Origin of the sequence: Halorientalis salina, from assembly GCF_005049285.1 — an archaeon.
In the GTDB taxonomy this organism is placed as follows: Archaea; Halobacteriota; Halobacteria; order Halobacteriales; family Haloarculaceae; genus Halorientalis; species Halorientalis salina.
In genome coordinates this window covers 1-57375 of record NZ_SOSC01000008.1, presented here as the reverse complement: position 1 = coordinate 57375, position 57375 = coordinate 1, and the positions used below count along the sequence as shown (strand labels likewise).

The 57375-nt window shown below is 58.9% G+C and carries 53 protein-coding genes, 1 tRNA gene and 2 pseudogenes (1 of these 56 only partly in view); 26 read left to right on the top strand and 30 right to left on the bottom strand.

Features of this window, described 5'->3' with window-relative positions:
• Positions 1–450: the 5' portion of an Lrp/AsnC family transcriptional regulator gene (locus E2481_RS13950; protein ID WP_136717769.1), read on the bottom strand. 39 nt of this gene lie to the left of the window's left edge; 450 of the gene's 489 nt are visible here — the first part of the coding sequence; its start codon is at positions 448–450; its stop codon lies off the left edge, out of view.
• 302 nt (positions 451–752) lie between these two features.
• Here E2481_RS13950 and E2481_RS13945 point away from each other — a divergent pair, with 302 nt between their 5' ends.
• The 3 genes from E2481_RS13945 (at position 753) to E2481_RS13935 (ending at position 5378) form a co-directional block, all read left to right on the top strand.
• Complete coding sequence (locus tag E2481_RS13945) at positions 753–2438, top strand: aldehyde ferredoxin oxidoreductase family protein (RefSeq protein WP_136717768.1); 1686 nt, start codon at positions 753–755, stop codon at positions 2436–2438.
• A gap of 111 nt (positions 2439–2549) precedes the next feature.
• The gene (locus E2481_RS13940; RefSeq protein WP_136717767.1) at positions 2550–3863 is read left to right on the top strand and encodes an aspartate aminotransferase family protein; all 1314 of its coding nucleotides are present in this window, start codon (positions 2550–2552) and stop codon (positions 3861–3863) included.
• Positions 3864–4067: 204 nt separating this feature from the next.
• Positions 4068–5378 (top strand): glutamine synthetase family protein, encoded by a 1311-nt coding sequence (locus E2481_RS13935; protein WP_136717766.1) that lies wholly within the window; start codon positions 4068–4070, stop codon positions 5376–5378.
• 7 nt (positions 5379–5385) lie between these two features.
• Here E2481_RS13935 and E2481_RS13930 read toward each other — a convergent pair whose 3' ends face one another.
• On the bottom strand, positions 5386–6732 hold the full coding sequence (locus E2481_RS13930; RefSeq protein ID WP_136717765.1) for an aspartate aminotransferase family protein: 1347 nt from the start codon (positions 6730–6732) through the stop codon (positions 5386–5388).
• A gap of 289 nt (positions 6733–7021) precedes the next feature.
• On the opposite strand from E2481_RS13930, the gene E2481_RS13925 reads away from it, so the two are divergent.
• On the top strand, positions 7022–7660 hold the full coding sequence (locus E2481_RS13925; RefSeq protein ID WP_136717764.1) for a type 1 glutamine amidotransferase: 639 nt from the start codon (positions 7022–7024) through the stop codon (positions 7658–7660).
• Between the two features lie 29 nt (positions 7661–7689).
• On the opposite strand, the gene gdhB is transcribed toward E2481_RS13925, so the two are convergent.
• From gdhB to E2481_RS13910, 3 genes are all read right to left on the bottom strand, one after another.
• Positions 7690–8982, bottom strand: coding sequence for a glutamate dehydrogenase GdhB (gene gdhB, locus E2481_RS13920; RefSeq protein ID WP_136717763.1), 1293 nt, complete (start codon positions 8980–8982; stop codon positions 7690–7692).
• A 212-nt stretch (positions 8983–9194) separates the two neighbouring features.
• Positions 9195–10046 (bottom strand): ABC transporter permease, encoded by an 852-nt coding sequence (locus tag E2481_RS13915; protein WP_136717762.1) that lies wholly within the window; start codon positions 10044–10046, stop codon positions 9195–9197.
• Positions 10047–10048: 2 nt separating this feature from the next.
• Complete coding sequence (locus E2481_RS13910) at positions 10049–10846, bottom strand: ABC transporter permease (RefSeq protein WP_169302450.1); 798 nt, start codon at positions 10844–10846, stop codon at positions 10049–10051.
• 376 nt (positions 10847–11222) lie between these two features.
• Between E2481_RS13910 and E2481_RS13905 the strand changes: the two genes are divergently transcribed.
• Entirely contained in the window at positions 11223–12383 is a 1161-nt protein-coding gene (locus E2481_RS13905) for an ABC transporter substrate-binding protein (protein WP_136717760.1), read from the top strand.
• Between the two features lie 35 nt (positions 12384–12418).
• A complete protein-coding gene (locus E2481_RS13900) occupies positions 12419–13573 on the top strand; it encodes an ABC transporter ATP-binding protein (RefSeq protein ID WP_136717759.1) in 1155 nt (384 codons plus the stop codon).
• 21 nt (positions 13574–13594) lie between these two features.
• On the opposite strand, the gene E2481_RS13895 is transcribed toward E2481_RS13900, so the two are convergent.
• The 9 genes from E2481_RS13895 to E2481_RS13855 all read right to left on the bottom strand — a co-directional run bounded on the left by E2481_RS13895 (position 13595) and on the right by E2481_RS13855 (position 23282).
• Entirely contained in the window at positions 13595–14608 is a 1014-nt protein-coding gene (locus tag E2481_RS13895) for an agmatinase family protein (protein WP_136717758.1), read from the bottom strand.
• 110 nt (positions 14609–14718) lie between these two features.
• Entirely contained in the window at positions 14719–15594 is an 876-nt protein-coding gene (locus tag E2481_RS13890) for a universal stress protein (protein WP_136717757.1), read from the bottom strand.
• A 76-nt stretch (positions 15595–15670) separates the two neighbouring features.
• Positions 15671–17230 carry a long-chain-fatty-acid--CoA ligase gene (locus E2481_RS13885; RefSeq protein ID WP_136717756.1) on the bottom strand — a complete coding sequence of 520 codons (1560 nt, stop codon included), beginning with the start codon at positions 17228–17230 and terminating at the stop codon, positions 15671–15673.
• A 126-nt stretch (positions 17231–17356) separates the two neighbouring features.
• On the bottom strand, positions 17357–18100 hold the full coding sequence (locus E2481_RS13880; RefSeq protein ID WP_136717755.1) for an ABC transporter ATP-binding protein: 744 nt from the start codon (positions 18098–18100) through the stop codon (positions 17357–17359).
• Complete coding sequence (locus E2481_RS13875) at positions 18097–18900, bottom strand: ABC transporter ATP-binding protein (protein ID WP_136717754.1); 804 nt, start codon at positions 18898–18900, stop codon at positions 18097–18099. Before E2481_RS13875 ends, E2481_RS13880 begins: the two co-directional genes overlap by 4 nt.
• On the bottom strand, positions 18890–20044 hold the full coding sequence (locus E2481_RS13870; RefSeq protein WP_136717753.1) for a branched-chain amino acid ABC transporter permease: 1155 nt from the start codon (positions 20042–20044) through the stop codon (positions 18890–18892). The genes E2481_RS13875 and E2481_RS13870 overlap by 11 nt, the downstream gene beginning before the upstream one ends.
• A 4-nt stretch (positions 20045–20048) precedes the next feature.
• The gene (locus E2481_RS13865) at positions 20049–20909 is read right to left on the bottom strand and encodes a branched-chain amino acid ABC transporter permease (RefSeq protein WP_136717752.1); all 861 of its coding nucleotides are present in this window, start codon (positions 20907–20909) and stop codon (positions 20049–20051) included.
• A 21-nt stretch (positions 20910–20930) separates the two neighbouring features.
• Positions 20931–22289, bottom strand: coding sequence for an ABC transporter substrate-binding protein (locus tag E2481_RS13860; protein ID WP_136717751.1), 1359 nt, complete (start codon positions 22287–22289; stop codon positions 20931–20933).
• Between the two features lie 201 nt (positions 22290–22490).
• Positions 22491–23282: an enoyl-CoA hydratase/isomerase family protein gene (locus E2481_RS13855; RefSeq protein ID WP_136717750.1), complete on the bottom strand. Its 792-nt coding sequence runs from the start codon at positions 23280–23282 to the stop codon at positions 22491–22493.
• Between the two features lie 212 nt (positions 23283–23494).
• Here E2481_RS13855 and E2481_RS13850 point away from each other — a divergent pair, with 212 nt between their 5' ends.
• From E2481_RS13850 to sod, 3 genes are all read left to right on the top strand, one after another.
• Positions 23495–23980: a hypothetical protein gene (locus E2481_RS13850; protein WP_136717749.1), complete on the top strand. Its 486-nt coding sequence runs from the start codon at positions 23495–23497 to the stop codon at positions 23978–23980.
• A 61-nt stretch (positions 23981–24041) separates the two neighbouring features.
• Complete coding sequence (locus tag E2481_RS13845; protein WP_136717748.1) at positions 24042–25499, top strand: cryptochrome/photolyase family protein; 1458 nt, start codon at positions 24042–24044, stop codon at positions 25497–25499.
• A gap of 196 nt (positions 25500–25695) precedes the next feature.
• The gene (gene sod / locus E2481_RS13840; RefSeq protein ID WP_136717747.1) at positions 25696–26307 is read left to right on the top strand and encodes a superoxide dismutase; all 612 of its coding nucleotides are present in this window, start codon (positions 25696–25698) and stop codon (positions 26305–26307) included.
• A gap of 59 nt (positions 26308–26366) precedes the next feature.
• Here sod and E2481_RS13835 read toward each other — a convergent pair whose 3' ends face one another.
• Genes E2481_RS13835 through E2481_RS13825 form a run of 3 tightly spaced genes read right to left on the bottom strand, consistent with a single transcriptional unit; the run spans position 26367 to position 28324 of the window.
• Positions 26367–26846, bottom strand: a complete 480-nt coding sequence (locus E2481_RS13835) for a sensor histidine kinase (protein WP_169302449.1) — start codon at positions 26844–26846, stop codon at positions 26367–26369.
• Between the two features lie 2 nt (positions 26847–26848).
• Positions 26849–27037, bottom strand: a complete 189-nt coding sequence (locus E2481_RS19230) for a histidine kinase N-terminal 7TM domain-containing protein (RefSeq protein ID WP_136717853.1) — start codon at positions 27035–27037, stop codon at positions 26849–26851.
• Between the two features lie 36 nt (positions 27038–27073).
• Entirely contained in the window at positions 27074–28324 is a 1251-nt protein-coding gene (locus E2481_RS13825) for an RNA-guided endonuclease InsQ/TnpB family protein (protein ID WP_136717745.1), read from the bottom strand.
• A gap of 281 nt (positions 28325–28605) precedes the next feature.
• On the opposite strand from E2481_RS13825, the gene E2481_RS13820 reads away from it, so the two are divergent.
• The 4 genes from E2481_RS13820 to E2481_RS13805 all read left to right on the top strand — a co-directional run bounded on the left by E2481_RS13820 (position 28606) and on the right by E2481_RS13805 (position 33122).
• Positions 28606–31617 (top strand): FAD-binding and (Fe-S)-binding domain-containing protein, encoded by a 3012-nt coding sequence (locus E2481_RS13820; RefSeq protein WP_136717852.1) that lies wholly within the window; start codon positions 28606–28608, stop codon positions 31615–31617.
• Positions 31618–31686: 69 nt separating this feature from the next.
• Positions 31687–31956 (top strand): DUF5827 family protein, encoded by a 270-nt coding sequence (locus E2481_RS13815; protein WP_136717744.1) that lies wholly within the window; start codon positions 31687–31689, stop codon positions 31954–31956.
• Positions 31953–32759, top strand: a complete 807-nt coding sequence (locus tag E2481_RS13810) for an ATPase (protein WP_136717743.1) — start codon at positions 31953–31955, stop codon at positions 32757–32759. The genes E2481_RS13815 and E2481_RS13810 overlap by 4 nt, the downstream gene beginning before the upstream one ends.
• Before the next feature lie 69 nt (positions 32760–32828).
• Positions 32829–33122 carry a hypothetical protein gene (locus tag E2481_RS13805; RefSeq protein ID WP_136717742.1) on the top strand — a complete coding sequence of 98 codons (294 nt, stop codon included), beginning with the start codon at positions 32829–32831 and terminating at the stop codon, positions 33120–33122.
• Between the two features lies 1 nt (position 33123).
• Here E2481_RS13805 and E2481_RS13800 read toward each other — a convergent pair whose 3' ends face one another.
• Positions 33124–33702: an MBL fold metallo-hydrolase gene (locus tag E2481_RS13800; protein WP_136717741.1), complete on the bottom strand. Its 579-nt coding sequence runs from the start codon at positions 33700–33702 to the stop codon at positions 33124–33126.
• A 140-nt stretch (positions 33703–33842) separates the two neighbouring features.
• Here E2481_RS13800 and E2481_RS13795 point away from each other — a divergent pair, with 140 nt between their 5' ends.
• The gene (locus tag E2481_RS13795; protein WP_136717740.1) at positions 33843–34424 is read left to right on the top strand and encodes a HalX domain-containing protein; all 582 of its coding nucleotides are present in this window, start codon (positions 33843–33845) and stop codon (positions 34422–34424) included.
• A gap of 5 nt (positions 34425–34429) precedes the next feature.
• Complete coding sequence (locus E2481_RS13790; protein WP_136717739.1) at positions 34430–35098, top strand: RAD55 family ATPase; 669 nt, start codon at positions 34430–34432, stop codon at positions 35096–35098.
• Between the two features lie 19 nt (positions 35099–35117).
• Here the strand turns inward: E2481_RS13790 and E2481_RS13785 are convergent, their stop codons facing one another.
• Complete coding sequence (locus E2481_RS13785; protein ID WP_136717738.1) at positions 35118–35459, bottom strand: cupin domain-containing protein; 342 nt, start codon at positions 35457–35459, stop codon at positions 35118–35120.
• Between the two features lie 119 nt (positions 35460–35578).
• Here E2481_RS13785 and thyX point away from each other — a divergent pair, with 119 nt between their 5' ends.
• Positions 35579–36322, top strand: coding sequence for an FAD-dependent thymidylate synthase (gene thyX / locus E2481_RS13780; RefSeq protein ID WP_136717737.1), 744 nt, complete (start codon positions 35579–35581; stop codon positions 36320–36322).
• A gap of 156 nt (positions 36323–36478) precedes the next feature.
• Positions 36479–37699 carry a helix-turn-helix transcriptional regulator gene (locus tag E2481_RS13775; RefSeq protein ID WP_136717736.1) on the top strand — a complete coding sequence of 407 codons (1221 nt, stop codon included), beginning with the start codon at positions 36479–36481 and terminating at the stop codon, positions 37697–37699.
• A 38-nt stretch (positions 37700–37737) separates the two neighbouring features.
• Here E2481_RS13775 and E2481_RS13770 read toward each other — a convergent pair whose 3' ends face one another.
• Positions 37738–38376, bottom strand: a complete 639-nt coding sequence (locus E2481_RS13770; protein ID WP_136717735.1) for a DUF6230 family protein — start codon at positions 38374–38376, stop codon at positions 37738–37740.
• 497 nt (positions 38377–38873) lie between these two features.
• Between E2481_RS13770 and E2481_RS13765 the strand changes: the two genes are divergently transcribed.
• Positions 38874–38948 (top strand) — tRNA-Glu (locus E2481_RS13765).
• Positions 38949–39317: 369 nt separating this feature from the next.
• Here the strand turns inward: E2481_RS13765 and E2481_RS13760 are convergent.
• Positions 39318–39521, bottom strand: coding sequence for a hypothetical protein (locus E2481_RS13760; RefSeq protein WP_136717734.1), 204 nt, complete (start codon positions 39519–39521; stop codon positions 39318–39320).
• Between the two features lie 122 nt (positions 39522–39643).
• On the opposite strand from E2481_RS13760, the gene E2481_RS13755 reads away from it, so the two are divergent.
• Entirely contained in the window at positions 39644–40564 is a 921-nt protein-coding gene (locus E2481_RS13755) for a hypothetical protein (RefSeq protein WP_136717733.1), read from the top strand.
• Positions 40565–41257: 693 nt separating this feature from the next.
• On the opposite strand, the gene E2481_RS13750 is transcribed toward E2481_RS13755, so the two are convergent.
• Together E2481_RS13750 and E2481_RS13745 are read right to left on the bottom strand one after the other, a co-directional pair.
• Positions 41258–42940: a HesA/MoeB/ThiF family protein gene (locus E2481_RS13750; protein ID WP_136717732.1), complete on the bottom strand. Its 1683-nt coding sequence runs from the start codon at positions 42938–42940 to the stop codon at positions 41258–41260.
• On the bottom strand, positions 42940–43968 hold the full coding sequence (locus E2481_RS13745; RefSeq protein WP_169302448.1) for an E2/UBC family protein: 1029 nt from the start codon (positions 43966–43968) through the stop codon (positions 42940–42942). Before E2481_RS13745 ends, E2481_RS13750 begins: the two co-directional genes overlap by 1 nt.
• A 373-nt stretch (positions 43969–44341) precedes the next feature.
• Between E2481_RS13745 and E2481_RS13740 the strand changes: the two genes are divergently transcribed.
• Together E2481_RS13740 and E2481_RS13735 are read left to right on the top strand one after the other, a co-directional pair.
• Positions 44342–44890: a helix-turn-helix domain-containing protein gene (locus tag E2481_RS13740; protein WP_136717730.1), complete on the top strand. Its 549-nt coding sequence runs from the start codon at positions 44342–44344 to the stop codon at positions 44888–44890.
• Entirely contained in the window at positions 44890–46293 is a 1404-nt protein-coding gene (locus E2481_RS13735; RefSeq protein ID WP_136717729.1) for a hypothetical protein, read from the top strand. Before E2481_RS13740 ends, E2481_RS13735 begins: the two co-directional genes overlap by 1 nt.
• Positions 46294–46798: 505 nt before the next feature.
• Here the strand turns inward: E2481_RS13735 and E2481_RS13730 are convergent.
• Complete coding sequence (locus E2481_RS13730; protein ID WP_136717728.1) at positions 46799–47062, bottom strand: MarR family transcriptional regulator; 264 nt, start codon at positions 47060–47062, stop codon at positions 46799–46801.
• Positions 47063–47233: 171 nt separating this feature from the next.
• On the opposite strand from E2481_RS13730, the gene E2481_RS13725 reads away from it, so the two are divergent.
• The gene (locus E2481_RS13725) at positions 47234–47626 is read left to right on the top strand and encodes a DUF7344 domain-containing protein (protein WP_136717727.1); all 393 of its coding nucleotides are present in this window, start codon (positions 47234–47236) and stop codon (positions 47624–47626) included.
• A gap of 38 nt (positions 47627–47664) precedes the next feature.
• A complete protein-coding gene (locus E2481_RS13720) occupies positions 47665–48804 on the top strand; it encodes a CRISPR-associated protein Cas4 (protein WP_250137830.1) in 1140 nt (379 codons plus the stop codon).
• A gap of 92 nt (positions 48805–48896) precedes the next feature.
• Here the strand turns inward: E2481_RS13720 and E2481_RS13715 are convergent, their stop codons facing one another.
• Together E2481_RS13715 and E2481_RS13710 are read right to left on the bottom strand one after the other, a co-directional pair.
• On the bottom strand, positions 48897–49592 hold the full coding sequence (locus E2481_RS13715; protein WP_136717726.1) for a hypothetical protein: 696 nt from the start codon (positions 49590–49592) through the stop codon (positions 48897–48899).
• 31 nt (positions 49593–49623) lie between these two features.
• Positions 49624–50748 carry a hypothetical protein gene (locus E2481_RS13710; protein ID WP_136717725.1) on the bottom strand — a complete coding sequence of 375 codons (1125 nt, stop codon included), beginning with the start codon at positions 50746–50748 and terminating at the stop codon, positions 49624–49626.
• 38 nt (positions 50749–50786) lie between these two features.
• On the opposite strand from E2481_RS13710, the gene E2481_RS13705 reads away from it, so the two are divergent.
• The 3 genes from E2481_RS13705 to E2481_RS13695 all read left to right on the top strand — a co-directional run bounded on the left by E2481_RS13705 (position 50787) and on the right by E2481_RS13695 (position 53756).
• The gene (locus E2481_RS13705) at positions 50787–51818 is read left to right on the top strand and encodes a tyrosine-type recombinase/integrase (RefSeq protein ID WP_136717724.1); all 1032 of its coding nucleotides are present in this window, start codon (positions 50787–50789) and stop codon (positions 51816–51818) included.
• A gap of 241 nt (positions 51819–52059) precedes the next feature.
• The gene (locus E2481_RS13700; RefSeq protein ID WP_136717723.1) at positions 52060–52566 is read left to right on the top strand and encodes a hypothetical protein; all 507 of its coding nucleotides are present in this window, start codon (positions 52060–52062) and stop codon (positions 52564–52566) included.
• 23 nt (positions 52567–52589) lie between these two features.
• Positions 52590–53756, top strand: a complete 1167-nt coding sequence (locus E2481_RS13695) for a tyrosine-type recombinase/integrase (protein ID WP_136717722.1) — start codon at positions 52590–52592, stop codon at positions 53754–53756.
• 296 nt (positions 53757–54052) lie between these two features.
• Here E2481_RS13695 and E2481_RS13690 read toward each other — a convergent pair whose 3' ends face one another.
• The 4 genes and pseudogenes from E2481_RS13690 to E2481_RS13675 form a co-directional block, all read right to left on the bottom strand.
• Complete coding sequence (locus E2481_RS13690) at positions 54053–55063, bottom strand: tyrosine-type recombinase/integrase (protein WP_136717721.1); 1011 nt, start codon at positions 55061–55063, stop codon at positions 54053–54055.
• Positions 55056–55607: a hypothetical protein gene (locus E2481_RS13685; RefSeq protein WP_136717720.1), complete on the bottom strand. Its 552-nt coding sequence runs from the start codon at positions 55605–55607 to the stop codon at positions 55056–55058. Before E2481_RS13685 ends, E2481_RS13690 begins: the two co-directional genes overlap by 8 nt.
• 815 nt (positions 55608–56422) lie before the next feature.
• Positions 56423–57253: pseudogene (locus E2481_RS13680) on the bottom strand (tyrosine-type recombinase/integrase); the annotation flags it as partial.
• A gap of 8 nt (positions 57254–57261) precedes the next feature.
• Positions 57262–57375, bottom strand: a pseudogene (locus E2481_RS13675) (IS630 family transposase); the annotation flags it as partial.

Genomic DNA, 57375 nt, shown 5'->3' with positions numbered 1-57375 from the left:
GAAGTCGTTGACCGGGTGTCGTTCGTTCTTGACGGTCGAGATGACGAACTTCGAACTGGTCCGCTGAATCTGTTCGATGGACTCGTAGGACTCGACGATCGACTCGACCATCGCGCGGTCCGTGACGTGCCCGATGACGATGAAGTCCGTGTCCCCCATCGTGAAGTACACCTGGTTGACGCCCTCTACGTCCGCGAGTTTCTCGCCGACGATCTCGTGGTACCCCTCGTCGAACTCCGCGTAAACCTCGCTGATGATCGTGATCGAGAGCCCCAGTTTGGCCAGATCCATATCGAACAGGTCGTTTTCGAGAATCCCCTCCTCCCGCAACTGGTTGAGCCGATAGTGGACCGTCGATTTGGGAATGTCCGTGTGTTCGTGAATCTCGTCGGGGCTACTGGTCCCTTCCGACAACGCCGTTTTGAGAATCTGAATGTCCTTTTCGTCCATGTGTGCGTAATCCTGTCCTCTCCGGCACCGTCCGGTGATTCGAATGCTATCGTCGGTTTCGATTCTGTAATATTAAACGTTTCCAATACCTTGGACACGATCTAGCGTTTCGAGAAAATTTGAACCCAGGTCCGTCGAGAAGGGCTGAGCGGGAATCGACAGCAATCTGTCTTGCTGAATGATCGGTCTGTCGCGTCGAGTCCTGTTCGACACTACCGATCAATATTAACTGATATTCGATTTAGTACGTTTTTGGTGGATAATAGATAATATTTATTAGCTTAGCGGAACCTCAAACGAATATGTTGTGTAGCCGTGGTCCGATGTTCACCATCGACGTTGGTGGTCGCGAGACCGAGGAGACCGCGATCGAATCGATTCAAGAGCGGTACATCGGCGGTCGGGGCGTCGGGACCCGCCTGGCGCACGAGCGGATCCCCTTCGACGCCGACCCGCTCGGCCCGGAGAACCGACTCGTGTTCACGACCGGTCCGATGCAGGCGTCGAACATGAGTTTCACCGGCCGAATGAACTGCACCGGCGTCTCGCCGCTGACCGACGGATTACTGTCGAGCAACGCCGGCGGGTTCATGTCCCGGAACTTCGCCGAGACGGGCTACGGCGCAGTCGAACTCACTGGCGAGAGCGAGGAGTTGCTCGCCGTTCACGTCCGAGACGACGGCGTCGAGTTCGAGGCGGTCGACCACCTCGCCGGCGCGACCGTTCCCGAGACCGTCGAGTACCTCGAATCCGAGCGGGGGATCACGAGCGACCAGACGGCCGTGATCGGACCTGCGGGCGAGAACGAAGTTCGCTTCGCCTCGATCATGACCTCCGAGGAACGCGCGTTCGGTCGCGGTGGCCTGGGCGCCGTCATGGGTGCGAAAGGGATCAAAGCCATCACGTTCGGCGGGGACAGCGCGCCCGACATCGAAATTCCCGCGACCCAGCAGGAGATTCACGGCGAGGCCGCGACCGCGGACGACATCATGAAAGAACAGGGGACGGTGGCGGTCATGGACCTGGCCAACGAGGTCAACGGCCTGCCGTCCTACTACTTCTCCGAACAGCAGTTCGAGGGCGTCGAGGGCATCAACGGCGCGGCAGTCGCGGACAAGAAGTACAAGAAAGGGACCTGTTCGGCCTGTGCCTTCGCCTGCAAGCTGCCGACGAAAGACGAGGCGGCCGGCGTCGAGACCGAAGGCCCCGAGTTCGAGGTGGCGATGGCGTTCGGATCGAACTCCGGCGTCGACGACATCGTCGAGGTGATGAAGTCCAACGAGCAGTGCGACCGCTACGGCATGGACGCCATCTCGGCGGGGAACACGGTGGCGGCCTACCTCGCCGCCGAAGACGAGTTCGGGAACACCGAGTTGATCCACGAGACAGTCGAGAAGATCGCCCACCGCGAGGGGATCGGCGACACGCTCGCGGAGGGGATCGACCGCTTCCACGACGAACTCGGTGTCGAGAACTGGTCGGTCAAGGGGATGGACTTCGCCGCTCACGAGGGCCGGGTCCTCAACGGCCAGGGACTGTCCTACGCGACCGCGAACCGCGGCGCTGATCACATGTACGCGACCTTTTACTCCGTCGAGTACCCACTCGTCGAACCGGACGAGGCGCTCGAACCCGAGGGCACGGTCGGGAAAGCCGAGACGCTCGTCGACCGCGAGAACCTCATGGCGCTCAACGACAGCGGCGTCGTCTGTAAGTTCTCCCGGAGCTACATGAACCGCGAGCGCTACGAATCGCTGTTCGACGCGGACTACGAGGACCTGCTCGAAGTCGGTGCCCGGACGGTCACGCTCGAACGGCACTTCAACAACCAGCGCGGCTTCGACCGGGACGACGACAGGCTCCCCTACGACCTCCCGGACTTCGAGACGGCGCTCGACGAGTACTACGAGGCGCGGGGCTGGACCGACGGCGTCGTCCCCGAGGACGCGCTCCCCGACGAGTACGACGGTCGCTCAGCCAGTGCCTGACCGGCACCCCCAGTAATCGCACAAACTTTTCATCTGCGCCATTTCGTTGTACACTGTCCAAGAAAGTATTAACTTCATAGAACTATATTCACTTAGTTACTGGACTCGAACATGTCGCAGGACTACACACCCCGGGCAAGCAACGCGGAGATCGAAGCGCAATACGAAGAGTACCTGATGCCGATCTGGAAGGACCTCCACGTCCCGATCAAACGGGCGGAGGACTGTACCGTCGAGGACTTCGACGGTAACGAGTACCTGGACGTGTTCTCGGGTATCTCGGTGACCAACGCCGGGCACCGAAACGAGGCGGTCGTCGAGGCCGCAAAGGACCAGCTCGACGAGTTCGTCCACGGGTGTTCGTACCTCCACCCGCATCAGCCGGCGGCCGAACTCGGCGAGAAACTGGCCGAAGTGACGCCGGGCGACCTCAAGAAGTCGTTTTTCTGTAACTCCGGGACCGAAGCCGTCGAAGGGGCCGTCAAGCTCGCCCGGAAGTACACCGGCAGCAAGGAGGTGCTCGCCCTGGAGATGTCGTTCCACGGGCGCACCCTCGGCAGTCTCGCGCTGACCGGCAACAAGTCCTACAAGTCGGGGATGGCACCCACGATCAACGACGTCGCACACGCCGAGCCGCCGTACGCGTACCGCTGTTCACGCTGTGACGACGACGAGTGTACGAGTGGCTGTGCTTCGTCCGTCGAGCGCGTTATCGATACGCACACGGCCGACGACCTGGCCGCCATCATCGTCGAACCGGTGATGGGTGAAGGCGGCATCATCGTCCCGCCAACCGAGTGGATGGAGCGGGTCCAGGCGATCGCACACGAACGCGACGCACTGCTCATCGTCGACGAGGTCCAGTCGGGCTACGGCCGCACCGGAGAGATGTGGGCCTCCGACCACTTCGACATCGTCCCCGACATCATGGCCCAGGCGAAGGGAATCGCGAACGGTCTGCCACTCGGGGCCTTCACTGCCCGGGAGGAGATCGCCGACGCCTTCGGGTCCGGCGACCACCTCTCGACGTTCGGCGGCAACCCCGTGGCCTGCGCCGCCGCCCTCGCGACCATCGAACAGTTACAGGACGGGCTCGTCGACTCGGCCCAGGAGCAGGGCCAGTGGCTGACGGATCGACTCGCTGACCTGGAAGCCGAGTACGACGCCGTCGGCGACGTGCGCGGACTCGGACTGATGCACGGCGTCGAACTGGTCGACCACAGCGAAACCGGCCCGAACGACGTGGCACCGGCTCCCGACCCGAAGCTCGCGAAACACGTCGGCAAGTCCCTCCGCGAGGAAGGAATCGTGATGGGCGTCGGCGGCTTCTACTCGAACGTGCTGCGGTTCCAGCCGCCGCTTTCGATCGACCGCGACCAGCTCGACCGAACCGTCGAGGCCATCGGCTCGGCACTCGACGACTAGAGCCCCTCAACCACCGATCCCGATCTGAGCGTGCGAACGGGCGACCGGTGCTCTCACGGACGACCGCAGACCGTCGCTGTACCGTAGATTATTCGGACGAGTGGTATCTCAGTTGAACCACGTTCACATAAATTGGACTTATATGAGGAACATACAAATATCGGGCGTTCCTGGAGGACGATAGTACATCATCAGTGGCAACTTATGACAGATGAGAACAACGGTACCCGACTGGAAGCCCGGATAGAGTCGGCGGACGTCGACCACGTGTTCGTCGAGTTCCCGGACGTCAACGGCATCTCTCGGTCGAAGCAGATCCGCACCGAGTACTTCCTGGACAACTGGGAGTCCGGGTTCCCGATGAACCTCCTGTTGCTGGTCCAGACGCCCCGCAGCGAGGTTCCCGAGGACTCCGGATTCGGCGAGGAGATCGACTTCGGGGACGGAACGGTCCACCCGGACCCGTCGACGTTCCGAGTGCTCCCGTGGAACGACAACGCCGCCAGCGTCATCGCTGATTTCACCTACGAAGGCGAACCCGTCTCGGCGGCCCCGCGCACGGCGCTCAAATCTGTCCTCGACGAGATCGAACGCGAGTTCGGACACCAGCTGTATCTGGGCAGCGAACTCGAGTTCTACCTGCTCGACGAGACGGAGTCGGGATACGAGCCCGCGTCCGACAACAAACACGAGTGCGTCACCCTGGAGATGGAGGCGCTCGCGCCCTTCTACGATCAGCTGTCGGCCCACGCCGACGAGCTGGGCATCGACCTGACGCTGTTCCATCACGAGCACGGCCCGGGACAGCTCGAAGTCCTGTTCGACTACGGGTCCCCGCTCTCGCAGGTCGACACTACGTTCCGGTTCAAGCGCCTGGTGAAGCGGACGGCGCGTGCGCGCGGCCAGCGGGCGACGTTCATGGCGAAACCGTTCGGCGACCACGAAGGGAGCGGCTACCATCTGCACGTGTCCGCCTTCGACGAGGAGAACCTCTTCGAGGCGGACGACGGCGAGGCGCTGTCGGAGACCGGTCGCAACTTCGTCGGCGGGCTCATCGAGCACGCGGACGCGCTGGCGGCGCTCGGGACGCCGACCCTGAACGCGTTCAAGCGGTTCAAACCCGAGGGGTTCGCGCCGTACACGGCCTGCTGGGGGGACGACGACCGCACCGCGTCGATCCGGGTTCCGTCCGGGACGACGCGGGTCGAAAACCGGATTCCGAGCGCCGACGCGAACCCGTATCTCGTCGCCGCCGCGACGCTGGCGGCCGGGTACGACGGGATTCGTCGGGAACTCGACCCCGGACCGCCGAGTCAGGAGGCGGCCGAGGACGGCGACCTACTTCCCCAGTCACCGAGACACGCACTGGCGGCGCTCGAAGCGGACGAGACCATGACGGACCTCCTCGGAGCGGACCTGATCCGAGGCTACGTGGCGAGTAAACGACGGGAACTCCAGTCGTTCAGTGAGACGGTGACGGAGTGGGAACGAACGCAGTACGTCGGGACGCTGTAGGCCCGTTTCAGGCCTGTTCGTCGGCGAGACGCGGGGCGATGTTCTCGAAGGCGTCCAGGTGTTCGTCGATGTGTTCTTCTTCGTGCTGGACCGAGATGGTCCACTGCTGGGACGCGTCGTGTGGGTGCGGGAGCACGCCCTGGTTGAGCATCCCGAACCAGTAGTTCTCGTGGAACTCGACGTCGATGTGTTCCAGGTAATCGCGATAGTTCTCGACTGGCTCGTCGGTGAACAGGACCATGCCGATCGAGTTGACGTTCTCGACGTGCCCTTCGATCCCGTGGTCGGCCATGATCTCCTCGTACCCGTCCGCGAGCCGCTGGCCCAGTCGGTTGACGTGGTCGTAGGCCTCTCCGGTGAGCACGTCGTTCAGGACGGTCTCGACGGCGCGTGCGACGAGCGGGTTCCCGTTGTACGTCCCGTAGTGGGCCGTCCCGTCCTCGATGACGGACATGACCTCCTCGCGTCCGCCGAAGGCACCGACCGGGAAGTTCCCGCCGATGCTCTTGGCGAGCGTCACCAGGTCCGGTTCGACGTCGTAGTACTCGGCGGCACCGCCGGGCGCGACCTTCACGCCGGTCTTGACCTCGTCGAAGATGTAGACGATCCCGTACTCGTCACAGAGCTCTCGAAGTCCCTGCAGGAAGTCGTCGTACGGCTGGGTGACGCCTTTCGCGAGCACGATGGGTTCGACGATGAGCGCACCGATCTCGTTGACGTGGTCTTCGAGGATCGACTCGACTGCGTCGAGGTCGTTGAACGGCGCGACCTCGACGGTTTCGGCCGTCTTTTCCGGAATCCCGTCGCTCTCGATGACCTTGTTCGGTCGCTTCGGATGGCCGACCTGCCCTTCCGGCGTGGCCTTGCTGATGAGGGCGTAGTCGTGGACGCCGTGATACGCGCCCTCGATCTTCAGGACCGTGTCCCGTCCCGAGTACGCGCGTGCGATCCGCATCGCGTGCATCGTGCTCTCGGTCCCGCTGTTCGTGAAGCGGACTTTGTCCATCATCGACCAGCGCTCTTTGAGCGCGCTGGCCGCCTCGCCGAGCAGTTCGTGGGGATGGGTAAACAGCGTCCCGTCGTGCAACTGATCGCTCGCGGCCTCGGTGACGGTCGGGTGGGCGTGGCCGACCATCGCGGCCCCGTTGTTCATGTCGAAATCGAGGTACTCGTTCCCGTCCACGTCGTACAGGTACGGTCCCTCGGCTCGGTCGACGACGAACGGATACGGGTCCCAGGCGCGATACGTACTCGCGACCCCGGCTGGAACGTCTTCTTGCAATCGTTCGAACGCCGCCTCGCTGCCCGCGGTCCGTTCGCGGTACGTCGCTTCGTAGTCGTCCCACAATTCCATACCGACAGGTCAGCGCCCGATTACTTAATCATTCGTATATTGTTTCGATTTATGATAGCTATAAAGACACAGTCTCTAAATACGTAGAATTATTAGATTTAATCCGAACTACTGGCCGCACCGTCGGTGACGGTGGCCGTCCAACGGGTAAGCGACCGCACCGACGGCACCGCGCGCTGTCCGACGACGATTGCCTCGTACGTGTCTGTGGTCGGGGCCGTTCGATTCCGAGTTGGATTACGGACAACAGGTAGAATGATTTATTGTATCGTATCTGTACATACCGGTAATGTCTGTACTCGTTCTAGACGACGAGGTTCGCCCCGACTACCGGTACCTCGGTCCCGAGATCGATCGGATCGCCGGCGACAGCGAGTATCGCGTCGCCCTGGAGGACGACGACGTCGACGACCTGACGGCGTACGACGGGATCATCATCAGCGGGAGCACGGCCAGCGTCTACGAGGCCGACCACGAGGTGTTCGAACGCCAGCAACAGCTCGTCGAGGAGTGTATCGCCGAGTCGGTGCCGCTGCTGGGGATCTGTTTCGGCCACCAGCTCGTCAACTACGCGCTCGGCGGCGAGGTCATCGAGGACCGCCGCCGGGCGACGTTCGTCGAGATGACGGTCACGGACGACGACGATCCGGTGCTTTCGGGCGTCGAGCCGGTCGTCCCGGTCCTCCACTCCGACCTCGTCACCGAACTCGGCCGAGACCTCCGCTCCATCGCGACGACCGACTACAACGAGCACTTCTGTACGCGTCACGAAACTGAACCGATCTGGACCGTCCAGTACCACCCCGAGTTCACCGAACGCGTCGAGGACAACCCCAGCGACTGGTCGCGGGGCGACCACGACTTCTCGGAGTGTACGGCCACGAAAACGATCGAGAACTTCGTCGAGTTCTGTCAGGGCGACCGGTAACTCGACCGGCCGACTGATTGAGGCTCCTTCTAGGGCCAGAGCCCGCGCGTACTCTTCGCCTGGCCGACGCGGTCGAGGGCGACCACGTACGCCGCGTCTCGCCAGGTCACGTCGTGGGTCTCGTGTGCCGACTGCACGTCGTCGAACGCCGACAGCATCGCCTCCTCGAGTTCCTCGCGGACGCGGTCGATGTCCCACTGCCGGCGGTTGATGTCCTGGAGCCACTCGAAGTAGCTGACGGTCACGCCACCGGCGTTGGCGAGGATGTCCGGGAACACCGGCACGTCACGCTCGGTGAGGATCCGGTCCGCGGCGGTCGTCGTCGGGCCGTTCGCGCCCTCGACGACGATGCTCGCGTCGACCTCCTCCGCGTTGGCCTCGGTGAGGACGTTCCCGACCGCGGCCGGCACTAACACGTCCACGTCGAGTTCGAGGAGGTCCTCGTTCGAGAGCGTCGTCGCCCCTGCCGAGTTCGCGACGGCTTCCGGTTGTTCGGCGTGCGCCGGAATCGCGTGGGTGTCGAGTCCGTCGGGGTCGTAGACGCCGCCGGTCACGTCGGAGACGGCCACCACGTCCGCGCCCCAGTCGTCGAGCAGGCGCGCGGCGTTCGCACCGACGCTCCCGAAGCCCTGGACCGCGACCGTCAGCCCGTCGATGGGCATGTCGTAGTAGTCGGCCGCCTCGCGGGCGACGATGGCGACGCTCCGACCGGGCGCTTCTTCCCGCCCGTAGGACCCGCCGACCAGCGGCGGTTTGCCCGTCACGATACCGGGGACCGTCTCGCCCTCCTGCATGCTGTAGGCGTCCATGAACCACGCCATCGTCTGTGCGTCCGTCCCCATGTCCGGGGCCGGGATGTCCTTCGTCGGCGCGACGAAATCGCGGATCTCCTCGGCGAACCGACGGGTGAGCCGTTCACGCTCGTCCTCGCTCAGTTCCTTCGGGTCGACCACGACGCCCCCTTTCGCACCGCCGAAGGGCAGGTCCATGACCGCGCACTTCCAGGTCATCCACATCGCCAGTCCGACACACTCCGACTCGGACACGTCGGGGTGGTACCGGAGCCCGCCCTTGTAGGGGCCGCGCACGTTGTCGTGCTGTGCCCGGTAGCCCGTGAACACCTCGACCGTCCCGTCGTCGCGCTCGACGGGGACCGACGTTCGCAGCACCTTCGTCGGGTGTTTCAGTCGCTCGACGACGCCCGGGTCCACGTCGACGTTTTCGGCGGCCCGCGAGAGTTGCTCTCGCGCCATCGCGACGGCCGATTCCTCCGTCGATTCCTCTTCCGTCTCCTCGTCCGACTCCAGCTGTCCAGAGCTCATGATTATATTCGAACTCTAGCCATCTTTTCGTGGCTAGATTAGTATCTAATTCTATTCTAATACCTAATATTGTTTATGGTGTAATATGACATGGGCTGACAAACGGCACCGGGGCTGGAGCGTCGCGAAGATCGGCTGTTGGAACTATCCGAATCGTAAAAACGTGGTGGAGAACGGACGTCCGTGGCCGAAGAGCGAAAAATTCGGTGTCGCTACCGTCGGATCAGCTCGCTGATGATGATGAGCGTGATGCTGAACAGCAACACCATCGTGCTGATCGCGTTGATGACGGGGTCCGTGCCGTGCTGGACCTTCGACCAGATGAAGATCGGCAGCGTGTTTTCCACACCGCTGGTGAAGAAGGCGATGAGGAAGTCGTCGAACGAGAGGGTAAAGGCGAACAGCGACCCGCTCACGATGCCAGGCATCAACAGCGGGAGCGTGACTCGCCGGTAGGTCTGCCACTTCGAGGCCCCCAGGTCGCGGGCGGCCTCCTCCAGTTCCGGATCGAACCCTCTGAGGCGCGCGCTCACCGTGATGACGACGAACGGCGTGACGAAGACGAGTTGGCCGAGCATCACCGTCATCAGGGACGTGTTCATCCCGATGACGTTGAACCAGATGAGCAGGGCGATCCCGAGGATGAGTCCGGGGATCGTCATCGGCGCGATGATGATCGCACGGAACAGTCCCTTCCGTTTGAACTGACCGCGGACCAGCGCGATGGCACCGAGCGTGCCCAGTATCGTCGCGGCGACCGTCACGTTCGCAGCGACTTGGAGGCTGTTGAACGTAGCCTGGACGAGTCGGTCGTCGTTCAACATCTCCGAGTACCAGCGGGTCGTAAAGCCGTCCCAGGGGAGCGAGGAGAACGTCCCCTGCTCGAAGGAAAACAGGATCAGGATGACGATGGGTGCATAGAGGAACGCGAAGACGAGCACGGTCCAGACCGGGAGCCAGTAGCGCTCACCGATGGTCGCTGCAGTGCTCAGGAATCGATCCATCCGGGACTGCGTGGCGTTTTCGCCCGCCCGCTGGCCGGTGGTTTCGGTGTCGTGACTCATCGTTAGAACATCTCCTCCATGTCAGTGTACCCCATCAGCGACCACAGGGTGCCGGCGACGACCAGCATCAGGACGCTCCCGAGGGCCGCACCTTGTGCCCAGTCCCCGCCGATACCGAACTCGTGTGCGATCCTGGTTCCGACGAACAGCTGTCCGCCCCCGATCATCGACGGCACGATGTACGCGCCCATGCTGAAGATGAACACGAAAATCGTCCCGCCGACGAGTCCAGGGATCGACAGGGGCAATATGATTCGCTTGAAGACCGCTCGCCTCGTCGCTCCCAGGTCGTAGGCCGCCTCGATCAGGGTCTCGTCGATCTTCTCCAGGCTGGAGTACAGCGGGAGGATCATGAACGGCAACCAGAGATACGTCAACCCGAGCCAGATGGAGAAGTTGGTGTTCAACAGCCAGCCGATCGGTTCGTCGATGACGCCGAGCCAGATGAACAGGGAGTTGAAGATCCCCTCCGAGCCGAGGATGACCTGCCAGCCGTACACCCGAACGATGTAGTTGGTCCAGAACGGAATCATCACCAGAATCAGGAGCTGGTTCCTGAACCGGCCGCCGCGTCGCGCGATGAAGTAGGCGAATGGGTACGCGACGACCGCTGCCGTGAACGTCGTCAGCATGGACAGGAACGCCGTGGTCTTGAACGCTTCCTGGTTCGCCGACCCGGTGAACACCTCGACGTAGTTCCCCAGGGAGAACTCGTGTACGAGTTGTAAGTTCTCCATCTGGATCACCGCGATGTAGAACATGATGAGAACCGGTCCGAGGAAAAACAGGATTTCCAGCAACAGTAACGGACCACCGGTAACGAGGAACTTATCGGAGATAGGTATTCGGTTAGTTATAGTCCGAATTTTACTATTAATCTTGTCCGTAATCTCTACCATGGGGACACTTTACCGAACTCAATCCAATATATGTTCCGGTTCACCCTGTTATTGCCCGGACGCTGCTCACACCGCTCCTCGCGGGTGATATACGATGTCACTAGCCACTCAACGGCCGCGTGAGGCCGGTACGTCGAAACCCGGAAATGAAACCGGAGTAAGATAAGAACCAATCATTTCCAATCCCATTGGATAGAGTGGTACTATTTTGAGCATTTGGTGCACAATATGCGAAAATATTATATTGCCGGGCGCTTGATAGCATTGTAGAATAGATATGACGGGCGAGATACCGGAAGCGAAACGTACGGCAGGGCGCGGTCACAAACGAGTTTCCCGACGGCGGTTCGTCCAGGCGTCGGGCGCGGTCGGCACGGCGGCACTGGCCGGGTGTTTCACCGGCGGCGGTAGCGGCACGCAGCTCAACGTACTGACCTGGGAGGGGTACGGGACGGACACCATCGTCAACAAGTTCGAGGAGGAAAACGACGCGACGGTCAACATCAGTCTCGTCTCCAGCGACTCTGAGGCGCTGAACAACCTCCAGAGCGGCGGGACGGAGGACTACGACCTCCTGACGGTCAACAACACGTGGGCCCAGCGCCACGCGGAGGCGGGGACTATCGAATCGCTCAATCCCGACGACTTCTCGGCGATGGACAACTTCCTCCCGCAGTTCCAGTGGCCGTTCTCGTCGTTCGAGTACGACGACGAGATGTACGCGCTCCCGACGCGGTGGGGCTGGGACACGCTGACGGTCAACACCGACGAGGTCGAGGAGGACCACTACCAGTCCTACGACGTCCTCTGGACGGGCGGCCCCGACGGCCAGTACTCCGGCAAGATGGGCGTCATGGACTGGCCGACGTGGAACATCCCGAAGATCGCGATGACTCTCGGGTACGAACCCTTCGAACAGAGCGACGACGAACTGGCCGACATCCAGGACCACCTCGTGCAGATGTTCAACCAGTTCGAGGCCATTTACAGCGGGACCAGCGCCATCAGGCAGGCGTTCAACCAGAACGACATCGTCATCTCGCCGGTCGGGAACTTCACGATGTCCGAACTGCGCGCCGGCGGCGCGGACTGGGCCAGCGTCGTACTGCCCGAGGAAGGCGGGATGCAGTGGACCGAAGGGATGTGTATGGTCAAGAACCCCAGCGACCGCGAGCTGGCCACTGAGTTCATGAAGACCGTCGTCTCCCCCGAGGGACAGAAGAGCGTCTCCTGGGAACCGGCCGCGAAGAGCCCGCCGGTCAACACCGAGTCCTTCGATATGTTCAGCGACGAGGAGCAGTCGGCGCTGATGTTCTCCGAGGACGGGTTCGACGCCGCCGAGGAGATCGCCGCCCAGACCACGCCCTACGAGTTCTCCGATATGACCGAGGACTGGACGAACATGTGGGAAGAGGCGAAAGCGGAAAGCGATATTTAAACGAGTAACTGTATGGTGGACATCTATCCCTACAAATGACAGTGAGCGAAACCAACGAAACACAGGATCCGGCGTCCGGGCGGTCGGAGAGAGATCGAGCCGAATCGGGCGACGACTCGCAGGCGGGGTCGGTCAATCTGCAGAACCTCCGGAAGGAGTTCGGTGACCTGGTCGCCGTCGACGGCGTGGACCTCGAGATCGAATCCGGCGAGTTCCTCACGCTGCTCGGCCCGTCAGGGTGTGGGAAGTCCACGACGCTGCGAATGATCAGCGGCCTGGAGACGCCGACCGACGGGGACGTGTATCTCAGCGGGAACCGCGTGACCGAGCAGACCGCGAACAGTCGCGACACGTCGATGGTGTTCCAGGAGTGGGCGCTGTTCCCGCACATGACCGTCGGCGAGAACATCTCGTTCGGACTGGAGATGGACGGCGTTCCCGAGGAGGAGCGCCAGACCCGGATCGAGGAATCCCTGGAGATGGTCGAGCTCTCGGGATACCAGGACCGGAAGGCGACGGAACTGTCGGGCGGCCAGAAACAGCGCGTCGCGATGGCCCGAGCCGTCGTCCGTGAACCCGACGTGCTCCTCCTCGACGAACCCCTCGCGAGCCTGGACCGGAAGCTCCGACAGCACATGCAGGTCGAACTCAAGGACATTCAGGACGAACTCGGCATCACGTTCATCTACGTGACCCACGACCAGGAGGAGGCGCTGACGATGTCCGACCGCATCGCCGTCATGAACGACGGCCAGATCGAACAGATCGGTCCGGTCGACGACCTGTACACGTCGCCGGAGACGCAGTTCGTCGCCACCTTCATCGGGGAAACGAACCTCTACGAGGGGACCATCTCCGACGACGGATCGTCGCTGCAGACCGACGACGGGCAGTTCTCGCTCTCGATCCCGGCCAGCGAAGACGACGCGGGTCGGTCCGCCGCCGTGTCGGTTCGGCCAGAGGAGGTCATCCTCGAACCGCACGACGAGTCCAGCGGATACGCCAACGAGTGGACTGGGACCGTCCTCGACACGATTTACAAAGGGTCGCTGAAGCTCTATCGGATCGACGTCGACGGCAAGCACCTCGAGGTCGAACGGCAGATCAACGAGGAGACGACGAACTTCGAGGAGGACGACGAGGTCACGGTCAGTTTCCCGGCCGAGGCCTGCAAAGTCATCCTCGACTGACCCGAACGCTCCCTCTCCCGTCTATTTCTCTGCGAACTGCCGTTCCAGGAGGGTCACGAGTGCGCTGGCCGCGAGGATCTGCGTCGACTCCGTCGGATCGTGCTCCGGCGACACCTCCATGAGGTCCACGGCAGCGATGTCCGGGTGCCTGCCGGCGATCTCCATGATCTTCAGCGCCTGGTGTGCGGACAACCCGTCGGGTTCCGGCGTCCCGGTCCCCGGCGCGACGCTCGGGTCGACCGAGTCGATGTCGAAGGTCAGGTAGACGGCGTCCGTCTCCGCCGCGGCCGCTTCGATGGCGTCGACGACGACGTCGGTGATGCCGCGTTCGTGAACCTCGCGCTGGGTAAAGACCGAGAGACCGACGTCGTCGACGAACTCGAAGAAGTCCGGTCCCTCGTATCCTCGGATGCCGACCTGGCTGATCGAGTCGTACGTACACCACTCCGACTCGGCGATCAGGCGCGTGCTCGACCCGTGGTAGTGCTCCCCGAAGACGGGGCTCTCGGTCACTGTGTCGCTGTGAGCGTCGATCTGGACCAGTCCGATGGAGTCCGCGTCGATACTTTGGGCGACGCCGCGGAACGACGGGTAGGTGCAGTAGTGATCGCCGCCGAGTATCACCGGGAACGCCTGCTCGGCGATCTTCGAAACGCGGGATTCGATACGTTCCGCGGTACGTTCCCGGTCCATGGGGAGGACCGGCACGTCGCCGCAGTCCGCGACTCGGAGGTCGGAGAAATCGACCTGTGCCCTCGTGTTGACGTTCGTGAGGCCGCCCTTGTACTCCGAGAGGTACGCCCACCAGGCGCTTGCTCTGCGTATCGCTCTCGGCCCGTACCGCGCCCCCGGTCGATTGCTCAGCGCGCCGTCGTAGGGCACTCCCAGCACTCCGACGTCGATGTCGTCTAAGTCCGTCACGTCGCGGTCGTCGCCTTTCAGGAACGTATCCCGGCCACTGTACGCGAGTTCGACCTCGGCATCCCCGTCCGCGTGTGGACCGTCACCCGCTGGCGAGTAGTTTCCGTTTTCCATTAGTGGAGTCTAGTAGTACACGATACAGCAATAGCGCTTAAAATTTGATTTTTATTCAACACAGCTGCGGGCGGCGGCGAACGTGCGGCGGACTCGCGGAAACCCGGCGGTTACTCCGTATCGTCGGTCTCGCCGCGAACCGTCAGCACCGGCACCGGCGATGAGCGGACGAGTTTGTTCGCGACGCTTCCCAGAACGTACCGACTGAAATCCGTCCGTCCGTGGGTTCCCATGGTCACGAGGTCGATACCGTTGTCGTCGACGTACGACCGGATCTCCCGGTACGGGCGCCCGTGCCGGACCGACGTCGTTACGTCGTCGACGGACGCCTCCGCGCGTTCGGTCGCGTCGGCGATGATCTCGTTCCCGGTCGCTTCGAGGTCCGCGTCCTTCACTTTCGAGCGGGCGTCGAAGCCCAGGCTCGCCGTCTCGACGACGGTCAGGACGTGTAGGGTGGCACCGATCGCCGCAGCGAGGTCGATACCCGACGCGAGCGCGCGGTCCGCGCCCTCGCTTCCGTCGGTCGGGACGAGCACGTCAGTCGGCGGATAGCTCGGCAGTCCGTCCTCGCTCGGATTGACCGCCAACACCGGGACCGACGCGTTGTTGATGACGTGCTCGGTGACGCTTCCCAGGAGCACGCGTTCGAGTCCCGACCGCCCGTGTGTCGGCATCACCACGAGGTCGGCGTCGATTCGATCGCTGTAGTCGACGATCGTTCGTTTTGGCTCCCCCTGGATCACGGTCGTCTGGAGGGCAGTCCCGGCCGAGGCACGCTCTGTAAGCTCGTCGACGGCGCGCTCGCCCTCCGTTTCGAGGGCGTCGACGACCTCCCCGCCGACACGTGTCACGCTGTCGCGGGACGTGTCTGCGACGTTGAGAACGTGTAACTCCGCACCGTGTTCAGTGGCGATCGCTTCGGCGAACTCGAAGACCGACGCGGCGGTCTCGCTGCCGTCCGTCGGAAACAGGACCCGCTCGAACATACTCGAACATCGACACCCGATAGTAAATATCCGTGGGGAGTTCGGCCCCTATCGAGACAACTCGATTCCCGCCGGCTTACTCCTCGTCCTCGCGCAACTCGAACTTCTGGACCTTGCCCGTCGTCGTCCGGGGCAGTTCCTCGACGAACTCGACCTCGCGAGGGTGTTTGTACTCCGCGAGGTTGGTCAGGCAGTACTCCTTGATCTCCTCGGGGGTGACGTCGCTGTCGGGTTTGGGGACGACGAACGCCTTGACCGTCTCGCCGCGGCGCTCGTCCGGAATGCCCACGACGGCGGCGTCGGCCACGTCGTCGTGCTCGAAGAGCAACTCCTCGACCTCGCGGGGGTAGACGTTGTAGCCGCCGGTGACGATCATGTGTTTCTCACGGTCGACGACGTAGAAGTAGCCGTCCTCGTCCCAGTAGCCCAGGTCTTCCGTGTGGAACCACGTCTTACCGTCGACTTCGGTGAACGCTTCCTCGTTGGCCTCGGGGCGGCCGTGGTAGCCCCGCATGACGTTCGGTCCGGAGACGACGATCTCGCCGACGATCTCGTCGAAGTCGATGTCGTCCTCGTCGATGGGGCCTTCCTCGACGCGGGGGATCTCCTCGAAGTTCTCGTCGACGACCTTGGATTCGACGCCCGGGATGGGGTTGCCGATGCTGCCCTTCCGCCGCGCGCCCGGTCGGTTAGCGTGGGTGATGGGGCTCGTCTCGGTCAGCCCGTAGCCTTCGTAGAGTTCGACGCCGTAGATGTCCTCGAAGGCGTTGATGACCTCGACGGGACAGGCGCTCCCGCCGGAGTTGACGAAGCGCAGGCTGGAGAGGTCGTAGTCGCCGGCGTCGGGCTGGTTGATCACGTCGTTGAACATCGCCGGCACGCCGTGCATCACGGTCAGGTCCTCGCTCTCGATGAGCGAGAGGGCCGTCGGGGCGTCCCACTCGGGGAGCGGATAGTACGTCGACCCGTTGTAGAGTCCGGCGTTCATCACGACTGTCATGCCGTAGATGTGGAACAGCGGCAGGACCCCGAGCAGTTTGTCGTCGGGATTGTACGGTTCGTCCAGCAGTTCCGCGCCGACCCGGGAGGTCCACGCGAGGTTGTGGTGGGTCAGGAGGACGCCTTTCGGTGTGCCCGTCGTCCCCGAGGTGTAGGGCTGTGCGGCCACGTCGTCGTCGGCACGCTCGACAGTCTCCATGGGTTCCTCGGCCAGGAACTCCTCGAACGGCGTCGCCCCTTCGGCGTCGCCGCCGACGGCGACGATCTCCGTGACGTCGGTGTCGTCTTGCACCTGCCGGACGAACGGAACCAGGTCCGCCAGCGCGATGACGACCTCCGCCTCGCTGTCGGCCAGCATGTGACTGATCTCCCGGGCTTTGTACTGCGGGTTCATCGGCACGACGGCCCCGCCCGCCCGGAGCACGCCGTAGTAGGACGTCACGAACTGCGGGAGGTTCGGGAGATACACTCCGACCCGGTCGTCTGCCTCGATACCCGCGTCGGCCAGTGCCCGGGCCAACTGTCCCGTTCGGTGCCAGAAGGCCCCGTACGAAACCTCGTTACCTTTGAAGGAAATAGCCGGTTCGTCCGGCTGTTCTTCGACCGTCTCCTCGATGTCTCGAACGAGATTCGTCATCGTTCCCCACAACTGCTGGCGTAGTTAAAATAGTTGCCCTAATTTTGACCATTGTTTGCGTACGAAGGCTAGAGATTAACATCGGTTGAAACGTTGCGGACGGCCGGCCGGACGCGTCGGCTGCGGTTATCCGCCGAGGTACGACTCGCGGATGTAGTCGTCGTCGCGGAGTTCCTCCGGCGGCCCTTCGCGGACGAACTCGCCGTTCTCCAGCAAGTGGATGTGGTCGGCGTGTTTGAGCGCGAAGGTGACGTTTTGCTCACAGAGCATGATCGTCACGCCGGACTCCTGGATGGCGTCGATCCCCTCGCTGATGTCTTCGAGGATGACCGGAGCCAGGCCGAGCGTCGGCTCGTCGAGGACGAGGAAGTCCGGATCGCCCATCAGCGCCCGCCCGATGGCGAGCATCTGCTGTTCGCCACCGCTCATGGTGTTTGCGTGCTGGCCTTTGCGCTCTTCGAGTCGCGGGAACAGGTCGTAGACGAACGCCTTCCGTTCGGCCACGTCCCCGCGCCGGTAGGCTCCGAGTTCGAGGTTGTCGTCGACGTTCATGAACCCGAAGAGGTCGCGGGACTCGGTACAGTGGATGAGCCCCTCCTCGACGAGGTCCTCCGGCATCCGGTCGGCCACCGACCGTCCCATGAACTCGACCGAGCCGTCGAACTCCTTGAACCCCGAGACGGTGTTCGCGAGCGTGGACTTGCCGGCCCCGTTCGGCCCGATCACCGAGACGATCTCGCCCTGGGTGATCTCCAGATCGACGCCGCGCAGCGCCTGGACTTTCCCGTAGGAGACGTCCAGATCCGAGACCGAGAGGACGGTCTCGCCGGTCGTTCCGGTAGCGCCGACCGCCTCCGCGTCGGAGCTCACAGCTCGTCACCTCCCAGATAGGCCTCCTGGACGGTGGGGTCGTTCTTGATCGCCTCGGGGTCGCCCTCGGCGATCATCGACCCGAACTGGATGACGATGCCCCGGTCGATCAGCGACAGCAGGCCGCGCATGTTGTGGTCGACGACGACGAGGGTCAGGCCCTCGTCGCGAAGTTCGAGCAGGAGATCGGAGATGCTCTCGACTTCCGGCCCCGACAGGCCGGCGAACGGTTCGTCGACCAGCAGGAGGTCGGGCTTCGTCGCCAGCGCCCGGCCGAGCTCCAGCCGGAGCAGTCCGGCGTGTGGGAGTTCGTCGGGCGTCATGTGCATCCGGTCGCCGAGACCGACGCGCTTACAGATCTCTGCTGCTTTCTCCTTCGTCTTCCCGCGAAGCCCCTGCATCGAGAACATCCGGTTTGGCGTCAGCGCCAGCGAGACGTTCTTCAGCACCGTCCGGTCCTCGAACGGGCGGAACTCCTGGAAGGTCCGGGCCAGTCCCTTCTGTACCATCGTGTGGGCGTTGGTGCCGGTCACGTCTTCGCCCTTGTAGTAGACCGTCCCGGACGTGGGCGGGAAGCGACCGACGACGCAGTTGAACGTCGTCGATTTCCCGGCCCCGTTCGGCCCGATAAACCCGAGGATCTCCTGTTCCTCGACCGCAAAGGAGAGGTCGTCGACGGCCACGAGGCCGCCGAACTCCTTGCGGATCTCGTCCAGGACCAGCAGTCCGTCGTCCGGACTGACGCTCCCGTTCGCTGCGACTGCGTCCGTCTCCTCGCCGTGGTCTGTTTCAGTGCTCATCGTCGTCGTCACCTCCGAGAATCTCGCGCAGTTCCTCGGTGTAGTTCTCGTACACCTGTTCGGGCGGCGTCTTCGTGCCGCCGTCGGCAGCGATCTCCGGGTCCTCGCCGCGCACCCGTTGGGTCAGCCACCCGCCGATACCCGTCGCCCAGCGGATGATGCCGCCGGGGAGGGCAAACAGCAGGACGAAGGTGATCAGCGTAAAGACCAGGAAGTCCATATCCGAGATCGGCGTGTCGAACAGCGGAACGACCAGGTCGACGGCCGACAACTGGTCCCGGAGCAGAATGAGCGCGACGCCGCCGATGGCCGCACCGACGATCGTCCCCATCCCGCCGAGGATGGCTGCGATGATGACCTCGACGTTGACGGTGATGGACAGCAGCGTCGTCGGACTGGCGTTCCCGTTGGGCGTGTGAACGATCATCGCGCCCGCGAGGCCACCGATGGCGGCCGACAGCACGAACGCCATGATCTTGAACTTCGCCGGGCTCAGCCCGACGGCCTCGACGGCGTCCTCGTCCTCGCGGATGGCCGTGAACACCGGGCCGGCGTCGGTCCGGGTGACGATCCACAGCACTGCGAGCACGAAGACGAACAGTCCGAAGGCGACGTAGTAGAACATCGCCTCGTCGCCGAACGTGTTGAGGCCGAACAGCGGGTCGACGCCCGAGAGCCCCTGTTCGCCGTTGAAGATGTCGCTCCGGTAGATGAAGATCTGGACGAGTATCAGCGGCGCGACCAGCGTCACCAGCGACAGGTACGGTCCCTTGAGTCGAAGTGCCGGCACGCCGATGATGATGCCCGCGAGGGCGGCCATCACGACGCCGACCGGGATCGACAGGAGCGGATCGAAACCGTGGCCGAGGTTGAGCAACGCCGACGTGTAGCCGCCGACGCCGAAGAACAACCCGTGGCCGAAGCTGATCTGGCCGGTGTACCCCGAGACGACGTCCCAACTCATGGCGTAGACGCCGAAGAAGTACGCCCCGGCGAAGGTCAGCGCCATCGTCGAGTCGATGAACATCGGGAGGGCCCCGAGCAGTACCAGTCCGACCAGTCCCAGTTTGTACCGCAGGGGCATCGTGATCGGGTTCAACCGACCGAGTACGCCCGTCGTCTGCGTGGAATCGTTGTCACTCATGGTATCACTCCGCCAGCTCCCGGCCGAACAGGCCTTCGGGTTTGACGAGCAGTACCAGGATCAACACGACGAGCGGCGCGATGCCGGTCAGGTCGCTGCTGACGAACTGGATGACGCCGACCTCGAGGAAGCCGATCAGGTACGCGCCGACGACGCTGCCCCGGATGGAGCCGATGCCGCCGATGACGACGATCGAGAAGGACAGCACCAGCGGGTTCCGGCCCATGTGGTACGTTGCACCGAGCTGTGAGCCCAGCGCCATGCCCGCGATACCGGCGAGCGCGCCGGCGATGGCCCACGTCGCGAGGTTGATTCGGTCGCTCTTGATCCCTACGAGCGAGGCACCTTTCGCCGACATACTCGTTGCGAGGATGCCTTTGCCCGGTTTGGTGTAGTTGATGAACAGGAACAGGCCGATGATAATGGCCCACGAAAGCGCGAAGACGGCGATCAGGTTGTACTGAACGCTGGTCCCACCGATCGTCATGTTCCCCGAAAGGAACTGTGGGACGCGTTTGGCCTGTGTCCCCGCTAACTCGATGACTAACTGCTCGACGGCCACCGAAGTCACCAGGGTCAGGATCATCACCATGATCGGTTCGTGTTCGAAGCGTCTGATGACGAACAGATACAGGAGACTGCCAAACACTGCCGGAACAACCAGTGCCGCAAGCATCGACCCTGCGACGCCGAGTCCCGCTGCCGAGGCGTAGTAGGCTGCGTACGCGCCGAGGATGATACTCGCCCCGTGGGCGAGGTTCAACACGCCGCCGACCCCGAAGATGAGGGTGAAGCCGATGGCGATGAGGGCGTACAGCCCACTCCGTATTGTCGACAGGATGACGAACTGCAGTATATCTACCATAGTTGAACAATTGAAGAGTTGTCAGATCCACGGTGGCGTCTGGTAATCCGCAGTAGCGAGATTGTCGGGGAAGATGACTTCCTGTGAACCGGTGCCGTCGTCGTTGGGCTGCCACTGCTGGAAGACCGGCCAGACCAGTCCCTGTTCGTATTTCACGTCGTGGGCGAACTCGTGGTCTTTGCCGTAGTACTCGACGGTTCCGATGGTCCCGGTGTAGGAGCTGTTTTCGAGGCCGTCGATGACGGGGTCGGCCCCGATGTCGCCTTTGCTCTCGACGACGCTCGCGTACTGGTTGACGGCGTCGTACGAGATGTACCCCGTGTACACCGGGTAGCTGTCGTAGTTCTCGTTGTACGCCTCGGCGAACGGTACTGTCGTATCGGTGACCTCCGCGGTCGGCGTCGCGGAGTTCTGGGTCACGCCGTAGGCACTGGCTCCCTCGACGGCACCGTAGTACGACGGGAGCTGCATCGGCACGTGGATGCCGCCGAACTCGAAGGGCCGCTGCTGCTGGGCCCACTGGATGACCGCGGGCGTCCCCGTGTGGGCCATCGCGATGACAGCCGCGTCAGCGCCCGAGTCCTCGACGTCGTTGTAGATCGGGTTGAAGTCCTCGGTTCCCGACGCGTACCGCCGGCTCATCTCGATGTTGATGCCGGTGTCCGAGAGCGTGTCGTCGAGGACGTTCGAGACCGGTTCGGTCCAGGTGTAGTCCTCGACCAGCACGGCGACCGACTCCCATCCGAGGTCGTCCGCCTTCGCGTCGACGAAGTCGACGATGTTCTCACCGAGGTGGTGGGCGTTGATCGGGCCGGTACGGAAGTGGTACTTGTTCTCCTCGTAGTTGTTCTTGACCCGGGCACTGGCGTCGGGCGTTGCCGCGCCGGTCGTCATGTGAACCGTCTCCGCGCCGGGCATGTCGTCCATGATCGCCAGCAGCACTTCGCTGGTGAACACGCCGGTCGTCATGTCGACGTTCTCGTCCCGGATGAGCTCACCGTACTTCTCAGTCCCCGTCTGGGGCTGCTCTTTGGTGTCCTTGACGATGACACTCATCTCGGTCCCCTCGATGCCGTCGTTGTCGTTGATCTCCTGGGCGGCCAGTTTCGCACCGTTCGCGATCGAGGCGCCGATCGGGTTGTCGGACGGAGCCGGAGCCAGTACGCCGACCCTGATCTCGTCGCGATCCGAAAGCGGGACCGACTCCTCGTCACCGCCGCCACCGAGACAGCCGGCGACGCCTGTCGCGACAGCGCCTGCCCCCGTCGCTTTCAGGAAACTCCGTCGGCCGACGGACCCTCCGTTAGCATTGTTCGATTCTTTCCTACCAGTACTACCGGAATAATCCGAGCCTGCCTCATCTTTACCATCGTTAACCATGGTGTCTGGTCACACATAGTAAACGAGGGTAATAAATCTTGATGACGTTGACCGGATAGTTAAGGCTCATTAAGTACAACTCGTTGAAAATTCAACCACTCGTTTTATGTGATGTCGGAATAGACCGGGAGGTTCCGGCACGGGAATTCTGGCAGCGCCAGTTTGGAGAAGAGTCGAGCCTCGGACACCTCGTGTGACCGATCAGTGCCCTTCGAACTCGGCCTCGCGCTGCTCCATGAAGGCAGTGGCTCCTTCCTCGTGGTCGTGGGTCGCGAAGACGGCGGTCTGGCCCGCGGCCTCGTTGGTCATCGCCTGGTCGATGTCGCTCTGGAGTCCCTGCCGGATCAGGCGCTTGGAGGTCTGCAGCGCGATCGTCGGCCCGGTCGCGATGCGGTCGACGTACGACTCGGCCTGCGCTTCGAACTCGTCGTCGTCGTACACCTGCGTGAAGATGCCCAGGCTGTGGGCCTCGTCCGCGTCGACCAGTTCACCCGTGAAGACCAGTTCCTTGGCCTTGTTCTCCCCGACGATGCGCGGGAGGAAATAGGAGGTTCCCGAGTCGACGGCCAGTCCGACCTGGCGGAACCCGAAGCTGATCTTCGACCGCTCGCTCGCGATCTGTGTGTCACACGCGATCGCCAGATTCGCGCCCGCACCGAAGGCCGTGCCGTCGATCTTCGCGACGACCGGCAGCGGGAACTCGTAGACTCGCTGGAGGGCTCGACCCGTGTCCTCGACGACCTCGACTTTCTCGTGGGGTTCGGTCTCGCCCGCGAGCCCCTCCATCATCGAGTTGATGTCGCCCCCGGCCGAGAACGCGTCGCCGGCCCCTTCGATTACCACACAGCGAGCGTCGGTGTCCTCGATCTCCTCCAGCGCGTCGACGATCCCGCCCGAGATATCGCCGGTCAGCGCGTTCCGCATGTCCGGTTTGTTCAGCGTGATCGTCGCGATCTCGTCCTCGACGTCGAGTAGCACAGCCTCGTCTGACATACTACAACCCCGAACGGTTCAAGCGTTCAAAAAACTTGTCCCGTACTCTACCAATGGTGGTATGATGTAAAATAACACTAACACTGTAAGGAGCGGCCCAGTCAGTGACCGGAAGGCCCAGCCGTCGGGGGAGAACTAATCGAGCAGACCCGACATCGATTCCCTTCGAGAAAAACCAACGCTTATTGATTAGTGGTCGTAGTTCGAAGAGAATGGACGAACTCACAGGACGTCGTCGGTTCCTGCAACTCGCAGGTACCGGGACCGCGCTTTCGATCGCTGGCTGTAACGCGCTCCAGTCGGACGGAACGACCACCGAATCCGGGTCCGACGGGTCCGAGACGGTGACGGTGACGGTGCAGGCCGATCAGGAGAAACTCCAGGAACGACAGGCGGAACTCCGCCAGCAACTGCAGAACGACGAGATCAGCCAGCAGGAGGCCAGACAGCAGTCCCAGCAGATCCAACAGGAACTGCTCGGCGAGGCAGTCGAATCCTTCGAGGGCAGCGTCGAGGACGAATCGGCACTCAGCATCGACGATTCCGTCAGCGAGTTGGGCGTGTTCCTCGTCTCCGGAAGCGCATCCGCGTTGATCGGGGCGCTCTCCTACGACGAAGTCGGCGGGCTGTTGTCGCAGGAAACCTTCGAGCAGGCGAAAGCTCAGTCCGGAACGCAGACTGCCACCCCCGCCGAATAGCGGCCCGAATACCCCACAGGTTGGGCACTGCTTTCAGGCGTTTACCGCCCGAATCGCTTTTATGCGCATCCACTGGCACCGGCGCGACCTGCGCGGTGCCGACAACCTCGGCCTGACGGCGGCCGTCGACGCCGCTGCTGGAGACGACGACGACCGCGGTGTTCTCCCGGTGTTCGTCTTCGACCAGTCGGTCTTCGACCACGCTGGCCCGCCCCGCGTCGCATTCATGCTCTCCGCGCTGCGCTCGCTCCGCGAGTGGTACCGCGAGCGTGACAGCGATCTGCTCGTCGCCCACGGCGATCCGACGGGTGTCCTGCCGGACCTGGCCGCGGCGTACGACGCAGACGGCGTCACCTGGGGAAAAGACTACTCCGGGCTCGCACGCGAACGCGATACGACTGTTCGGACCGCCCTGGCCGACGACGACGTGGCCCGGAAGAGCGTCCACGACGCCGTCCACCACGAGCCCGGTTCGATCACGACCAACGACGGCGACCCCTACTCGGTGTTCACCTACTTCGGCCGGAAGTGGCACGACCGGGAGAAAGACGATCCCGTCGATCCGCCGACGGCCGCCGATCTCAACGCGTTTCGCGACGACGAACCGATTCCGACGCTCTCGGACCTGGGGTTCGACGAACCCGAGGCGGCAGTTCCCGAGGCGAGTCCGGACGCCGCTCGAAAACGGTTGCAGGAGTTCTGTGCCGAGGACATCTACCGCTACGACGAGCGCCGGGACTACCCCGCCGACGACTGTACTTCCAGGCTGTCGGCACACATCAAGTGGGGAACCATCGGGATCCGCGAGGTGTACGCCGCAACGGAAGCGGCCAAGGACGCGGCCGCCGGCGTCGAGAGCGACGCGCCGGGGATGGGCGACCCCGAGGCCCGCCGGGCGTCGGTCACGGCGTTCCAGGAGCAACTGGCCTGGCGGGAGTTCTACACGCAGGTGCTGTTCTACAACCCGGGCGTCGTCGCGGAGAACTACAAGTCCTACCCCCGGCCCATCGAGTGGCGCGACGACGAGGAGGCACTGCGGGCGTGGAAACACGGGGAAACGGGGTATCCGATCGTCGACGCTGGGATGCGGCAACTCCGGGAAGAGGCGTACATGCACAACCGGGTACGGATGATCGTCGCCTCCTTCCTGACCAAGGACCTGCTCGTCGACTGGCGCGAGGGGTACGACTGGTTCCGCGAGAAACTCGTGGACCACGACACGGCCAACGACAACGGCGGCTGGCAGTGGGCCGCCTCCACCGGGACCGACGCCCAGCCGTACTTCCGCATCTTCAACCCGACGACCCAGGGCGAGCGGTACGACCCCGACGCCGAGTACATCACGACGTACGTCCCCGAACTCCGTGGGGTCGACCCGGACCTGATCCACGACTGGCCGACCCTGTCACCGACACAGCGACGGGAGACCGCTCCGGACTACCCCGAACCCGTCGTCGACCACGGCGAACGCCGTGAACAGGCGATACAAATGTTCGAACGGGCGCGCGGCGACGACTGACCACCGCGAACACGGGGCCACTGCCGACCGATGGGTGTCAGTCGCGAACCAGCGGCGAGATGCCGGCGGGAGTCCCGAGCGACTGTCCCGATACTAGCCGGATATGGTTACGTTTGGCCCGGTTTTTGCACGATAACGACCGCCTTCTAAACCTTTAACAGGTATCCAGCCGAGTGTTCGGGTGGAGGAATTACGTATGCCCGAGAGATCCGAACCCGAACTGCCGCCACTACCGTACGACTACGACGCGCTCGAACCGTCGATCAGCCAGCAGGTGCTCGAATGGCATCACGACACGCACCATCAGGGGTACGTGAACGGCCTGGAGAGCGCCGAGGAGACGCTCGCCGAGAACCGCGAGAGCGGCGATTTCAGTAGCTCTGCCGCGGCCATCGGCAACGTCACCCACAACGGCTGTGGCCACTATCTCCACACCCTATTCTGGGAGAACATGGACCCCAACGGCGGGGGCGAACCGTCCGGTGAACTCGCCGACCGTATCGAAGAGGACTTCGGCTCCTACGAGGGCTGGAAGGGCGAGTTCGAGGCCGCTGCCGGCGCCGCCGGCGGCTGGGCCCTGCTCGTGTACGACCCGGTTGCCAAACAACTGCGCAACATCGTGGTCGACAAGCACGACCAGGGTGCCCTCTGGGGCGCACACCCCATCCTGGCGCTCGACGTCTGGGAGCACTCCTACTACTACGACTACGGTCCGGACCGCGGCAGCTTCATCGACAGCTTCTTCGACGTGATCGACTGGGACAACGTCGCAGACCAGTACGATCACACCGTCTCGAAGCACGAGTAAGTCGCCCAGTCGTCAATCAACACAGTTTTTTGGCGTGTTCTACCCCGAGAGAATGGTCGCTAGGTGCTGGTGCGCGTTCCTATCTGGGAGTCCTCGGGCGTGACGTTGCACTCGATCTCGAACTGGGCCCCACCTGACGAGCTTTCCGTGACAGCGATCGACCACCCGTGAGCCTCGACGACGCTTTTGACGATGGAGAGGCCCAGTCCGGTCCCCTCTTCGTGCGTCGTGTAGCTGTCGTCGAGCACTCGGTCTCTGTCGTCGGGCGGAATCCCCGGCCCGTCGTCGGCGACGTAGAAGCCGTCTACCTCGCCCAGCGTTCCCACGGTGATCGTGACGTCGTCACGGCCGTGCTGGATGGCGTTGCGGAAGAGGTTCTCGAAGAGGCGCTGGAGGCGATCCGGGTCGGCCGATCCCTGTAAGTTCGTCTCGACGACCAGGGAGGCGTTTCCAGTATCGACGTTCTCCCAGGCGTGCTCGGCGACCGAACCGAGTGTTACGGATGTCGTCTCGTCGATGGTTTGTCCGTCGCGTGCCAAGGTCAGAACGTCGTCTCGATCGTGGTCCAGAACAGATTGTGCGAGCCGTTAGTGAACGTGGAGATCATGACGCCGAGGGGTTCGACGCCGAGGAGCGCAGCCGTCCGCCACGAGACGGATTTCTGGAACCCCGTGAATTCGATGACGAACAGGCCCCACCCGTAGGTGACATCCTCCCCACCGTAAACGATGGGGCTTCCCGTCCCGCAGGTGGGATATTTGCCGGTCTACGACATGACCTGTTCTCTCGTGTTGAACATCCCGCTCTCGCGGTCGAACAGGTGTACCGATGGCTGTGCCACACAGCCGTTACTCCTATCCTCACCGTGAGGACTCGGAGTTATCTTCTGTCGCATATTCTCCGCCCCATTACAATCCGCGTTTCCGACCAACTCGCACGACGAGCAGACATACAACCCACGGTGCTTCCGGTTCGACTTCGTGTCGTCACCACACCGTGAGCAGGTCTTACTGGTGTCCCATTCGTTCTCTTTCAGCACCTCGACGCCACGAATCTCGCCCTTGTATTCGAGATACTGGTAGATACGGTCGAACGCCCACGAGTGCAGCTTCTTGTTCCCCGTCGCACCCCAATCGGATTCTCGCACATCTTCAGGCCAACTCACCGCGAGCGTCCCAACACCGCGTTCGACACACTCGGTGATGATCGTGTCCGTGAGGACATGGTAGAAGTGTGTCTCACGGTCAGTGAGTTTCCGACGTGCCCACATCGACTTCTCTGACGGGCCGTCCTCACCCTCAGTGTCGTACTCTGCGCGGGTGAAGTAGTGCTTGTCTTCTTTGAGCGAGTTGCCGGGGTACAGCACGTATTCGTCAGGGAATGCGACCGTGGCGATGTTCTTGATGCCAAGGTCGATACCTGCAACACCGTCGCCTGCCGAATCGTTGGTTTCAAGTTCGACTTTGCAGACGAAGTGCAGTTCCCACTCGTCGCCGTTCCAGACAGCTCGAACGTTCTGCACCCGGTTGACATCTGCGAGGTCAACGTCGGGGCGCGTCTGGTACTCGCAGAGTAGGAAGTCTGACCAGTGTTCTTTGAGGTTCGAGCCTTTCGAGAGTCGGACGCGGTTGTTCTCTGGGTCGTGTTTGAACCCGTCTTCTTTGAACGTGACCGTACTCTTGGGCCGGGTATCGCCGTGTTTGCGGTAGCCGGGCGGATTCGCCTCTGGGTCTTTCTGTCGCAGGTCGAACCACGACTGGAAAGCGTCAGAAAGTTCTTCGATGACTTTCTGACTGGATTGTGCGTTCAGATCTTTCCAGCACGGCTGGTTCTTCATGTACGCTTTCAGCACGCACTCGTCTGGGATTTCGCCTGTTGCATCCCAGACTCGGTCGGCTGTCCATCGTGCGACGTTCCAAATCTTCGAGGTAGAGTCTCCGAGCGAATCGAGGCCATCGCAGACCTGTCGCTGGTTCTGGATGGAACCAACGTAGGTGCGAGTAACCTCAATCGCCATATATAGCCTATGTAGATAACCGACTAAATGGTGTGGATTACCGTTGAATATCCGGACTGCTATCGGCGGTAGTTGGCGTCGGGGTTGTCGGATTCACTCCCGTCGTAAACGACGGGATTCTCTCCTCGAAGAAAGATAGTGGACGTGGCCGTTTCGACGCTCGTTGCACAGGTACGGCTCAGCGCCCGTCGCAGGGCGTGATCCCACCGCCGGGCCCAACCCCGAGTATTAATGAGCGGGCCTCCCCAGTGGCGGGTATGGGAATTGATAGTCAGGATCGGATGGTTCGGCCGGCGGACCCGCCGGGCGACCCGTCGGCGTTCGCCCGCGAGACGGGCCCGACTGCCGAGGCGTACGTCGACCTCGCCGAGGACCTGGACGATGCCGTCGAGGGCAGCGTCAGGTTCGACGAGTACGCCCAACTCCTCTACGCCACCGACGGGAGCATCTACCAGGCCAGACCGGCCGGTGTCGTCGCTCCAACGGACATCGACGACGTCAGAGCGGCCGTCCAGGTCGCGACGGCCCACGACACGCCGATCATGCCGCGGGGCGCGGGGTCGTCGCTCGCCGGCCAGGCGGTCGGCCCCGGCTGCGTGGTGCTGGACATGTCGCGACACATGGACGGCATCCTCGACGTGGATCCCGACGCGAAACGTGCCACGGTCCAGCCGGGCGTCGTGCAGGACGACCTCGACGACCACCTCGCCGAGCACGGACTGAAGTTCGCGCCCGATCCGGCCTCGTCCGGACGCGCGACCGTCGGCGGCGGCATCGGCAACAACTCCACCGGTGCCCACTCCGTCCGCTACGGCATCACTGACGCCTACACCGAGGAAGTGAAAGCGGTCCTCCCCGACGGGACCTTGCTGCACGCCCGCGAAGTCGTCCTCGACGGCCCGGAGTGGGACGACATCGTCGCGAAAGACGACCGCGAGGCCGAGGTCTACCGGACGGTTCGGTCGCTGGTCGAGGACAACGCCGAGGAAATCGAGTCCCGCTATCCCGACCTCAAGCGACGGGTGAGCGGCTACAACCTCGATCGGGTGATCTACGAGAACGAGGACGGCGAGGAGGTCATCAACCTCGCGAAACTCTACGTCGGTGCGGAGGCGACCCTCGGCGTCATCGTCGAGGCGACCGTCGGTCTGGTGACCGTCCCCGAGGAGACCGCGCTGGCGCTGTACTGTTTCGAGGACCTGGTGGCCGCGATGAAAGCGGTGCCCGAGGCCCTCGAGTTCGACGTAAGCGCCGTCGAGTTGATGGACGACGAGGTGTTCCGTCTGGCCGCGGAGTCGGACGGTTATTCGGAGTACGTCGAACCGATTCCCGAGGAGGCGGCGGCGGCCCTCATGCTCGAGTTCGACTCGGAACTCCACGACGACTTCGAGGCGGCCGTCGCCGAGACGAATACCCACTTCGTCGACGGCGGCGACGCGTTCGACGTTATCGAGGCCTACACCGACGAGGACCAGGCCGACCTCTGGAAGCTCCGGAAAGCCGCGATTCCGCTGCTGATGAGCCTGGAGGGCGACCCGAAACCGTACCCGTTCATCGAGGACGCGACGGTGCCGCCCGCGGAACTCGCCGAGTACGTCCAGGAGTTCCAGGACGTGTTGGCCGACCACGACACCTCCGCGGCGTACTTCGCCCACGCCGGCAGCGGGACGCTCCACATCCGGCCCATCCTCAACCTCAAAACGGAAGGTGACATCGAGAAGATGCACTCGATCACCGAGGACGTGACTGACCTCGTCCTCGATCACCACGGTGCGTTCTCCGGCGAGCACGGCGACGGGATGGCTCGGACGGAGTTCAACCCCAAAATGTATGGACCGGACCTCTGGGCGGCGTTCAAGGAGATCAAGACCGCCGTCGACCCCGAGTGGCTCATGCACCCCGGAAACGTCGTCTACCGGGACGGCCCGGACGACGTGGGGCCGGACAGCGAACGCGGCGTCGGTGCGGACATGCGCGAGCACCTGCGATACGGACCCGCCTATCAGTCGCTGGAACCCCAGACGGAACTCGACTTCTCCGAGGAGGGCGGCTTCTCCCACCTGGTGGAGTTGTGTAACGGCTGTGGGACCTGCCGACAGCACGGCTCCGACGTGATGTGCCCGACGTTCCGGGCCTCGCGTGAGGAGATCCAGGCCACCCGCGGCCGGGCGAACATGCTCCGGGCGGCCATCAGCGGCGAACTGCCCGAGGAGGAACTGTACTCCGACCGCTTTCAGGAGGAGGTGCTCGACCTCTGTGTCGGCTGCAAGGGCTGTTCGAGCGACTGCCCGACCGGCGTTGACCTGGCGAAGCTCAAAGCCGAGGTCAAACACCAGTACCACGAGGAGAAGGGGACGACGCTCCGTGACCGTCTGTTCGCCAACGTCGACCGCGTGAGCGCTATCGGAAGCGCGCTCGCGCCGCTCTCGAACGTCGCGCAGAAACTGCCCGGTTCGGACCTGGTCGCCGAGAAGGTCCTCGGGGTCGCGCCTGAGCGCACGTTCCCGAAATTCCGTCGGGAGACGCTGGTCGACTGGTTCGACGAGCGCGGGCCAAAGGTCTCGGAGGCGGAGGCCGAGGACCACGTCCTGCTGTTCCCCGACACGTTCACGAACTACAGCTATCCCGAACCCGGGAAGGCAGCCGTCGAGGTGCTGGAGGCCGCGAACGTCCACGTCCGGGTGCTCGACACCGACGATGTCGCACCGAGCGGCCGGGCCGCATTCTCGATCGGCCTGCTGGATGAGGCCCGCGAGCGCGCCCAGCACAACGTCGACGCCCTCGCGCCGTCCGTGGCCGACGGGTGGTCGGTGCTGTTCGTCGAACCCTCCGACGCGGTGATGTTCCAGGACGAGTACCAGGACCTCCTGAACGGCGACGAGGTCGCATCGGTCGGAGCCAACGCCTACGGCGTCTGTGAGTACCTGCACACCCATCGGGTCCACGACAGTCTGGAGTTCGACGGGGCCGAGGAGTACCTCACCTATCACGGCCACTGCAACCAGAAGGCGCTCAACCGTGACCACCACGCTGCGGCGACGCTCCAGCGGGCCGGCTACGACGTCGACCACCTGGACTCGGGCTGTTGTGGCATGGCCGGTTCGTTCGGTTACGAGGCCGAACACTACGACCTCTCGAAGGCCATCGGGCGCATCCTCTTCGACCAGGTCGATTCGAGTCCCGGCGAGGAAGTCGTCGCTCCGGGCGCGTCCTGTCGAACCCAACTCGGCGACCGGTCGGGACACGACCGGCCGCCACACCCCATCGAGAAGGTTCGGGACGCGCTGGCCTGAGCTGGGCACTCGACGCCGCGCTCGTCGCGAGTCCGGAGGGTTTACGCCCGCCGGCACGAACGCACGGCAATGCCAGTTCCCAAATCCGAGTTCGACGATCTCCGCTCGCTGAGTTTCCGAGACCCCGAGGAGGTCCTCGATCCCGACGAGATGTACAGCGTCTACGAGATCGCTCGCCTGTTCCAGGGCCTGGACCCGGGGCAGGAACTCGATCCCGAGACGGAGGCCATCCTGCTCGACTGGACCATTCCGTGGATCGTCGGGAACGCCGAATCCTTCGTCTTCGCCGAACCACAGAGCGACGAGGAACCCGGCCTGTACGGCCTCGACGCGGAATGAAACTGCTCGTCGCAGGGGCCGACCGGGTCGACGCCGGGAAGACGACCTTCACCGTCGGCCTCCTCGAACGCACCGGCGCAGTCGGATTCAAGCCCCGCGCCGGCAACGACCACTGGTTCCACCACGACGACTTCCGTCACGCCGTCGAGCAGGGTCGCCTGTTCGGGAAGGACGCCCGACGCCTGGCCGACGCCAGCCCCGGCGACGTCGAACCGGAGGCCATCAACCCGGTTCACCGTTTCTGGCAACCCTCGCCCGGGAGCGGAACCGGATTGCTCGGACAGGCTGACCGGGAGTTCGTCATCGACCGCGTCGCCGAAAACTACGTGGTCAACGACACCGTCGAGGTCCCCGAGACCGCCCGCGAACACCTCCCGCTCGACGACGCCGTCAGGATCGATTCCCTGCAGGAGTTCAACGAGGTGATGGAACAGCTCCACCTCGTTGCCCTCGAAGGTATTCTTCGCCGGATCCGAGAGCAGGACCGTGCAGTCGTCGAGTCCTACGGGAACGTAGCGCGCCCGCTCCAGGAGTACGAACCCGACGCCGTGGCGGTCGTCGAGCCGGCTCGTGCTCGGGTGTACGAGGGCGACAGGTTCGTCAAGGCCTGCTCGGTGGCCAGCGGCGGCCCGAAGGAGGGCAAACTGGAAGAACGCGTCCCGGCGGTCGTCGAACTCGTCGATGCCGTCGAGACGATGCGATTGCCGGCGCTGTCCTCGGCCGAGCGTGAGGACCCGGCGTCGGTCGCGGACGCGTACGGACACGCGTACGACTCCCTCCTCGACGCGGCGGCGACGGCTTGAGCGGGGTCGCGTTCTCATTCGACGGGAACGGGCGGGACCGTTGATACGTTGGCTTCCGGTCGTGTCGATATGGGAGACTCCTCGACCGTCGAGCGGACAGAGCAAGTGTGGATGGTCGAACGAACGTTTTCGGCGGACTCGCCGCACATCCTCGTCATCGTATACGCGACGCCGGACGGGGAGCAGTACCTCCAGAAAGAGCGAGCGTTCAATCGCTTCGGCGGACAGGCACCCGAAGTGACGGCCGCCATCGAAGTCGAACCCGACGACCTCGTGACGGTCACGGACGAGGAGACGCGGCGGCGGTACGCCGACGAGGCAGCCCGCATGATGGACCGATACGACCCAGACGACGCGGTGTAGGCTAGCCCATCCGGGCGGCCTGTGAGGCGAGTTCGATGTGGTGGTACGCGTCGTTCGGAACGCCGGGACCGTGTCCGGTGTACAGCTCCGAGAGGTCGTCGTCGACGGTCGCGAGCAAGCGACCGATGCTGTCGATGAGCAGTTCGCGGTCGCCCTCGGCGAGGTCCGTCCGACCGAAGCCGCCGTTGGCGAACACGAGATCGCCGGCGATCAGGACGCTGGCGGCCTCGGAGTAGAAACAGAGGTGGTCGTCTTTGTGGCCGGGCGTGTGGAGGGCGACGTACTCGTGGTCGCCGAGGGTGACCGATTCCTCGTCGGCGATGGCGTGGTCGACGCCCGCGACCTCCGGGTCGTAGCCCCAGACGTCGACGTCGAAGGCGTCCGTGACTGCATCGAGGTTGCCGACGTGGTCCGGGTGGGTGTGGGTCAGCACGACGGCGTCGATGTCGTCGACGTACTCGTGGACTTCGCGTACCACGTCGAAGTCGTTGCCGACGTCGACGAGGACGGTACGGTCGCCGTCGACGAGGAAGACGTTGCTGGTAAAGACGCGCTGGCCTCGGGCGAGATTGACGATCACGGCGGAGCGTACGCGGACCCGGCGCTTGTGCGTACCGTTTTCGTCCGGTCGTCCCGGGAGCGGAGGGTTCCCGCGGATGAGAACCCTGAACGACCCACAGGGCTATGTATGAGGAATGGTAAACGGCTACCGAGAGCAGAATGACAGACTCGAGGGCACCTGTCGTGCTGATCGTCGAGGACGAACCCGATGTCGCCGAAACCTACAATCTCTGGCTCGAAGCGGACTACGAGGTTCGCATCGCGGAGAACGGCGACGAGGGACTCGCGAAACTCGACGAGGACGTGAACGTAGTTCTCTTGGACCGGATGATGCCGGGGCTTTCGGGGGACGAGGTACTCGAACGCATCCGCGGCCGGGACCTGAGTTGCAGGGTCGCGATGGTGACAGCCGTCGAGCCTGATTTCGACATCCTCGAGATGGGATTCGACGCCTATCTCAGCAAACCGATCCGGAGCGAACAACTCCACGAAACGGTCGAGAAACTCCTCGAACGCTCGAACTACGACGACCTCCTCCAGGAGTATTACGCCCTGGTGGAGAAACAGGCGACACTGGAGACCGCAAAGAGCGGAGCCGAACTCGCCGATAGTAACGAATACGAACAATTACAGGGCCGCATAACCGAGTTGCAGGACGACCTCGCACAGACGATGGGCGGTATCGAAGACGATTCGGACTTCATTACCGCGATTCAGCAGATCGGCGGAGATGACACGTAGCAACTATGTACGACCTCTCAAACGTTCTCGAAACTGAAGCGGTGTCGGAGATCCGGCCCGGGACGAGCGTCCTCATCGCCGGCCCGGCGATGACTGGCAAGGAGAACCTGGCGATGGAAATACTGGCAGACGGATCACGGCAGGGCGAAGGCGCACTCGTCGTGACCACCGGAAGCGACGCGGACACCGTCGTCGAGGACTATCAGGAGCGCGTCTCGGGTTCGAACAACATCCAGTTCGGCGTCGTCGACTGCCGCGCGGAGGGATCCAGCGGCCGCGGCGGGAACTCCGATACGCCGCCCGGGCTGTACATCCACCACGTTTCCTCCCCGGGCGACCTGACCGGTATCGGGATCGGCATCACGAAATGCCTCGAATCGCTCCATGGGAGCGGCGCGACGGAGGGCCGACTGGCACTGATCTCGCTGTCGACCATGCTCACCTACACCGACCGCGAGACGGTGTTCAAGTTCTGCCACGTCCTCTCGTCCCGGCTCGACGCCGCCGGCTACATCGGCGTGTTCACCATCGACACCGGTGCCCACGAAGAACAGACACTGCAGGTCCTCAAACAGGCCTTCGACGGCCTCATCGAGGTTCGGGAAGGCGACGCCGGCCGCGAGGCCCGCGTCCTCGGTATCACCGACTCGCCCACGGACTGGGCCTCGATCTAACGGTTCTCAGTCGTCTCCGTCACGATAGCGGTGCGCCCGCAAGCACCAGCCGCGCCTGCTCCTCGCCCCGGTTGTGTATCTGGCGCGTCTCCCCGGCGTCGATGCGCACGGCATCCCCCTCATCCAGCGTCACCGTTTCGTCCGCGAAGTCGACGTCGATCTCCCCGTCGACCACACAGTAGACCTCCTCCTGGCCGTCACCACCGTGGTCGTGTTCTTTCCCCTTGGCTCCCGGTTCCAGTTCCAGAACCGTGAGTCCCACCTCCTCGGTGCCGAGCGCGTCTTTCATGAACCACATCCCGCCGTACTCCTCGTCGATGACCGATTCGACGTCGTCCGTCGAGGCTGTCTGGTAGCCCATGCATGCGGTTCGACGGCAGGCGGCTTCAATCCCGCGTGTACCTGAACCGACCGTTCCACCACGCGCCATCACTACTCATCACAGGTGGGTTTATACCACTCCGCTCCGGCCGTGAGGACATGGAGGTCCGTCTACTCGAAGCTACCGAGGACCCTGAACAAGTCATCTGCAAGGGGGCTCGGAACGACTACATGTCGGAGTTCGTCGGCGACCAATCCTTCGACGAGGTGATGGCGTCCATCGAGGGCGACTCCCTCGAGGACAAAAAGGAGACGCTCATTGGCCACCTGCTCGACCACGGCCACTTCGGCCCCTTCGAGCACCCCCAGGCCACGTTCGCTATCAAGGGGATCAGCCGCTCCTGTATGGCCCAGATCACTCGCCACCGACACGTGTCATTCGACGTTCAGAGTATGCGCTACGTCTCGTTCGACGACGTCGATCCCGAGGACGTCCGCGAGGGCGAACTCGTCGTGACCCCGCCCTCGGCGACGGACCCGGACTGGGTTGGCCGCAACCAGAAGACGGGGAGTCTCGGCGAGGAGGCGGCCGAACGCCGCGAGGAAGTGTTCAACGACGCCATCGAGAACGCCGTCGAGTCCTATCAGGAACTGCTCGACCTCGGCATGCCACCCGAGGACGCACGGTTCGTCCTCCCTATCGGCACGGAGGTGAACATGGTCATGTCGATGAACGTCAGGATGTTGATGCATGTGGCGGACATGAGAGCTGCAGCCGACGCTCAGTGGGAGATCCGAGAGATGACCGAAACGATCCTCGACCTCGCGGCGGAGTGGTGCCCGATCACCTTCGAGTACTACGAGGAACACATGAAAAACCGAAAGAACCGGCTCGCACCCTGAGGCGATCACGGTTTTTGCAGTTTCATATCGATTCCGCGAACGAGTCACTGAGCGGTAGTAAGGGAGCCGAATCGCGGGCCGACTGTCTCTATCAGTCACCGTCCACCCGACCAACACTGTGTTTTTTATGCTGGCCGGCAGTTCACCCACTACTAGATGTCTCGTCTGCTCTCGTTGGCTCTCGTCTGTGTCCTCCTGGTCGGGACGGCTTTCGTGCCTGCTGGCGCGGTGGCTATCGACGGGCGTTCCGTGTCGGCTGATCAGTCCGCGGAACTCTCGACGCCCGACCAGTTCACGTCGGCGACGTTCAACATCGAGGTCTACGAGAACGGGTCGGCGCGGTGGACGTTTCGATACTACACCGGTTCGCTCAACGACAGCGAAGCCGAGCAGTTCGAGGCGTTCGCCGACCGCTTCGAGTCCGAGGAGACCGATATCTGGACGAGATTCCAGCAACGCGCTCAGGCACTCGTCTCCGCGGGCACCGACGCAACCGGGCGGAACATGACGGCCGATGGCTTCCAGCGGTCGGCCTCGTTAGACACCGCGACGGTCGGTACACAGGGCCGGGTCCAGATGTCGTTCCTCTGGCACGGGTTCGCAGTCGTCGACGGGACGGACGTAATCGCCAGCGACGTCTTCGAGGGGGAGTTCTACATCGGGCCCAACCAGTGGTTAGTGTTCGAGGCCGGCCCGAACCTGGCGTTCGTCGCCGATGGGGTCGACCCGCTCCCGGACGTGAACTCCAGTACGTCCATCGGGGACAGCGACACCCTCACCTGGAAGGGCGAGCGGCGGTTCTCGGACAACCGTCCGCGCGTGGCTTTCACGTCCGAGACACAGTCGGATGAGTCGACAGCGGAGATGGCGACGACGGTCGACGGCACGAACGGTTCGACGAAGCAGGCGGGCGCGAACGGACAGCTACAGTTGCTGCTGGTCGGACTGGTCGTCCTGGCAGTCGGAGTCGGTGCCGGTGTCGCCTGGCGTTCAGGGCTGGTTGGACCGACCGCGTCCGACGATACGACCGAACAGGGTGATTCCGCCACGGAGGCCGCATCCAGTTCGGCAGCGGGTATGGGTACGGCAGCCCGGGCAAACACCGACGCGACGCCCGACGAACCGGCAGTACCCGAGGAGGAACTGCTCTCCGACGAGGACCGAGTGTTACAGATGCTGGAAACGAACGGGGGACGAATGAAACAGGCCAACATCGTCGACGAGACCGGGTGGTCCAAATCGAAGGTCAGTATGCTCCTCTCGGAGATGGAAGACGAGGAGTTGATCAGCAAACTCCGCGTCGGCCGTGAGAACATCGTCAGTCTCAGCGGTCACGAACCCGACGCTGCGGGATCACCGTTCGACGACGAGGACTGACTCGGGCGAAAAAAGAAGGCCGAATCGCGACAGGGCGACTACTCGTACTCGTAGTCCCCGTCCCCGTCGGTGTCGAGCTGGAACTTGAGCTCGAGGTCCGGGAGCGTGATCTCGTCCGTCGCGAGATAAGTCGCTCGGATGTCAGCGTTCGTCATTTCGAGTCCTGGGTTCTCACCGCCGTTTAGGTCGATCTGTCGCGTATCGTCCGGATCGGACGGGGCGCGAATCGAGAAGGACTCTTCGAGGTCGTCCGAATCGCTCTCACTGATTTCGAGCCCGTTGAACGTCGCTTCGTCGGCGCCGAGTTCCGGCGTCTTCAACAGGAGTCGCTCGATTTCGACCGTCCCTCCCGACTCGATGACGAGTCGCGCTCGTCCGTCCATCGAATCCGTGTACTCATCGAGGTCGAAGGTCTTGGTCAGTCGGAGGTTCTCGATTTCGTTGTTCCGGAGTTCGACGATGGAGTGTGGGTAGTCGTCCTGGTTGCTACCGTCTGCGAGACCTGGATACAGCAGCAGGTCGTCGCCTTCGATGCTGTCGGCTTGGATCTGGAATCCGCCGATGCCGGCGACCGGCATGGCGAATGCTGTTCCGGTGCTCAAAAAGAGGACACCGACCAGCGCGACGACCCCCAGCGATGCGCCGGTACTCTTAGCGAGGATGTTCGTATCGTACATGGGTGCAGTGTTGCGGTTGTCTCGTGACCGACCGATCGTCGCACCCTCCGTAGCAATCGACGTGGGTGACAGTCGTCGCCACCCCGAGACACGCTACCGCCCCCATAGAGGGTCCCTACTCGTGTGGTTGCTCCGACACTCGTACCCCCGTCGCGACACGTTCCGCTCTCGCAACCACTGCTACGGGTTCGACAGCTAGCCCCCTGTATATTTTCGCAAGTATTTCACGAGACGATACAGGAATTACAGCGGTCTACAGGTCGGACAGTTGCAACTCACTACCGAACCGTCGCAGTTCCGTTACGACCTCTATATGATTGTAGTCGCTTACATACCGTAATTTAGGCGCTGGCTTTCGCTCGACGAGTCTCTGACCGACACCGTCCGGGTGTGGGCCAGCGAGTCGCTCTATGGGGCCCCTGTCGGTTGGTAAATCGAGACAGGGTCGGAACAAAGCGCAACTGTTAAACACAACTCGCGGCTATCAGTGAGTACACGCTCCGATGGTGTAGTCCGGCCAATCATATTGCCCTCTCACGGCAATGACCAGGGTTCGAATCCCTGTCGGAGCACTCCTTTCCTCTCGCCGTCTTGCGATTCCAGTCGTAGTTGAGTTACTTTGCCACCAAATTGTGAGGGCAAACCGATTCCCACGATTTCGAGAATCTGCCGCAGTCATGCGATTTCGGGTATTGCTTCACCATTACGGTTCGGACGAACAAGCAATGTTGATGAGCGAATAATAGACGAAATCGCTGTCTTGCTTCTACATCAAATACACCTCACTAAATTGTCTACTGATACAACGGATTGGCCCACAAGATACGAGATTGAAGCTGGCGGTCGATGTTCATCGACAGGAGTCAGTTAGCTATCCGTCTCTGGTAGGTATTCATTGTGATCAACCCCACACAGAGGATGCTGATGAAATCGCGTTACAATTACGTGATTAGCGAAAAAAATGCAGTAAGAATCGCAATTGCAGCACCGCCGATAAGTGGAGCTACTGTCAGCCATTCGTGACCCACCTGAGGTGCGAATAACGAGATAGCAAGGACAACAAAGGCAATAACTAGGACAGCATCTAAGCCGACCTGCACCGAGGTTTTAGATTGTGGTTTAGGAGTATTTTGTTGAGTTGCCATGGTCGTCCCTCGTACGCCAAAATCTAGGGCACGTACACATTATACTAACGGTCGGGGTATGATCTTCCTCGTATCCAATAGAGACACTGGCGTTTATGTGGGAGGGGTTGTGACTGCTGATAATGCTCGGGAACAGCTCACCAAGAATTAGCCTCTATAGCTTTTTTAGCGTTCTACTTCCTGGTGTTGTTTTCCTCCTTGGAGTGATTCCATTCCTCCCCTCAAAAACTTCGTTAGGATCGCTAGGCGTTCTTCTACCAATTCTTGCCATTGGTTTTGCAGTTGGGCAGGCGGTACACACGGTTGCAGTGGCGATTGAGAGCAACTCATCAAAAAGTGAGGAGATCAAGGAAATGATGAATGAGGCGACAAGCAGACGCGAGAAGGCCAATCTCTGGTTCAAGCGGTGGTTTATCGCTGAACCACTCCGCCAGTTATTCGGGGACCAATACTTCGAGAATACTAGCCACCGCAAGCGATTCATCAATGAACTGAATACAAATCAAGATGGTGAAATACTCGATACAGAGGTCTGCAACTCATTTTACGAGGTTTCGCGTGGTACCTTTCCAGAATTGAATTTGCCCGAGAGTAGAACCGATTTGGATGAAAATGGGGACACCGCGAGAAGGTTTGATTTATTGTACGGGAATATCCGGTCTGTAGTTCATATCGATGGACGTGGTCGATCACGGTCATTCCAAGCAATCTACTCTTTTTGCCGGAGTATGTGGATTGTCTCAATTTGCCTGTTCCTGATTTACGCTATATATAGTATGCTTTCGATGATAGGTGTGTTATCCGAATTAGCGTCGTACACCTCATTCATAGGTACACTAGATATTAGCAGTAGAATACTAGCTCCAGCGGCGTTCATTATTGCAGTTGGGAGTTTCAAACTATTCAATACAGCAAAGCAGAACTATCAGAAATATTATATTCAGTATTTGATTAGCGACTTCCTCATCCTACAAAGCGATAGAATTGCTTCCGGACAGCAGGTTGACTTATCTCACAGTTTTGACGAGGGTGAATCAGAATAATTATACGAGTGGTGGGCTTTCCATTATGAATTGATTCAGTTTCGGCCAAAATATTTCAGTCCGGCCTTGCAAGCCAGATATCTGATCTTCGAATTCGGATTATGCCAGAGCAGACAATAGTGATGGCCGGTCGCTGTGTACATCGTTACAGTTCGGCCATTAACTGGCCCCTCAGTGGTTTTTCGCACCTAGAATGACCGTGAGCGGTGAAGGTACCAGACCATTGGAAGCCGGATTATAGTCCGAGAAGACCGAGCCGAAACAGAGAGGTATCGAGGACATTAGTTGTCAGTCGATTCGATTATTCGAAATCGGGAACCCGACCATTTCTAGCCGGGTTGGCCGACCAATTGTGTCGGATCTAGAGTCTCGTCATACTCGAATTCTAAGAATGGTTCGAACAGACTCCCGACCGCTTCAACGAACTCAGTAGACCCAGCCACCCGAACATCAGAGACCACAATAGAGAGTATGGTGATGGATATCAGATCAGAAATCACGGCGATCTCGTGGTGACTGAGAATGAATATCTCGACTGACTCTCGTATTCTCTCTGTGAACCAGATATTTAGGTAACGCAATGAGGCGTTTCCTGGCGAGATCGACGGAGAAGTTCTGGATGACGCCCTTCATACCCCGCCAGAATTTAAATCGCTGTGAGCGGGTTAACGCTCTTGTTCCTAACCGCTGGTATCAGAGAGTCCGAACCAGGCTACGGAGCGTGGCGATTACGCCTTTCTCGCCGGACTGAACCTTCGCCGAATTCTCGGGTTGAGCAGGTCGGCTCCGCTCTATGTCCTTCACGGGTGAGGGGGCCCGCTCACCACGTGCGGGGAAGAGCGCGTCCTCCCCGCAGTACGGACAGTCGGAGTTCCGGTCATTGGTGTCGTAGCGTTCACCAGTTGCGAAGTCGAATATCCCGGTCGCGAACCCACCTCGGTCGTCAAATAGGCCAGTACAGTATCGATGAGCAGCAAAGGATGCGCGCTGAGCGGCCTCGGCGTTGACTGTTGCGACAGCCGGCTGTTCGCCGACTCCGTAGGCCTCCTGGTCACTCCCGTGCTGTTCGGCTTGAAGTCGGTCTTCGTTGATTGCGCCGAGGCAGTCGAGACACGGGCGACCGGCGCCCGAGACAGTCATTCGACTCGCAATGGATGTGGTTCCGTCTGTGTTGATCGCCACGCCTGTGTCGATGTGCGGACGGAGGTACTGCTTGCAAGCTCGCGATATGACTCGCCGAGGCGTCTGTCGGTCAACCGCCGTAACCACGATATCGGCGGTTGTGATGGCGTCCATTCCGGCCTTAGACTGACCGACTTCCCGAACAGTCTCGACGGTGATCCTGGGGTCCATCTCGGTTACGTGTCGCTCCATCACGTCGACTTTCGCGGTCCCGAGGTCCGGGATCTCGTCGGTCCATCGGGCCGGGACGACCGAGTCTTCGTCAGGAGTCGCGTCTTCGTCGCCGGCGTCAATCGGCTTCGCGCCCGTGATGCGCGAGCGGTTGGACTCCTCGACTACGTCGGGGTCGACCACAGTGATTGACCCGTCGTCGCGACCGAAGCCGATTTTCGCGAGCGTGTGGATCACGTCGGACCCGAGCCCACCGGCACCAACCACGGTCACGTCAGTGTTCCCGAGGTCGCGGTTTCCTTCGGTGTCGTGGAGCAGCGCCTGTCGGTCGCGCATCTCGTCACGGTCCGGACTGCTATCGTCGGACTCTATCCGCGAGTCCGTTGGTCGGATCTTCGAGAACGACCGCTTCCCGAGGATGACGATTTCGTCCAGTGGGGTGGCGGCGGCCGCCCCGCAGTCGCGGATCGTTGCCGCGTCGGTCGGCCAGACCCGACCTGTCACCGAGTCCTGGTCTGAACCGATGATGAGTGACCCGTGCGGCCCCTTTCGGTCGGCCTGAATCGTGGCCAGTTGCTCGGGCTCCGCCCGGTCGTCGGTCGCCGAGTGGCGGGGAGAGGTCGACCAGGGGTGGCTGTGAACAACGAATACCGTCCAGTCGTCCCCGATACCGTCGCCGGCAGCGTCGTCGGTCATCTCCCGCGTTACGTCATGCGGGATCCCGACGAAGCCCTTGGCTTGCTTTGAGTATCGGAACGGGCGGATCGGGACGACCTCACGAACGAAGTACTCCAGCACCTCGTCGTCGCCGTCCATGTAGCGATTCGTCCCGGCGAGGAGGTACGCCGCATACTCCAGCTTGTCTGGCCGGATGAGGTGGTCACGGAGGCTCTCGTAGTCATCGCCGGTAATTCGTAGGGAGACGCGATCGGCGACAGCGTCGACGCCGGACAGAGACTCGTCGATCCAGTCAGTACTCGCCGGGGCGGCCCGTTCGTCGGCGTTCTTGATGTCCTCCAGCATCAGTCACCCTGCGAGAGTCGACCGCGGACGATGGTGTCGAGGTACCAGCGCAGGTTGTTCTGGTAGGGAGTCCAGGTGACCGTGTCCATCTTGCTCAGGTGCCAGGAGAGTGCCACCCAGCCAGGGACGACGGCCCCGTTTCTCGGGTTGGTGTCCATCGTCTGAGCCTTCCGCGGGAGCTCGCCGTTCTTCAGACGGAACTCTTCCTCGACGTACACCCAGTCGGGCGCCTGTTCGGGGTAGTTCTGAGGAACCCGGATCATCACGTCCGTCGTGTCTCGGTTGTAGGTGTCGACTGGTACCGGGTAGTCACGCACGATCACATGCGTGAAGGAGTCCTCGGCCTCGGTGTCGACGTCGACCTTGTAGTCCTCACGGAGGTCCTCGACTTCCTTCTGGATACCGGTGGGGAGGTCGGCGTCGTCGTCCTCTGGAGTGTTGGTCGACGTACCGCCGTATCCCACCTCGTCGGGGATGGCCGAGAAGACGTTCTGGTCCCGGAGGTCGACGTTCGTACCCTTCTCGATGTGCGGATCGTCTTCGTCTGCGTCTGCTCCCGCGTACAGAAGGTACTCGTCTCGGGCGAAGCCCGCTGCTTCGAGAATCTTGGACGGTTCCATGACAAACTCGTCGGGGAAGAACATCTTCTCGCTGACGTTGACCACGAGTTTGCCCTGGTGGTTGTCCTCTAGGGCGTCCTCAAGGTCTTCGACCGCGTTATCGAGGGCGTTCATCCTCTCGACGGTCTCCTCCGTGTCCGTCTCGTAGTCGACCCTGTCTTCGAGGTGACGGATTGTCCCCTGAACATCGTCGACGTAGGCGGAAACCTCGTCCAAGAGTTCGGGGTGATCGTTGTCCTGGGCGTCGTCGATCAGGTCCTCCGCCTGCTCAAGGCCATCGTCAATGGCATCAACGGCGTCCCGATGACCGTTGATAATCGTTTCGGCCTCGACAAGGGCGTCCTGCGTGACTTGAACGAGTTTCTCCAAGTGGTTGTAGTCGGGCTGTACCTGGTCAGTCCGGCTCATGCCGGAAGTGTCTTCCTGAGTCATCTGCGTGTCGAACGCCACACGGAGAAGTTGAGCAAGGCTTAAGACTAGCCCGACAAAAGTCAGACCAAGTCCTAGTGGCTCAGCTCCCCGGGAAGCCTACACCCGGTGGCTTCAATGGCTGGTCATTAGGACGGCACCTCGACCTGCGCTGTGCTCCAACACGTTCGCAGGTCGAGTTTTCCTTACGAAGACCCGAATCTGAGTCTGACCTCCATTCTACCTTATCGTTGATAGCCAGTAGATAATAAAACCAGGGGGAAGATGACGCGAGTGTCTCTCCGAGATAAGTCCATTTTAGCGGTGGTTTTATATATAAGTTCCCCGTGACCCTATGATATGGTGGACTCAGATGCCTGACCCAGACCGACAAGACGACGATGAAATATCTGCGTTAGATTTAGGCTCAGATCTTGAAGATCCACTTGACGAGCTTTCTGATGATGGCCCCAGTGTTGAAGGGTTCAGTAATGATAAGAGTGATACTCTAGCTCAAGACCAAGTACGGCGAGCTGTTCGAAAATACGGAGAAGATGGTATTACTGTAAGTGAGATTATGGAAGTAACGGATCTTGCTCGAAACACTGTAGATAAGCACCTTGCTCGACTTCGACAACTGAGAGAGGTATATCGACAGAAGCGGGATAAGCAAACCCACTTCTATTACCCCAACGGAAAGCCTCTCCATTCGTTTGGAAAGAAACGAATTGAAGACGGTGAGACAATTCTAGATATCCAACTCGCTAAAGGCAAAAACGATGATCTCTATTTCCACCTGACCGAAAAACGATTCTCGTTGATGGAAGGCGAAACCACAGAAGGAGCGGTTATTTTCCCTATCTCATCACTAGATGAAGTGTTCCAGAAAATGCAAGAGTTCGCAGAGGAGGTCGAGAAATAATGCAAGAACTGAAATTCATTGAGCAAAACGCACAGGGGGTTGATGAAATCAGGATCAGTGATGTAAAAGGTATTGAGGCGCCATTTTACACTCCTGAAGTCAGTGGCCCAGAGGGGCTACAGGCGCTTTTGCACGTACAAGATACATTAGAATCAAAGAACCCCATTATTGTCCCTGGGCACCGTTGGCAAGACATTCGGTCTAAACCTCGGTTCAAGAAGGTTCGAGATGATATCCGTCAACTCGTAACTGAGCACCCGTTCTACTATTACGAACCGGTTGAGCTGTTTCGTTATACCCGTCCACAAAATCTTGTCACATATGCTTTCCAAGGAGATCAGGGACGATCCGGTACGTTCTATGATGATCTCCGTGATGGGAACTACGAAAAGGCAATTGAGAGGCTTCCTCGCTTCTTCCAACCTTTTGTTCAAGCTCAAATGAAGACTCTGTTGAAGAGCAAGGGCTTGAAAGTCCCTATGAAATATCAATCTCAGAGCAGTGGAAAAGTCCACGAAGCATGGAGGGACAACCGTGCAGACTCTGGCTTTACTGGTTACTTTGAGCGACTTGCGAATGACGCCGCTAATGCTCCAAATGCAGCACTTATTCCACCGGTCCCCCCTGTAATGAAGTCTAGTGGAAAAGACGCTATTAGCAGATCTCTCGGTCTCAACAGCTATATGCGACAGTTGGCTGAGACAAAACACAACGAACCGTCAAGCGGATTTGTAACCTCTTACCTACATTTCTACATCGATCAAGGGATATTTGAACCCAGTAACAACGATAACGACCATTTAGTCAAGCAGGCAATTCGTAAAGAAGTCGAGAATGCATCATACTCTGGAATTGCTATCACCATCTCAAATATCGAGAGAGTCTGGGAGAAAGGACATGACAAATCACTTGAACGATTTATTACTGATGTCAGTAATATCGCTCGCCAAGAGCATTTACCGGTTATTCTACCTCGTTCAGGATACTACGGAATGCACTTGACAGACTACGGAGTCCAAACTTTCTCAACTTTGATGAATGGAAACCTAACTTATAACCGTCGAGGAGGTGGTATCGACAAGATGTCCCAATATGGAACTCTTCCAATTTATGGAAGCGCGCGGGACGTAAATGCTGAAGAACTCGATCGTGTACTAAGCCGAAACGGTGGTGAAGTCCACGACATTGCTGGCCTCCCTAACTCACCCCCAACTTATAATGAGTCTGCAAGCTCATACAAAGCAAAGTACGGGAAGCCAAATCAATTCCGGCTCCAATTTGGCAAGCCTCGACGGATGGTCCATATTAAAGAAGCACAGGAATTGCGAGACGGTATCAAACGGGGTACTGCACAGCCTGCACGACGTTACTTAGAGCGTGCTGACCATCCCGTTCTCTCCTGACAAGCCAAGCAGAATTCGTGCGTTGGCTGATGCAATATTAGATGGCACCGTCGAAGCGAAATCTCTAACAGTGCTCGTGGTGTAATCAATAATAACGCGATCCAAGTGGATTCTCACTGAGAGCAACGGATGCGGGTGTTTTAATTTGTGCCCTTAGACACAGCCCGAAGAGAGAATCAGACCCCTGGTTTGTTTCGAGCGCGAGACTGATTACTCCTGATCCCAAAGCACTCTATAGCCCGCCAAGAAATTGGGATTGGGGCCAGTATTCGGCAGTATTGACTGGCAAAAGAAGGTGTTTGCCAGTGTTGCCACTCACATGTTTCTTCGCCATCCGGGGTTCAGATAACGCCAGGTGTCTGCAATACTACCGTCGTTGAATCGGATCCAAAGCATTGATTCTACTTTCAGTCCTAGCGAAGATACCACAAGTAATAGCCACCAATAGTTTCCACTACGTTGTAGTCGGGTACAACGCCGGAATATCTTAATCAGGTTCGGTGAACTATTGGTTATCAAGCTCTATTTCGCCCGGATCGACCTCCCCTTCAAGAAATCGCTCACCCAGCTCGGTGAGTCGATAGTTTGATGCATCAACTCGTTGCAGGAGGCCTCCATCAGCAAGTTTCCGACAACGTCGAGAAATGTATTCTCCTGTGTAATCGATGTTAGCGGCGATAACAGAAGGAGATGCGATAATATCTTTCTCCAGTAGGAACTCCAGGATCCGTTCGTCCGCCTGGGTCATCCACTCTACGCGGGGCCGCATCTACCATGGAGTACAAGAAAATGGAACCTAAGAGAGGGTGAAAACCAATCTTTGGACCCGTTTTTCAGCATCTTTGACCACAAGATTTTGTGGTTGTCTGCAAGAATCACTAAACACCCTGCGATTCCAATGTTCACTAGGAGCGCTACGACCGCACAGGTGACAAAATTCATGACGGATACAGACGATCTCGAAGACACTCTATCAGCTCTCTACCACTCTCTTCGAGCTGCTCGTCGGCGATACGTGATTCAGTTCCTGCAGGAGGATAATGAGGATGAACTCACGACCAGAGAACTGGCTCGAAAAATTACCAGTTTGGAGCAGGAGTGCCCAGAACGGCAATCGACCGGAGAGCCATATCGGAACGCGTACAATGCTCTCTCGCAGACGCATCTACCCGAACTATCCGAAGCAGGGATAATCATCTATGACTCCCAGCGACAAATTGTCTCAACCGGACGTAATTTCGAACTCACAGTGCTCTTGCTTGAGATAGATGCTGCTACCGTTGACGTGTTTCAGACAATGATCGACAGTCACGGATCAGAAAACGAGAACTGACCCACAATGACCGATAGAGCAACCCTATGAGAACCGTTGTGGGAGACAACGATGGTCAACGAGATGGCCATCCCCATCCACAAATGGCTAATGAACGTGAGAGAGACTCAGGGCATACGCAGGCAACAGTTACTCAATTACGTAACATCCTCTCGGCAGACCATTTCCGTGACTGGTATCGGGAACGTCAGTTCAGACAGAATATCGAAAACGGAACACCATACTTCAATAAATCGGGGTACGTTCCGGACCCAGAATATCATAACCCCAGTAACCTTCTGCAATGCCATCGAAAAATCTACTACCAGCAGCACAATGCGCCCGCGGAACAGTCAGATCCAGAAGGAATTTTCTGGTTTGGAACTCGGTTTGAAGAAGACATAGTATTCCCATTTTTACAGCAGGAGGTCACTGGCTCAGATAGATACGTACAGAATTCGGTGTGGATTGATCACAGCATAGAAACAGAGGTTGGTAAACTACGGATTAAGGGTACGACTGATCCCGTTATAGTGGACCCAGATGCAGTTCCGATTTTGCCAACGGAAATCAAGACCAAGTCATCTATTAAGGATTTGACCTCACCGAGTCGGCATCACAAAGCCCAACTCCACGCCTACATGGCTGGTCTCTCTGATGAATACGATGTCGATTTGACGGAGGGCGTTCTCATGTACGCCGACCGTGATTCATTCGATGTAGTGTTTTTCCATGTCGACTTTGATGAAGAGTTCTGGAAGGATATCGTACTGTCGTGGGCGAACGAGCAAACCGAGTATCGGCTTGATAAGAACTTGCCCCCAGCTGTACCAGAGTCAAGCTGGGAGTGTAAATATTGCTCCTATCAGGAACGGTGTGGTAAAGGTAATTCCGGACACAGCGACCTAGGTGTACGAGGACTAATCCTGGGCTGTACGACATACCCGAGGGAAAAGATAAGCGAGTATCTTCAGAGCGATAATGATAACCGATTGACGCCAACGCTTGCGGGTTTGTATCCCCAGTTGGCTGACAGCCATGGCGTGCATCCATGGTATTGTCCAGATTGTGATTTTATCTTTGACTGGAAAACCATCAATAGAATGTCAACTAATAGGACAAATCCACTTTGTCCGAACTGTGCAAAAGAAAACAGTCTCTCTGAGCTAACGGTTCAAAGCCCTGTTCTAAATTCTTAATGCCAGTTTTAGATCTCCAATCGAAAACCGCATCTAAGCCGGGAACATCCTACAGGATACTGTTTCTGAAAATATTAGATGCACTATGACGACTAACTGGAATCTTCAGAAGCCTTTGTTGGTCCAGGTGGAACCAAACCAAGAGCTAAGCTAACCCCTGCAAATGTATCTGCATCTACAATCATGTGGTATTCTATTTCGTCCCAAACAATAGGGGAATTAGTTAGCATCGATTCTAAGCGACGGAATCGAATTGGGACTATTGGGATATCTTCCTCACTAGCTATATCATATAAACGTTCAGTAATCTGTTCCAATTCATCTTTAGATTCTGCCCGAATATCAATATAAATGCCAAGTTCGAAAAACACATCCTCAAATGTGGTATGGAATAATCGATGTGTTGTTTTAAGCAAAGAATCTGTTTCATGTTGCCCCCGTTGATGCTGTCTTCTCTGTTGGTGGCGACGGGACTGGAGCTGCGACAAGCGATTCATTTGTTTACTTTGTCTGGAAAAATCCGTTATCGGAGTTAGATGAGGGGACAAAAAGGAACATTGCGAAGGTGCCAGCTTAGATATTCTTGAAAACCACAATGGTTCGATAGTCGGTGGTAAATCAGTTATCGCAAATGCTCTTCGGTAGTAATTTCCACGCTTTCCCCAATCTGGCCCTTTTTCCTCAACTCTGGGTGGTACTATTCTGTATTGTTGCGGGTCAATTTTATCTCCTGAAGATCTCCCAGTTACATAGTTCAGAATCCTGGTTAGAGCGCTACGTACTCCCATGAGCAAGAGAGCCAATTATTCACAAGTAAGCCTATTCGACTTTAGAATGTTGAGACGAGACAGGATGATGAATATATAGGTTTGTAATATCTTCCACTAGTCTCCTTAGTTTATTTGCTTGGCTTTCGTTTGTTGTCTTATCTGCAAGTTCGGATATCTCATCCAACAAGTCATCAACCTCATTATGGATGTCATAGCTATAGAAGGCCTGTCGTCGTAAATATTCATTATCGTACTTTTCGAGATGGAGTAGTTGCTGGAACAATTCCTTTCCTTGGTCTTCATGTATTTCATTAACTAATCCCTGCACGTCTAAACCCAACTGAACTGGGAGATCTGGAAAAATCTGCATTATCTTATCTAAAGAGTCTAGCAAATCTGGTCCGAGTTCATATGGCTCTTGGCCCCTTTTTGAATTGTGGAGAAGTTCTCTGGTGAGCTGTAAGAACTCTCGATATTCTAACTGAGTGTCTGTGATATCCTTTGGATCAAAATCCCCATTATTGTTGGGGTGTTGATAAGATTCCGACATCCTCTGGAGATACTCATTAAATATGGCTAGAAATTGTTCTTTTGTTTCATCGTCATAGAGTATATATTTTCTATGCATAGACATATCGAGAAGATCTCTCAGGAGAGTAGGTCGAGAATCTGGAGGAAGAGTTGCGCCATGTTTCTCTTTTCTCTTATTAATTCCAAGAACAGTCTCAAGATCACTGAAGATCTTGCTCACCTCCTTTTTTTCAGCAAATGGTTTCGGCTGAACCATCTCCCGGCCAACATCCGTTCTAAAATAGTAAACACCGTCGTTTCTTTCGGCCTTTTCAAGCGTATCATAGTATGTTTCTGCGTTCTTTAATCGATTATCTGCTGCATCCTCCGAGATTCCCTCATACTTCTCAAGTAACCTCAATATCTCAATCCGCTGCTTCTCTCCATGGGCAAGTATAGAAAATATTCTCCGGTCCCTTTCATCACTAACGGTTACCATGGTTCTGAGTACCACGACCCCACTTATACAGTTACGGGTGGGTCGATCCCCCCTCGCGAAACGAACGGTTATCTCCGCGTCCAATTTGCATACATGCCCCCGAACGATGAGGAGAAACCGGATTTCGAGTTTCTCTCCAAAGAGAGCCTTGAGGGACTCAATCACAAAGAAAAATCCTCTATCATGAGATTTGGACGAGGTTGATGGAGTTTCTACGGACGCGAGGTAAGGATCCCCAGCGGAATAGAGGATATGCAGAATCGAATATAAGGCCAATTGCACGTCGAATTCATCAAGTGCACCAGTACTGCTGGGAGAACGGATATAGTATTCTTGAATTGACACCGAAACAAGCTGATGAGTTTATTGAAGGCCTCAATAGAGACGAAATATTGAACAAAGACGGAGAGGAATACTCCGAAGGGAGTAAACGGAAGTTCCAGCACGCGATTAATTCGTATTTTAGGTCTCAAGGAATCGAATGGGATCCTGAGATCGAATTTACAGACACGGATTCTTCTGCGGGACCGGATCCGTTTAATTTGCGAGAGCGAGAGCGCTTACTAAAGGCTGCTTTGAATTATCGATCCCCTCCAAATTACAAGAATGTGTCACCAGACGAGCGAGACAGGTGGAATACTCAGTTATCCCAACATCTGGGAAAACCGAAAGAGCAGGTCGGACCAGATGACTGGGAGAGCTTACGGAGAAGTTGGAAGATACCGAGCATAATCTCCACAACGCTCGACTGCGGATGGCGGGCTGAGATGATCGGTCGGTTGGAGATGAAATCGATTGATATTGGTAACGGCCAGATTGTTATCCCCCCTGATACTGCTGTAAAGAACAATCAGAAGTGGGAATGTGAGTTATCGAACCGATCAAGCCGAATTCTTGAGTATTGGATGGCTGAGCGGAATAATAGGCCAAGGTATGATAATATAGATAATATTTGGCTAAATCGAAAAGGGAATCCGTACAATTCGGGGACGCTGAATAGATTGCTTGACAATCTGATAGAGGAGGCAGAAATTGAACCAGGTAATCGGAAACTCACCTGGCACAGCATCCGACATAGTACGGGAATGTATGTCTATAATCAGGAGAAGGATTTGGAGCTGGTTGCAGCAACTCTTCGGCATGCGAGTTTAGAAGCTGCACGTAAATACGCACACGCAACACCTGAGACGAAAAAAGAGGTGATTGAGTCGATCCAAGGGGGTGTTATACTGTGAGTATTTTGTTGTCTGGAACACTCATAGAGAGATATACAATCCCGAAGTCTTGTTGGAATTCGTCATATAGAGCCGTACTTACACGGATAAGAGAGAGGCAGGTATACGAGAGAAGTACATCATCTGAGGACAAGACACCTACGAGACAACTTCTCTATTGCCCTTCTTATAAGATACACTATACCTCGTGTTCGGATGGTGATTTCGATAGAAGGAGTGGAATGGACTGGAGGGCAGATCAATGACGCGAGCCGACATCGAGTATGTGCGCGTGAGATTCACGCTACCAAATAAGTTGGCTCAACGACTGAACGATCTCGCCGATGAGCAATACGGGGGGAACGTAAGCCAGTTTCTCCGTAGTGCTATCAAAGACCACGAACGCACGATTAATGGGCGAGACGAATTCGAATTCCAGAAGCTTCGATCGGAGGTTCGTCAGCTCGGGGACCAAGTTGATCAGTTAGTGGACCCCGACGAGGGAGCCGCGCTGCCGACCTCCAAAGACGACCGTGCCGACTGCGACACTACTAGAGAAGACTATTCTGACGGAGTCGCAGTTGAGCGCAGAGTCCAGAGCTGTCTCGTAGAATCGGATGAAGGGTCACTCAGCCTGGACAAACTGACGGAATTGGTAGACGCTGAGCCGCTTGAGATTCAGATCGCAGTCGAATCTCTGCTGGATAGAGAATATATCGAACGAGATTCGGATAATTCCCCAGTCTGCTACCGAATATGCGCACCGTAATTAATCGATCTTAGGAATAGACAATGACTTCGAACGATCAACAGGCCACGCTTGATGTATTCGGCACAAACAACGAACACTCAGCCAAGTTATCGGGCGACAAGGACACAAGGAACAGCGAAACGCCTTCCTGCGCTTCTAGAGATGCACCAGTGACTCCATCATCGCAGAACCGCTCCTCAAATTCATCAAGTTGTACCTCAGTCTTTGAGACTGGTGCACCAATTGCAAACGAGTTCCTGGAAACCGTCTCGGGAGCCGAGATCAGAGAGTCAAGTGCTCGTACATATGAGTCGCGTCTCAGAGCGTACACGCGATACCTGAGTCGACAGGATTTGGTTGTCCTCAAAGCACAGGTCGGTGATGTCAAGGGCTTCTTCAGAGAGTTAGCACAGCAAAATATTGCAACAACAACACTCAAATCTCGACAAACCGCGATCACTAAATTATACAAATACATTCGGAATGCATCCGGATGTGAAGCCAAAATCGATCTATTTCTACTCCAAGACATCGATGCGAATGGATTCCAGACGAAGAATAGAGCACAAAAACGACCGCTGGATGACGAAGAACTAACAAAACTGTTTGATGCAATGCAGAGTCGACGCGACCAACTGATCGTGTTAGTCGCTTCTGAAACAGGGGCACGGAATAGCGACCTCCGTAATATCAAGATCAATGATGTTAGGTTTGACAATAATATCATAGAGGTCCCAAATAAGAAATCAGACAGGACGTACAGTATCCCCATAAGTGACGAACTCGCATTAGAACTCGAACGGTGGATAAAAATCGAACGTGTATCAGGAGCAAAATATTCGGATAGTATATACCTCTTCCCAAGTGAACAGAGTGAGAAACTGATGGCCAACAAAAGTCTGTCTCGTATCATAGAGCGAGCCGCTGATAGAGCCGGGATCCAAGAAGTAGTCGGAGAACGTGAACCGACGCAAGCAGAAAGGGATAAGGGAGTAAAAAAAGATAAGATACAGCAACATCGCGTTACTCCTCATTTGCTCAGACACACCTTCAGCCATCTACTGAAGCAAGCTGGCCTGGATTCCGATGCACGGAGTGCTGCTCTCGATCATAACAATATAAAGACGACAAAAGAATACTATACGTACAACGAATCAGAGTATAAGGACATCATGCGCCGTCTCTTTCACGGGACTAACTTGCTTTAACAGTACTGAGAGTTCCCAGACCACCACTTTACCCGACCAGCGTATTGTTAATCACGTTTAAGTTGGTCCAGTGGGCACTGAATGGCCACCTCGAGTGTAGGATAACCGTATCTAAGGTCCGAGATGGCCACTCAGTGGGCACTGATCCAGCGTGAAGGAACGGACTCCAGTGGTTATATATGCGGCTCTTAGTCGTGGGAACCAGTTTGCTACTGAACAGAAATTAGTGAATAGATATGCAGATTGGAGGTGATTTTAGCCCCCAGTCAAATACAAGGTTGAATTGGGGAACGAGTTCAGCGAGGGGGGTCAAATCGGTCCCGTATCGTTTGAAATGCTCCGTCTTCTCCGTGTGTGTACCCTCGTGTTGTCTCCGGACTCGTGTGATTGGCCACTAATTGGCGATATGGGAGCGGAACGTGAGCGTCTTTTAGTAGTGTGAGATATGTGTGACGGAGTGTGTGCGGCGTTACTCGATGCCACCGACGCTCTGAAACAGATGAATCAGTTGCCGATCTCGCCTCTTCTTTGACCCTCGAAACCCCAATAATATCTTGCAGGTCGGCCTTTTCGGCAGCAGTCTTGATTATCCGATTCAGGCCACTGTTCGTTTCTAACTTTGGTGAATTCTGTCCTGGAAACAGATATTGGCTCTCGGAAGCCGTCGTGAACGCTTCCCGTCGGCCGCCGAGCCACCATTCCAGTTCAAACCCGAGGTCCCTGCTGATCGGTACGTCGTAGGGTTTTTCGTTTTTGGGGTTCCGCACGTGAATCATCAGTTCATCGAACACAACATCGCAAACCAGCAACTCGCGGAGGTCGGAATTCCGAAGCCCTGTCTCCGTTGCCGTAACAGCGAGCAGTCGATTCCGATAGCTGTCCATCGCGTCGAAGAGGCGTCGAACTTCCTCTCGGGTCAACGCTACACGCTCGAGAGCGGGTGGTGTGTTGTACTGGCCAAGGTTGATCGCCTCAAGTTCCAATGGCTCGAGCCGGAGATCGTCGGCAGCGTCCGTTTTGAGTTTGATGTGCCGGTAGAGTTGTTCAATTGCCGTGAGTTTTCCCGAGAGCGTCGACTCTCGGTTCCCGCGCCGAACGCATCGTTCGATAAACGCTACGACGTCGTCCAGTTCAGCATCCAACACTGTCGTCTCATTTTCAGTTAAGAACCGGACGTACTGCTGGAGACGGTATCGATACGTCCGGACGGTCGATGAGGAGAGCACAATACCTTCGTTTCTGGAAAGGTAGTCGTCAACGTACGGCGTTTCGTCAGGTTCGGGATCAGTACTATTCTGATCAGTCATGATATTGGTCGATCGTTTGGTTGGGGTTGTTCGCGACGAGTTGGTACCGTGAGCCCGAGGGTGTCTCGACAATCGAACCGCTATCAACCAGATGCCCGAGCCCGCGTACGACACGGCGTATGGGAAGGTCGGTGCGTTCAACGAGGTCCTCAACACGAAGTGGCGTCTCTGATCTGAGAAATTCGTCGAGTAGCTCCTGCGCAACGTCTAATTGATGAGCCCCAACTGATGGGGAGATATCTAGGCCACGTTCATCTCTGACCTCCTTGTTTTCAGTTGTAGTATCGCCAGTGTCGCAGTTCAGGTCCGCGACTGACTCGCTGAGATTACTGACCTCGTGTTCGAGCCGTTTCAACGCAAGTCGCCCCTCGCCATTGAGTGTCTGCTGGTGTTCCTTCACTCCAGCCCGAAGACAGAGACTGACATTCCCCTGATAGTGCCGGCTAGCCAACTTCTCGATCTCTCGATCAAGTTGCTCCGATAGCGTGAACTTGCGACGGGTGATGGTCTCCGAGCTCTCGTCTGCGGAATGTTGATTGCTCATAGCGGGTCCCCCAGACACGTCGTCACTGGGAGGAGTTGGTAGACTGTTGTCCACGCCTCCCATAGCAATTCGAACGTCTCTACAGGATCATCGGGATCGGCTGTACGACGAATCCCTCTACTGGTGGACCAATTGCCCTCCTCATGCATCACTTCCGACGGCGAAGTTCCACCGAAGTACTGATTCAGGACACCGTTCAGAGCAATATTAGTGAATCCCCGGAGGGTCGGCGATGGGATCTGTGGACACGAAAGGAGTTTCAGCCGGAGATCTACCACCGTATCTTGCTCCGATGTCACCAGAATTTGATTCGAGTATCGCCGGGCGTCCAGCGCCTCGGACAAGGCAACCGTCAGCTCACTCTCGTTGGCATACGACTCGAGAGTTTCGGAGTCCGTCGAAACCAACTGGCCGGCATTACCGTCTGCAAGCGCCCATCCTGTCAGGGAAGTTTCCGTGCCATCATCCTTAGTCGTAAGCGACAGGAAACACCAGGGTTCTCGTGTTTCGTCTACACTGTACCAACTACGCATCGGTGGCTTCCTCCATGCGTTCCTCTTGGAACACAAACCGATCTGTGTTGTTTCCGGATTCCGCTTTGCCAGTAAATAAGAACGGGATGTCACAGTCCTGTTGCTCACAGTGATCCCAACAGAAGTTTACCTGCCACTCAAGTGAGTAATGAGAGACCGGTTTGTTAGCAGAGGCTCGATCGTAGATTGCGCCTTTTGAGACCGAATCGTCATGGTGAGCATCTGTTAGGACAAAACCGAGATCGGTCAGCCGTGTGGCAGCATCTCGAGTCTTCATTATTCTTACCCCATTCGATTCAGTGCATCTTTGCGATCTTCGACTGGCGCCTGATCGTACTTCATCGTCGTTTCGGGAGATTTGTGACGCAACTGAGCCTGTGCAGCAGCTAAGTCCTCTTCGCGAGTCATGTACGTTCCCACTGAATGCCGTATTGCGTACCAGCTCATCTGCCGGTTTTCGGTTTCGATCTCGGCGATCCGGCAGAGTTGTTCTAACACGTAAATCAGCGACTGCGACGTGTACGGATTCGCTTCGCGAGTTAACCAGAGCAGGTCTATTTCATCGTACTTTTCGTATGCGGTGCGCTCGTCCAACCACTTCTCAAGAATCGTCGTTGTCCGGTCTCGAAGACCGACAATCCAATTGTCCCGAGATTTTGCGCTCTCTTCTTTTGGAATTCGAAGGACCCCATTCTCTATATCGACCCATGATGTGGTCGCACGGGACACCTCAATGGGTCGGAGTCCAGCGTCTAGAGAGGCCCATACGAGGGATGGAATCTTCCACCCATTGGCACGGTCCCAGTCTGCGGGCGTGACATCGGATTTGGGCTTTTCGAATCGTTGAGCGAGATATGCCTTCCATCGGTCTCGCTCAGGGGGTGTAAGATTCGAATACGACGGGACCGAGCCGTACTCAAGTGCCGCATTCCGAATCTGCTCTCGCTCACGCGGGGTCACGTAATCACGAGGTTTTGTGCTGCTCTCCTCTGAAAATCGGATCGATGGTTCCCACTTCGAGACTCCATGTTCGTGGTGTCGCCATTTGAACAACATCAGGAGCGCTTTCTGACAATTCGTCTTGTGGGTGCTACTGTAGTCAGTTTGAGCTATAGTAGACACTAGAAGTAATTGCTCACTTCTGGAACGGAAAGCTGACCGAGAGCGGTGTCGATCGCTGTTGTAAGATCGTCGAGCGAGTCAAAGAACCGGTTGCTGAGTGCCGCTTGGAGCTG

Bases quoted from the DNA above. Each gene is read 5' to 3' on its own strand.
- E2481_RS13945 (WP_136717768.1), top strand. From the start codon at position 753: ATGTTGTGTAGCCGTGGTCCGATGTTCACCATCGACGTTGGTGGTCGC.
- E2481_RS13940 (WP_136717767.1), top strand. From the start codon at position 2,550: ATGTCGCAGGACTACACACCCCGGGCAAGCAACGCGGAGATCGAAGCG.
- E2481_RS13935 (WP_136717766.1), top strand. From the start codon at position 4,068: ATGACAGATGAGAACAACGGTACCCGACTGGAAGCCCGGATAGAGTCG.
- E2481_RS13930 (WP_136717765.1), bottom strand. From the start codon at position 6,732: ATGGAATTGTGGGACGACTACGAAGCGACGTACCGCGAACGGACCGCG.
- E2481_RS13925 (WP_136717764.1), top strand. From the start codon at position 7,022: ATGTCTGTACTCGTTCTAGACGACGAGGTTCGCCCCGACTACCGGTAC.
- gdhB (WP_136717763.1), bottom strand. From the start codon at position 8,982: ATGAGCTCTGGACAGCTGGAGTCGGACGAGGAGACGGAAGAGGAATCG.
- E2481_RS13915 (WP_136717762.1), bottom strand. From the start codon at position 10,046: ATGAGTCACGACACCGAAACCACCGGCCAGCGGGCGGGCGAAAACGCC.
- E2481_RS13905 (WP_136717760.1), top strand. From the start codon at position 11,223: ATGACGGGCGAGATACCGGAAGCGAAACGTACGGCAGGGCGCGGTCAC.
- E2481_RS13900 (WP_136717759.1), top strand. From the start codon at position 12,419: ATGACAGTGAGCGAAACCAACGAAACACAGGATCCGGCGTCCGGGCGG.
- E2481_RS13895 (WP_136717758.1), bottom strand. From the start codon at position 14,608: ATGGAAAACGGAAACTACTCGCCAGCGGGTGACGGTCCACACGCGGAC.
- E2481_RS13890 (WP_136717757.1), bottom strand. From the start codon at position 15,594: ATGTTCGAGCGGGTCCTGTTTCCGACGGACGGCAGCGAGACCGCCGCG.
- E2481_RS13885 (WP_136717756.1), bottom strand. From the start codon at position 17,230: ATGACGAATCTCGTTCGAGACATCGAGGAGACGGTCGAAGAACAGCCG.
- E2481_RS13875 (WP_136717754.1), bottom strand. From the start codon at position 18,900: ATGAGCACTGAAACAGACCACGGCGAGGAGACGGACGCAGTCGCAGCG.
- E2481_RS13870 (WP_136717753.1), bottom strand. From the start codon at position 20,044: ATGAGTGACAACGATTCCACGCAGACGACGGGCGTACTCGGTCGGTTG.
- E2481_RS13865 (WP_136717752.1), bottom strand. From the start codon at position 20,909: ATGGTAGATATACTGCAGTTCGTCATCCTGTCGACAATACGGAGTGGG.
- E2481_RS13860 (WP_136717751.1), bottom strand. From the start codon at position 22,289: ATGGTTAACGATGGTAAAGATGAGGCAGGCTCGGATTATTCCGGTAGT.
- E2481_RS13855 (WP_136717750.1), bottom strand. From the start codon at position 23,282: ATGTCAGACGAGGCTGTGCTACTCGACGTCGAGGACGAGATCGCGACG.
- E2481_RS13850 (WP_136717749.1), top strand. From the start codon at position 23,495: ATGGACGAACTCACAGGACGTCGTCGGTTCCTGCAACTCGCAGGTACC.
- E2481_RS13845 (WP_136717748.1), top strand. From the start codon at position 24,042: ATGCGCATCCACTGGCACCGGCGCGACCTGCGCGGTGCCGACAACCTC.
- sod (WP_136717747.1), top strand. From the start codon at position 25,696: ATGCCCGAGAGATCCGAACCCGAACTGCCGCCACTACCGTACGACTAC.
- E2481_RS13825 (WP_136717745.1), bottom strand. From the start codon at position 28,324: ATGGCGATTGAGGTTACTCGCACCTACGTTGGTTCCATCCAGAACCAG.
- E2481_RS13820 (WP_136717852.1), top strand. From the start codon at position 28,606: ATGGTTCGGCCGGCGGACCCGCCGGGCGACCCGTCGGCGTTCGCCCGC.
- E2481_RS13815 (WP_136717744.1), top strand. From the start codon at position 31,687: ATGCCAGTTCCCAAATCCGAGTTCGACGATCTCCGCTCGCTGAGTTTC.
- E2481_RS13810 (WP_136717743.1), top strand. From the start codon at position 31,953: ATGAAACTGCTCGTCGCAGGGGCCGACCGGGTCGACGCCGGGAAGACG.
- E2481_RS13805 (WP_136717742.1), top strand. From the start codon at position 32,829: ATGGGAGACTCCTCGACCGTCGAGCGGACAGAGCAAGTGTGGATGGTC.
- E2481_RS13795 (WP_136717740.1), top strand. From the start codon at position 33,843: ATGACAGACTCGAGGGCACCTGTCGTGCTGATCGTCGAGGACGAACCC.
- E2481_RS13790 (WP_136717739.1), top strand. From the start codon at position 34,430: ATGTACGACCTCTCAAACGTTCTCGAAACTGAAGCGGTGTCGGAGATC.
- E2481_RS13785 (WP_136717738.1), bottom strand. From the start codon at position 35,459: ATGGGCTACCAGACAGCCTCGACGGACGACGTCGAATCGGTCATCGAC.
- thyX (WP_136717737.1), top strand. From the start codon at position 35,579: ATGGAGGTCCGTCTACTCGAAGCTACCGAGGACCCTGAACAAGTCATC.
- E2481_RS13775 (WP_136717736.1), top strand. From the start codon at position 36,479: ATGTCTCGTCTGCTCTCGTTGGCTCTCGTCTGTGTCCTCCTGGTCGGG.
- E2481_RS13770 (WP_136717735.1), bottom strand. From the start codon at position 38,376: ATGTACGATACGAACATCCTCGCTAAGAGTACCGGCGCATCGCTGGGG.
- E2481_RS13760 (WP_136717734.1), bottom strand. From the start codon at position 39,521: ATGGCAACTCAACAAAATACTCCTAAACCACAATCTAAAACCTCGGTG.
- E2481_RS13755 (WP_136717733.1), top strand. From the start codon at position 39,644: ATGCTCGGGAACAGCTCACCAAGAATTAGCCTCTATAGCTTTTTTAGC.
- E2481_RS13750 (WP_136717732.1), bottom strand. From the start codon at position 42,940: ATGCTGGAGGACATCAAGAACGCCGACGAACGGGCCGCCCCGGCGAGT.
- E2481_RS13745 (WP_169302448.1), bottom strand. From the start codon at position 43,968: ATGAGCCGGACTGACCAGGTACAGCCCGACTACAACCACTTGGAGAAA.
- E2481_RS13740 (WP_136717730.1), top strand. From the start codon at position 44,342: ATGCCTGACCCAGACCGACAAGACGACGATGAAATATCTGCGTTAGAT.
- E2481_RS13735 (WP_136717729.1), top strand. From the start codon at position 44,890: ATGCAAGAACTGAAATTCATTGAGCAAAACGCACAGGGGGTTGATGAA.
- E2481_RS13730 (WP_136717728.1), bottom strand. From the start codon at position 47,062: ATGCGGCCCCGCGTAGAGTGGATGACCCAGGCGGACGAACGGATCCTG.
- E2481_RS13725 (WP_136717727.1), top strand. From the start codon at position 47,234: ATGACGGATACAGACGATCTCGAAGACACTCTATCAGCTCTCTACCAC.
- E2481_RS13715 (WP_136717726.1), bottom strand. From the start codon at position 49,592: ATGGGAGTACGTAGCGCTCTAACCAGGATTCTGAACTATGTAACTGGG.
- E2481_RS13705 (WP_136717724.1), top strand. From the start codon at position 50,787: ATGGAGTTTCTACGGACGCGAGGTAAGGATCCCCAGCGGAATAGAGGA.
- E2481_RS13700 (WP_136717723.1), top strand. From the start codon at position 52,060: ATGACGCGAGCCGACATCGAGTATGTGCGCGTGAGATTCACGCTACCA.
- E2481_RS13695 (WP_136717722.1), top strand. From the start codon at position 52,590: ATGACTTCGAACGATCAACAGGCCACGCTTGATGTATTCGGCACAAAC.
- E2481_RS13690 (WP_136717721.1), bottom strand. From the start codon at position 55,063: ATGACTGATCAGAATAGTACTGATCCCGAACCTGACGAAACGCCGTAC.
- E2481_RS13685 (WP_136717720.1), bottom strand. From the start codon at position 55,607: ATGAGCAATCAACATTCCGCAGACGAGAGCTCGGAGACCATCACCCGT.